The organism is Flavobacterium sp. NRK F10 (assembly GCF_024054235.1).
GTDB lineage: Bacteria > Bacteroidota > Bacteroidia > Flavobacteriales > Flavobacteriaceae > Flavobacterium > Flavobacterium sediminis.
In genome coordinates this window covers 1,986,941-2,036,026 of sequence record NZ_JAMXLC010000001.1, presented here as the reverse complement: position 1 = coordinate 2,036,026, position 49,086 = coordinate 1,986,941, and the positions used below count along the sequence as shown (strand labels likewise).

At 35.9% G+C, this 49,086-nt stretch carries 44 protein-coding genes and 2 tRNA genes; 25 read left to right on the top strand and 21 right to left on the bottom strand.

The window, feature by feature from the left end:
• Together NHF50_RS09285 and NHF50_RS09280 are read right to left on the bottom strand one after the other, a co-directional pair.
• Nucleotides 1-1,730 (bottom strand): VCBS repeat-containing protein (locus NHF50_RS09285; protein ID WP_252775996.1); only part of this gene is annotated, 1,730 nt, incomplete at its 3' end.
• Between the two features lie 183 nt (nt 1,731-1,913).
• Nucleotides 1,914-2,360 (bottom strand): T9SS type A sorting domain-containing protein, encoded by a 447-nt coding sequence (locus tag NHF50_RS09280; RefSeq protein ID WP_252775994.1) that lies wholly within the window; start codon nt 2,358-2,360, stop codon nt 1,914-1,916.
• 459 nt (nt 2,361-2,819) lie between these two features.
• Here NHF50_RS09280 and NHF50_RS09275 point away from each other — a divergent pair, with 459 nt between their 5' ends.
• Complete coding sequence (locus tag NHF50_RS09275) at nt 2,820-3,332, top strand: helix-turn-helix domain-containing protein (RefSeq protein ID WP_252775992.1); 513 nt, start codon at nt 2,820-2,822, stop codon at nt 3,330-3,332.
• Between the two features lie 138 nt (nt 3,333-3,470).
• Complete coding sequence (locus NHF50_RS09270; protein ID WP_252775990.1) at nt 3,471-3,878, top strand: hypothetical protein; 408 nt, start codon at nt 3,471-3,473, stop codon at nt 3,876-3,878.
• Between the two features lie 74 nt (nt 3,879-3,952).
• Here the strand turns inward: NHF50_RS09270 and nqrF are convergent, their stop codons facing one another.
• From nqrF to NHF50_RS09240, 6 genes are read right to left on the bottom strand one after another with little or no spacing between them, the layout of a single operon-like run.
• Nucleotides 3,953-5,266 (bottom strand): NADH:ubiquinone reductase (Na(+)-transporting) subunit F, encoded by a 1,314-nt coding sequence (nqrF, locus tag NHF50_RS09265; RefSeq protein WP_252775988.1) that lies wholly within the window; start codon nt 5,264-5,266, stop codon nt 3,953-3,955.
• Nucleotides 5,267-5,268: 2 nt separating this feature from the next.
• Entirely contained in the window at nt 5,269-6,018 is a 750-nt protein-coding gene (gene nqrE / locus NHF50_RS09260) for an NADH:ubiquinone reductase (Na(+)-transporting) subunit E (protein ID WP_109569415.1), read from the bottom strand.
• A 3-nt stretch (nt 6,019-6,021) separates the two neighbouring features.
• Complete coding sequence (locus NHF50_RS09255; RefSeq protein ID WP_252775985.1) at nt 6,022-6,699, bottom strand: NADH:ubiquinone reductase (Na(+)-transporting) subunit D; 678 nt, start codon at nt 6,697-6,699, stop codon at nt 6,022-6,024.
• Between the two features lie 5 nt (nt 6,700-6,704).
• Nucleotides 6,705-7,430, bottom strand: a complete 726-nt coding sequence (gene nqrC, locus NHF50_RS09250; RefSeq protein ID WP_109569413.1) for an NADH:ubiquinone reductase (Na(+)-transporting) subunit C — start codon at nt 7,428-7,430, stop codon at nt 6,705-6,707.
• A gap of 3 nt (nt 7,431-7,433) precedes the next feature.
• Nucleotides 7,434-8,630 (bottom strand): NADH:ubiquinone reductase (Na(+)-transporting) subunit B, encoded by a 1,197-nt coding sequence (locus NHF50_RS09245; protein ID WP_252775983.1) that lies wholly within the window; start codon nt 8,628-8,630, stop codon nt 7,434-7,436.
• 28 nt (nt 8,631-8,658) lie between these two features.
• Nucleotides 8,659-10,005, bottom strand: a complete 1,347-nt coding sequence (locus NHF50_RS09240; RefSeq protein WP_252775981.1) for a Na(+)-translocating NADH-quinone reductase subunit A — start codon at nt 10,003-10,005, stop codon at nt 8,659-8,661.
• Nucleotides 10,006-10,202: 197 nt separating this feature from the next.
• Between NHF50_RS09240 and NHF50_RS09235 the strand changes: the two genes are divergently transcribed.
• The 4 genes from NHF50_RS09235 (at nt 10,203) to pruA (ending at nt 14,627) form a co-directional block, all read left to right on the top strand.
• Nucleotides 10,203-11,459 (top strand): DUF5103 domain-containing protein, encoded by a 1,257-nt coding sequence (locus NHF50_RS09235; protein WP_252775979.1) that lies wholly within the window; start codon nt 10,203-10,205, stop codon nt 11,457-11,459.
• Nucleotides 11,460-11,462: 3 nt separating this feature from the next.
• A complete protein-coding gene (locus NHF50_RS09230; RefSeq protein WP_252775977.1) occupies nt 11,463-12,512 on the top strand; it encodes a DUF3667 domain-containing protein in 1,050 nt (349 codons plus the stop codon).
• Entirely contained in the window at nt 12,513-12,899 is a 387-nt protein-coding gene (gene apaG, locus NHF50_RS09225) for a Co2+/Mg2+ efflux protein ApaG (RefSeq protein WP_109569408.1), read from the top strand.
• Between the two features lie 102 nt (nt 12,900-13,001).
• Complete coding sequence (gene pruA / locus NHF50_RS09220; protein WP_252775975.1) at nt 13,002-14,627, top strand: L-glutamate gamma-semialdehyde dehydrogenase; 1,626 nt, start codon at nt 13,002-13,004, stop codon at nt 14,625-14,627.
• Between the two features lie 36 nt (nt 14,628-14,663).
• Here pruA and rsmG read toward each other — a convergent pair whose 3' ends face one another.
• Entirely contained in the window at nt 14,664-15,299 is a 636-nt protein-coding gene (rsmG, locus tag NHF50_RS09215) for a 16S rRNA (guanine(527)-N(7))-methyltransferase RsmG (protein ID WP_109569407.1), read from the bottom strand.
• 110 nt (nt 15,300-15,409) lie between these two features.
• On the opposite strand from rsmG, the gene NHF50_RS09210 reads away from it, so the two are divergent.
• From NHF50_RS09210 to purT, 3 genes are all read left to right on the top strand, one after another.
• The gene (locus NHF50_RS09210; protein WP_109569406.1) at nt 15,410-16,504 is read left to right on the top strand and encodes an acyl-CoA desaturase; all 1,095 of its coding nucleotides are present in this window, start codon (nt 15,410-15,412) and stop codon (nt 16,502-16,504) included.
• 30 nt (nt 16,505-16,534) lie between these two features.
• Nucleotides 16,535-17,725 carry a pyridoxal phosphate-dependent aminotransferase gene (locus NHF50_RS09205; RefSeq protein ID WP_109569405.1) on the top strand — a complete coding sequence of 397 codons (1,191 nt, stop codon included), beginning with the start codon at nt 16,535-16,537 and terminating at the stop codon, nt 17,723-17,725.
• A gap of 69 nt (nt 17,726-17,794) precedes the next feature.
• Nucleotides 17,795-18,964, top strand: coding sequence for a formate-dependent phosphoribosylglycinamide formyltransferase (purT, locus tag NHF50_RS09200; protein ID WP_252775974.1), 1,170 nt, complete (start codon nt 17,795-17,797; stop codon nt 18,962-18,964).
• 56 nt (nt 18,965-19,020) lie between these two features.
• Here purT and NHF50_RS09195 read toward each other — a convergent pair whose 3' ends face one another.
• Complete coding sequence (locus tag NHF50_RS09195) at nt 19,021-21,033, bottom strand: M43 family zinc metalloprotease (protein ID WP_252775972.1); 2,013 nt, start codon at nt 21,031-21,033, stop codon at nt 19,021-19,023.
• Between the two features lie 122 nt (nt 21,034-21,155).
• Nucleotides 21,156-23,216, bottom strand: a complete 2,061-nt coding sequence (locus NHF50_RS09190; RefSeq protein WP_252775971.1) for a tail fiber domain-containing protein — start codon at nt 23,214-23,216, stop codon at nt 21,156-21,158.
• A 237-nt stretch (nt 23,217-23,453) separates the two neighbouring features.
• Between NHF50_RS09190 and NHF50_RS09185 the strand changes: the two genes are divergently transcribed.
• The 7 genes from NHF50_RS09185 to NHF50_RS09155 all read left to right on the top strand — a co-directional run bounded on the left by NHF50_RS09185 (nt 23,454) and on the right by NHF50_RS09155 (nt 28,107).
• Nucleotides 23,454-24,038, top strand: a complete 585-nt coding sequence (locus NHF50_RS09185; protein ID WP_109569399.1) for a Crp/Fnr family transcriptional regulator — start codon at nt 23,454-23,456, stop codon at nt 24,036-24,038.
• 250 nt (nt 24,039-24,288) lie between these two features.
• On the top strand, nt 24,289-25,002 hold the full coding sequence (locus NHF50_RS09180; protein WP_252777325.1) for a pirin family protein: 714 nt from the start codon (nt 24,289-24,291) through the stop codon (nt 25,000-25,002).
• Nucleotides 25,003-25,044: 42 nt separating this feature from the next.
• Entirely contained in the window at nt 25,045-25,572 is a 528-nt protein-coding gene (locus tag NHF50_RS09175; RefSeq protein ID WP_109569398.1) for a YceI family protein, read from the top strand.
• 166 nt (nt 25,573-25,738) lie between these two features.
• Nucleotides 25,739-26,608: an ACP S-malonyltransferase gene (gene fabD / locus NHF50_RS09170; protein WP_252775969.1), complete on the top strand. Its 870-nt coding sequence runs from the start codon at nt 25,739-25,741 to the stop codon at nt 26,606-26,608.
• Between the two features lie 66 nt (nt 26,609-26,674).
• On the top strand, nt 26,675-27,463 hold the full coding sequence (locus NHF50_RS09165; protein ID WP_252775967.1) for a HipA family kinase: 789 nt from the start codon (nt 26,675-26,677) through the stop codon (nt 27,461-27,463).
• Nucleotides 27,441-27,824: a DUF3037 domain-containing protein gene (locus tag NHF50_RS09160; RefSeq protein WP_109569395.1), complete on the top strand. Its 384-nt coding sequence runs from the start codon at nt 27,441-27,443 to the stop codon at nt 27,822-27,824. The genes NHF50_RS09165 and NHF50_RS09160 overlap by 23 nt, the downstream gene beginning before the upstream one ends.
• Nucleotides 27,825-27,867: 43 nt before the next feature.
• Complete coding sequence (locus NHF50_RS09155) at nt 27,868-28,107, top strand: hypothetical protein (RefSeq protein ID WP_252775965.1); 240 nt, start codon at nt 27,868-27,870, stop codon at nt 28,105-28,107.
• 40 nt (nt 28,108-28,147) lie between these two features.
• Here the strand turns inward: NHF50_RS09155 and galE are convergent, their stop codons facing one another.
• Nucleotides 28,148-29,167 carry a UDP-glucose 4-epimerase GalE gene (gene galE / locus NHF50_RS09150; protein WP_252775963.1) on the bottom strand — a complete coding sequence of 340 codons (1,020 nt, stop codon included), beginning with the start codon at nt 29,165-29,167 and terminating at the stop codon, nt 28,148-28,150.
• A gap of 42 nt (nt 29,168-29,209) precedes the next feature.
• A complete protein-coding gene (locus NHF50_RS09145) occupies nt 29,210-30,337 on the bottom strand; it encodes a DegT/DnrJ/EryC1/StrS aminotransferase family protein (RefSeq protein WP_252775962.1) in 1,128 nt (375 codons plus the stop codon).
• Between the two features lie 159 nt (nt 30,338-30,496).
• On the opposite strand from NHF50_RS09145, the gene NHF50_RS09140 reads away from it, so the two are divergent.
• The 3 genes from NHF50_RS09140 to NHF50_RS09130 all read left to right on the top strand — a co-directional run bounded on the left by NHF50_RS09140 (nt 30,497) and on the right by NHF50_RS09130 (nt 34,318).
• Complete coding sequence (locus NHF50_RS09140) at nt 30,497-31,759, top strand: 3-deoxy-D-manno-octulosonic acid transferase (RefSeq protein WP_252775961.1); 1,263 nt, start codon at nt 30,497-30,499, stop codon at nt 31,757-31,759.
• A 33-nt stretch (nt 31,760-31,792) separates the two neighbouring features.
• Complete coding sequence (locus NHF50_RS09135; RefSeq protein WP_252775959.1) at nt 31,793-33,937, top strand: S46 family peptidase; 2,145 nt, start codon at nt 31,793-31,795, stop codon at nt 33,935-33,937.
• Between the two features lie 156 nt (nt 33,938-34,093).
• The gene (locus NHF50_RS09130; protein ID WP_109569390.1) at nt 34,094-34,318 is read left to right on the top strand and encodes a hypothetical protein; all 225 of its coding nucleotides are present in this window, start codon (nt 34,094-34,096) and stop codon (nt 34,316-34,318) included.
• Between the two features lie 54 nt (nt 34,319-34,372).
• On the opposite strand, the gene NHF50_RS09125 is transcribed toward NHF50_RS09130, so the two are convergent.
• From NHF50_RS09125 to mutS, 6 genes are all read right to left on the bottom strand, one after another.
• Nucleotides 34,373-34,738 carry a YegP family protein gene (locus NHF50_RS09125; RefSeq protein WP_252775957.1) on the bottom strand — a complete coding sequence of 122 codons (366 nt, stop codon included), beginning with the start codon at nt 34,736-34,738 and terminating at the stop codon, nt 34,373-34,375.
• Nucleotides 34,739-34,851: 113 nt separating this feature from the next.
• Nucleotides 34,852-35,082 (bottom strand): PLDc N-terminal domain-containing protein, encoded by a 231-nt coding sequence (locus tag NHF50_RS09120; protein ID WP_252775956.1) that lies wholly within the window; start codon nt 35,080-35,082, stop codon nt 34,852-34,854.
• An 11-nt stretch (nt 35,083-35,093) separates the two neighbouring features.
• Nucleotides 35,094-35,840 (bottom strand): hypothetical protein, encoded by a 747-nt coding sequence (locus NHF50_RS09115; RefSeq protein WP_252775954.1) that lies wholly within the window; start codon nt 35,838-35,840, stop codon nt 35,094-35,096.
• 399 nt (nt 35,841-36,239) lie between these two features.
• A tRNA-Leu gene (locus NHF50_RS09110) sits at nt 36,240-36,325 on the bottom strand.
• A gap of 23 nt (nt 36,326-36,348) precedes the next feature.
• Nucleotides 36,349-36,421: transfer RNA gene (locus NHF50_RS09105), tRNA-Gly, on the bottom strand.
• 137 nt (nt 36,422-36,558) lie between these two features.
• Nucleotides 36,559-39,126, bottom strand: a complete 2,568-nt coding sequence (gene mutS / locus NHF50_RS09100) for a DNA mismatch repair protein MutS (RefSeq protein WP_252777324.1) — start codon at nt 39,124-39,126, stop codon at nt 36,559-36,561.
• Between the two features lie 194 nt (nt 39,127-39,320).
• Here mutS and NHF50_RS09095 point away from each other — a divergent pair, with 194 nt between their 5' ends.
• Nucleotides 39,321-39,863, top strand: coding sequence for an RNA methyltransferase (locus NHF50_RS09095; RefSeq protein WP_252775953.1), 543 nt, complete (start codon nt 39,321-39,323; stop codon nt 39,861-39,863).
• Here NHF50_RS09095 and folK read toward each other — a convergent pair.
• Nucleotides 39,860-41,002, bottom strand: coding sequence for a 2-amino-4-hydroxy-6-hydroxymethyldihydropteridine diphosphokinase (gene folK, locus NHF50_RS09090; RefSeq protein ID WP_252775950.1), 1,143 nt, complete (start codon nt 41,000-41,002; stop codon nt 39,860-39,862). The two genes, NHF50_RS09095 and folK, sit on opposite strands and share 4 nt — an antisense overlap.
• A gap of 120 nt (nt 41,003-41,122) precedes the next feature.
• Here folK and sppA point away from each other — a divergent pair, with 120 nt between their 5' ends.
• The 3 genes from sppA (at nt 41,123) to NHF50_RS09075 (ending at nt 46,403) form a co-directional block, all read left to right on the top strand.
• Nucleotides 41,123-42,889 (top strand): signal peptide peptidase SppA, encoded by a 1,767-nt coding sequence (gene sppA / locus NHF50_RS09085; RefSeq protein ID WP_252775948.1) that lies wholly within the window; start codon nt 41,123-41,125, stop codon nt 42,887-42,889.
• Nucleotides 42,890-42,978: 89 nt separating this feature from the next.
• Entirely contained in the window at nt 42,979-43,686 is a 708-nt protein-coding gene (locus tag NHF50_RS09080; RefSeq protein ID WP_252775946.1) for a queuosine precursor transporter, read from the top strand.
• Between the two features lie 98 nt (nt 43,687-43,784).
• Nucleotides 43,785-46,403, top strand: coding sequence for an AsmA-like C-terminal region-containing protein (locus tag NHF50_RS09075; RefSeq protein WP_252775944.1), 2,619 nt, complete (start codon nt 43,785-43,787; stop codon nt 46,401-46,403).
• A gap of 44 nt (nt 46,404-46,447) precedes the next feature.
• Here NHF50_RS09075 and NHF50_RS09070 read toward each other — a convergent pair whose 3' ends face one another.
• Nucleotides 46,448-47,239, bottom strand: a complete 792-nt coding sequence (locus tag NHF50_RS09070; protein ID WP_252775942.1) for a DUF2797 domain-containing protein — start codon at nt 47,237-47,239, stop codon at nt 46,448-46,450.
• A gap of 101 nt (nt 47,240-47,340) precedes the next feature.
• Between NHF50_RS09070 and NHF50_RS09065 the strand changes: the two genes are divergently transcribed.
• Nucleotides 47,341-48,867, top strand: a complete 1,527-nt coding sequence (locus tag NHF50_RS09065; protein WP_109569381.1) for a GH3 auxin-responsive promoter family protein — start codon at nt 47,341-47,343, stop codon at nt 48,865-48,867.
• 2 nt (nt 48,868-48,869) lie between these two features.
• Entirely contained in the window at nt 48,870-49,043 is a 174-nt protein-coding gene (locus NHF50_RS09060; RefSeq protein ID WP_170108190.1) for a hypothetical protein, read from the top strand.
• Nucleotides 49,044-49,086 lie beyond the last annotated feature (43 nt).

The window sequence follows — 49,086 nt, the reverse complement described above, 5'->3', positions numbered from 1 at the left end:
AAAAAAATAACACCATTGCTATATAATATTTTTTTTTGCCATGCAAAAAAGACATCTGTCTTTCCATCTCCATTATAATCACCAATAATTATTGGGTATTTTCCTTGTTTAAACAAATTAACATTTAAGTCGTATTGATAAGAGAGAATTTGCACAAAAGTATTATTATTATTTAGAGTATAAACCTCTATTTTGTTATATGGAGAACTTCTAAAAACAAACAAATCAGTCTTGCCATCTCCATTAAAATCGCCCTTTTGAAAAATTGAATATCCTTGCATATCTCCACTATCAGAACAGTTTAAAATACTACCAATATTTATTTGACCTGATAAAAATTCATAACCATCATTCAATCTTCTATCTAAATTTACAAATTGAGTTTCAGCTATCCCATTTGTTATTTTTATCGATACAAAATCTGACAACTTATCTCCATTAAAATCTCCAACAAATCTTAAATTTTGTTTATAATCATTTGAACATATTGTTGTTCCAATTTCATTAATTTCACTTATTGTGTTAAATGGTCTTTCATATTCAACAACACTCTCATGTATAGATTCATCATAACTGTAAACAATTACTTTTTTAGAACCATTTATAATATCATTTTGAATACTAATAGTTCCTTGTTTGTTAGACAAATTAAAGTTTTCATCTAAATAATCCACACTTGAGTAACCTTTAGCATACCAAAATGCACTTGTTGAATAATCATCATTTACTATATATAATTTATCATATATTTCATGCTTTATTTCAATCTCACCTTTACCGAGAAAATCGCCTTGAACCATATCACTTGGGAAGTATGCACTTTGATTGAATTTTTCTCCTTTATGACTATAACTTATTTGTTGATTAAAATTTGATTGATTATTCTTATAAAGAAAACTTATCGGATTTAAACTTTTACTATTATCCCCTGTTTTTTCTTGAATGCTTTTTAAGCGTTCAAAACCTGTTGATGTTAAATCGTGTGTTAAATAATAGTTCTTATAAGGAACACCATTCCCTATTATTTTTATAGCAGTTAGTATTTTTGGGTTCCAGAAAGAATATCCTCCAACATAATAAACCTCTTGCTTATTTTTATCTCCGTAAATAAATTCTATTTTATTAATAAATCCTGTTAAAGTAGAACCATAATTAATAGCTTTAATTCTAAAGGACAACCCCTGCAAATAAGATAAATCATATTCGTAATTTATTGTTAACCCTTGAGGGTTCTCCCATTTTGTAATTACATAATCAATTGACGGATAATTGTTTGGTCCTGGAATTCCATAATAAGCAATATTTCCGTTGGGGTACTCTATTTTGAAACATGACACTCCATAAGCAGATGTTAACGTTATTTTATTGTTAGAAAAATTCTCTGTTTCATAGGTTGACCCTACTTCTCCATATATTCCCGATGTCAGGACTAATCTTTGTCCGTCAAGCGCAAATCTGTCTAAAGAATCAAAATCTATTTCATCTACTTCTCCGTCATGATGTATTGTAGACTGAATTCTTGATATTTTTGATATTCCACCTATATTCCATCCCCAACCAGCTATACCATCTCCTGAATGGCTGCTATAATTCAGACTAATATTAGGTGCAACATTATTAACTCCTGGAGGTAAATCGATCGGAATTGTATACAATGCACCTCCTGTTTTTGAAACCGATAACTCCCCTCTTGTACTGCCTACTTCACCACTTCCAAGAGTGGGAGTCAATGTTGTAGGGGTCGTCGGATCAACCGGATCAAGTCCTGTTGGATCGAGTGGATCAGTTAGGATCTGTTGGGTCGCCAGGTAATTTTGAAATTAGTTCTTGTTGAACTTGTGTATTATTTTTAACTTGAGAAAAAGATAATAATGTTAAAAACAACAATATAATACTATATATAAACTTCATATTTACTTCTTAATGATTGTAATTGATTTTTGTTCACCATCTGTATAGGTCATATTTATTAAATAGGAACCTACCGCTAGATTTGAAAAATAAATTTCTTTTGAACTGACAGCTTCTAAACCTTTATAAGAATTGATTAACTGACCCGAAAAAGTATACAATTCTATTTTAGATACTTTTTTATCATTTGTTAATTTCCACTTTAAATATAATTCTTCCTTTACCGGATTTGGATAATATGATATCATTTTTTCATCCGAAAGACTTAGAAAATCTTCATCTTTTAATTCGCTGACGTCTTTAAACTGATCATTATTTCGAGCAGAGCAATTTAGACAAATTGTTCGCTTTTTCTGATTACCTGCTGAATCATAATCAAATTTAATTCTATCCTGTGCATTTATATTACTCCCTATAAAGAACACTAAAAAAAATAAAAAACTTCTCATGCATAAAAATTTAAAACTATTAATTAAAAAGGGCAGCGATTATTTTATAAAAACTCTATAACAACCTTAAATGATATAATATTTAAGATTCGATTATTTTACCATAGTACTAAATAATGTAGTCTATCTGTATTATACTAATATTTACCTTACTAAAAATAACGCACAAAAATAATATTTTTTTTAATTTAAGATAATTTTTTAAAAAAACTTTCAAAATAAAAAACATTATATTAATCTAATTCCTTCTTTTTAAGCTTGACTTTATAATGTAATCATAAAAAATAATATTTTTAATATATATAATTTTGTTCTCAATTATAATCTAAATAAAATGGTGCAGCAAAATAAAAAACATAAAACAAAATGCTACAAAAAATGTAGCATTTGATTCAAAATAAAAAAATTGCTACATAAAGCGTAGCAAAATAAAAATATTTTTTATTTTGCTACAAAAAAATGAAAAAGGAATCTATCAGCAAAACATTAGGTATTACACAAGAAGAATTGGCGGGGTTGCTTCAAGTAAGCCGCAGTCAGCTTTCTTTATATGAAATAGGTAAGCGCAATCTACCGATTCATGCCAAAACAAAGCTTAGCGGAATGCTTCAAGCAATAAAAAACAAAACCGGTAAAATTGCAGATCTTAGTCTTGAATCTATACTATCAGAAAGCGATCCTGAAAATTTGATAACAGAACTTATACAAGCAAATCAATACAAGCAATTAATAGCCGAAAAGAAATTAAAAGCTGCAATCATTAAAAACAATAAGAAGATCTCAAAATCTCATCTTATAGATTTTCTTAAGAACGAAAATTTTGATTCCAAACTCATCAGATCTTTAGAAGATCATTCAACTCAAACACTTAAAACTGATCTCGCAAAAACAATCTTAAAACTGCAAATACAAAAAGAAGTCCTACAACAAGAAGAAAAAATATTGAAAGGATATCTCAAAAAAAAGATATAAAACGTAAAAAAAATAAGATTATTATTTTTTTAATCCATCTTTAACACAAGGCGTTAAACAGACGTTAAAACATTAGTTTTTAACGATTTATGGCATTCAAATTGTTTACTGACAAACATAACTTTAAATTCATAAATTATGTACTCAGTAACAAACTTAACAACAATTGCAGACTGCGATGTGTTGTTAACATTGGCAAACAAAGAGAAAGCGGATTTAACATTCAAAAAGTTGTCTGAAGAACGCTTAGTGACCAATTACAGTTCCACAGCAGTAGAAATAGATGCTGTATTACAAGGGGTAATCGCTGAAATTGCAGCAGTAGACACTGTTTTAGCAGTACTACCTGAAGGCTCAACTAAAGAGGCGGAAGAAAAAAGAAAAGTACGTTTAGAGTACAAAAAATTTCTATTAGAAAATCGCAAAGAAAGTTATGGTGCAGTGGCTCTTTTAGAAAAAGAGCTCGATTTAGAGAGAGTAAACAGACAGATTGCAGAAGTGGATGTGTTTATCGCTGAGATTACAGCTCATAAAGCTACACTATAAACCTCTGTATTATTTTAAAACAAAAAACCGATTCAAAAAGAATCGGTTTTTTAGTTTTTATATTCTTAATCGGATTAGCCTCCGAAGTCGTCAAAACGAACATTCTCTTTCGGTACTCCCCAATCGTCACACATTTTTACAACTGCATTATTCATCATTGGTGGTCCACAGAAATAGAATTCGATATCTTCCGGTGCTTCATGGTTTTTCAAATGATTGTCAATTACCACATTGTGAATGAATCCTACGAAACCGTCACCCGGTGCATCAACATTCTCTTTTACTTTCCAATTATCTTCTTCTAACGGCTCAGAAAGAGCGATATAGAAACGGAAATTAGGGAAGTCTTTTTCTAAAGCTCTAAAGTGATCTACATAGAACAACTCACGCTTAGAACGTCCACCGTACCAATACGAAACTTTTCTTCCTGTTTTTACGGTACGGAACAAGTGGTACAAATGCGAACGCATTGGCGCCATACCTGCACCTCCACCGATGTAAACCATCTCAGCATCAGACTCGTTGATGAAGAATTCACCATAAGGTCCTGATACGGTTACAGGATCTCCCTGTTTTCTTGAGAAAATATAAGACGATGCAATACCCGGATTTACTTTCATCCAACCATTGGCAGCTCTGTCCCATGGCGGAGTAGCTACACGAACATTCAACATGATCTTACGTCCTTCAGCAGGGTAAGAAGCCATGGAATAAGCTCTTTCTACCGTTTCCGTATTTTTCATGACTAAAGGCCACAAGTTGAATTTATCCCATTCTAATTGGAATTTATCCGGTGCTCCCGGATGCTCAACAGGATGGGCAGAGATGTCTATATCTCTATAATTGATCTCACATGGTGGGATTTCAATCTGAATATAACCTCCCGGCTCATAGTGCATATCTTCGGGTAATTCTACCACAAATTCTTTAATAAATGATGCTACGTTATAGTTAGAGTACACTTTAGCTTCGAATTTTTTGATCCCGAAAATTTCTTCCGGTACCTCGATAACCATGTCTCCTTTTACTTTAACCTGACATCCTAAACGCCAACCTTCTGCTAATTCTCTTCTGTTAAAATGCGGCGTTTCTGTAGGCAGTGCTTCTCCTCCTCCGGATAGAACTTTACATTTACATTGGATACAAGTTCCACCTCCACCACATGCTGATGGTAGGAAAATCTTAGCACCACCTAGAGTAGATAATAGTGATGATCCTGAACCTACTTCAATTTCATTTTCTTTATTGATTGTAATTTTTACCGGTCCTGAAGGAACTAATTTTGCTTTAGCAAACAAAATAATAGCAACCAAAACCAATAATAAAACTAAAAATGCGATTACGGTTGTTGTTATTAATCCCGTAGTGCTTACTTCTAATGCTATCATAATTAATTTTGTGCTATTTCGGTTAATGAATCTTTTACAGTTTCCACAACAGTAGAATCAGGCACTACTTCTACAGGAATTTCTTCTTGTGCCGGAGCGATGTTTTCTACCACTTCTTTTTTAGGAGCTTCATCACCACCTGTTAACATACCACCGAATGACATGAATCCGATAGCCATTAAACCTGTTAAAATAAAGGTAATACCTAAACCTCTGAAAGCCGGCGGAACGTTTGAATATCTGATCTTTTCACGAATAGCACCAATTGCTAAAATAGCCAAGAACCATCCTATACCTGAACCTACTCCATAAACTGTTGCTTCAGTAATATTAGCAAATTCTTTTTGTTGCATGAACAACGAACCTCCTAAGATCGCACAGTTTACCGCGATCAAGGGTAAAAAGATCCCTAATGAGTTATATAATGCCGGAGCAAATTTCTCAACGATCATTTCCACTAACTGTACCATTGTTGCAATTGTAGCAATGAATAAAATGAAGGTAAGAAAACTTAAATCATATTCTGCATATTCTTCTCCTAACCAAGCCAAAGCTCCCGGACGAAGTAAATATTGATCTAACAAGTAGTTAACCGGTACCGTTACAAACATTACGAAGATTACCGCAGCACCAAGACCTACAGCTGTAGATACTTTTTTAGAAACCGCAAGGTAAGAACACATTCCTAAGAATGTAGCGAATACCATATTATCAATAAAAATTGACTTTAAAAATAATTGTAATAATTCCATTTCTTAGTGTGTTTCTTCGATTAAACTTTTATTTCTAGAGCGTTGGAAACCGATGATTAAACCAAGAGTAATTAACGCCATTGGAGCTAACAACATGAAACCGTTATTATGGTATCCTAATGCGTATAAACCAGTTTTATCTACCGGATTACCTAATACTTCAAATCCGAATAATTTCCCTGAACCTAACAATTCACGGAAAAAACCAACGATTACTAAAATAACTCCATATCCTAATCCGTTACCAACTCCATCTAAGAACGATTTCCAAGGTGTGTTACCTAAAGCGAAAGCTTCGAAACGCCCCATGATGATACAGTTCGTAATAATAAGCCCTACGAATACGGATAATTTCTTAGCCAAGTCCGGCACATACGCTTTTAATGTTAAGTCAACAATAATTACTAAAGTTGCAGCTACCACTAATTGCGTAATGATACGAATAGAGTTCGGGATGATGTTACGCATCAATGAAATTACAACATTACCCATAGCTGTTACGAAGATTACAGACAAGGCCATAATAATCGATGCTTTTAATTCTGCTGTAATTGCCAGTGCAGAACAAATTCCCAATACCTGAACTGTAATAGGGTTGTTGTCTGCTAACGGATCTTTAATAAGTCCAAGATTCTTTTTGGAGAACAATGGCTCTTTTTCTTTTGTTTTATTGTCTGCCATAGTTTTTATTTTTTTAGAGTTTCAAAATAAGGCAAGTATAAACTGATGCCTTTTTTCAACATAGCACTTACACCATTACTTGTAATAGTAGCTCCCGAAATAGCATCAACCTCATTATCTGTTTTATCTACGTTATTCGGATCGGCATTTGACTTAGAAGTAGTTACAGATTTGTAATTCCCGTCTTTATCATAGATCATTTCTCCTTTAAAATCATCTTTGAAGAAACTTTCAGTGATGTTTGCTCCTAATCCCGGTGTTTCTCCTTTGTGATCAAAGAATACTCCGTAGATACTTTTTAGATCATCGTTCAAGGCTACATAGCCCCAGATAGCATCCCACAAACCATTACCTCTTACCGGAAAGATATAGATTGTTTTTCCGTCTTTCTCCCCTATAAACAAAGGTAATCTTTGTACTTTTCCGGCTTTAGCCGCATCTTGTTCTTTTTTCACATCTATCAAATAAGCTTCAGCGTTTTCAGTCGCCGTAGTTCCTTCAACCACATATTGCTTTTTGATGTACTGACCGAACATTTCTGTTGCATTAGTTCTGGTTGCTTCCACTCCCATTGAACTTAATATATCGATCTGCGTTTTAACCTTATCATTGTTATCACGCATTTCCTTCGTTGCGTTTGCAAAGAATGCCAACAACGAACCTACCACTACTACCAGTATTACAGCGAATACAATAGTATATACGTTTGAATCTGTACGTTTTGTTGACATAAATTAAGCAGTTTTAAGTTTTAAACGTTTCATTCTTCTCTTCACATTAGCCTGAACCACATAGTGATCAATTGTCGGTGCAAATACATTCATCAATAAGATCGCCATCATTACACCTTCCGGATAAGCCGGATTGAATACACGGATCAAAATACTGAATAACCCGATTAGGAAACCGTAAATAATTTTTCCGGTATTTGTCTGTGAAGCCGTTACCGGATCGGTTGCCATGAATACAATACCGAAAGCTATACCTCCGATCAATAAATGTTTCCAGAACGGGAAGTGCATTAAACTGTAGAATTTACTGCTTTCAGTAATAACCCCACTATCAACCACTCCGTTAAATATCAATCCCATTACTAATGCTCCGATTACAGCAGAAATCATAATACGAGCACTTCCGATCCCTGTGAACAACAACCAAGCTGCCCCCACTAAGATCAGGAAAGTAGACGTTTCTCCCACAGAACCCGGAATGAATCCCATGAACATCTCATAAGCTGAATAACCTACGTGTTTGTTTGCTGCCAAAGTACCTAATATTGTTTCTCCGGAAATTGCATCTACACCATTAGCTTTTTTGATGCCATCCACAACTCCGTGAACCCAAATCTTATCTCCGGACATGAACGCTGCCCAGTTAAAGAATAAGAAAGCACGAATGGTCAAAGCCGGATTCAATACATTCATACCGGTTCCTCCGAATAATTCTTTACCAATGATTACTCCGAATGCAACTGCAACCGCTAACATCCACAAAGGTAAATCTATAGGAACTATTAATGGTACTAACATACCTGTTACTAAGTATCCTTCCTCTACTTCGTGTTTTTTAACGGTAGCGAAAATAAATTCGATCCCTAAACCGACTCCGTAAGAGACGATCAGTAACGGAAGTATTTTTTCTAAACCTACAACTAAGTTATCCCAACTTAAAAAAGCCAGATTCTCAAACCCGTTGATTTGTCCGTTGTATTGGTAACCGGCGTTAAACATACCGAAGATCAATGCCGGAACCATTGCCATAATAACCGTGTTCATCACACGCTTCAAATCGGCAGCATCCCTAACATGCGCACCTGAATGCGTAGTATTGTTAGGCATATAAAGAAAAGTATGCAAAGCATTGAACGTTTGTTCCATTTTTGTGCCTTGATACTTGAGCTTTAAATTATGTAAATTTTGTTTTAAACTCATGTTTTGTGTTTTTAAATCCCTTTAGAAATTATCCTACTTCCTTAATCATTAAGTCTAATCCTTGTCTCACTATTCGCTGATGATCTTGTTTTGACACATCTACAAATTCTGTTAAAGCGAAATCTTCAGGGGCTACTTCGTAGATCCCTAAAGCTTCCATTTGATCAATATCTTTTACCAAGATTGACTTTAACAATTGCATTGGATAGATATCTAAAGGACAAACTTTTTCATACTCTCCAGTTAACACAAAACCTCTGTGTTCTCCGTTAGTGTTTGTATTTAAGTCGTATTTCTTATTCGGTGTTAAGAACGAAAACAACCCTGCACGGTACACACTGAATTTATTTGGTCTCGGCAAATTCCAACCGAAGAAATCGTAATCGTCTCCTTCCGGAATTGCTGTAACCTGATTATGATAGAATCCTAAAAAGTCTTCTTTTGACTTTTTATCACCGGTTAACACATCACCACTGATCACACGATAGTTCCCTTCTTTTAAATTTCCGGCAACAACATCGGCAATTTGGGATCCTACAAACGCTTTCACATAAGAAGGATTTTCAAAACCGGCACCTGTTAAGGCAACTGTTCTTTCAAAGTTTGCTTTTCCGGTCATGAATAGCTCACCTATGATAGCTACATCTTCAATTTGAACAACCCAAACACGCTCCCCTTTGTTAATAGGATCAATAGCGGCAATTTGGGTAGAAACCAATCCTACAGGATGTTTACCGGAACCTTTATGAACTTCTAAACCTTCCACAGTAGGAATAAAATCAGCATCTGGAGCCACGGTCAAGTGAACTTTCCCTGATGTTAATTTGGTTAAAGCAGCGAAACCGGCAGCAAGCATCTCTTTTTTATCGGCAAGCATAAAATTCAAATCTCCGGCTAACGGAGCAGAATTTAGTCCAGAAACAAAAATAGCTTTTGGTGTTTCAGCCGAATTAGCAATTACGTCATACGGACGTTGCTTAATAAATGGCCAGCAACCAGAAGCTAACAACATTTCTTTTACTTGTTTTCCATCTAAATCTTTAGGATTTTTCTTGCTATGCTCAACAAAAGTATCCTGAGATTCGGCAGCAATTTTAATCGCTAAAATTACTCTTTTTTCGCCTCGAACAATCTCCTGAATAGTTCCGCTAACCGGTGATACAAATTTTACAGCTTCGTCACTTTTTGAATAAAAAATAACTTCACCTGCTTTCACCTTAGCTCCTTCTTTTACCACCATTTTAGGTATTACACCATGGAAATCAGAAGGTTTGATTGCATAGACTTTCGAGCGGGTACTTGCTGTAACGTTTTTTTCAGCTTCACCCTTCAACTTAAGGTCTAAACCTTTTTTAATTCGAATGTCTTTTGACATGTTTATTGAAGATATGGTTAGTACTATATTTTTATAAAACAGGCAAATTTAGTTAATTACCCATTTCGCTACCAAAAATTAGACAAGGCTTTTTATTTATTTATACTCATTCTAAATTAAGACTTAAGAATATTACGGTATTTAATTTGTAATAGTAAAAATAGTTTGATTATTTTTACAACAAAACAGCTTAAAATATGTTTTCAAAAAATACTTTTTTATTATTCTTTTATTTGATATCCGGCTTTCTTTTTGCTCAGAAAGAAACGGAAAAAGCACCTCCGTTTAACATTAAAACCGTTTGCTTTGTCAAAAACAATGCTGTCAGTGTTCCTTTTTTTAAATTAGGAGAAAGTTTCGAGTTACAATTTGACGATCTGTATGCTAATGAAGCGGATTACTATTATACCATTACACAATATAATTACGACTGGACGCCAAGTAACTTGGTAAAAGCCGAATACTTACAAGGCTTGGACAACCAGAGAATAATGACTTACCTTAACTCATACAACACTTTACAATCCTACTCTCATTATACTCAGGTATTTCCTAACCGTTACAATCAGATCACTAAAACCGGAAATTATATCCTTAAAATTTTCAACGATGAAGAAGAGTTAGTTTTTTCGAGAAAATTTGTGATCTATGAAGACAAAACTTCAGTAATCGGTGAAGTGCGGCGTGCACGCGATTTTGAAGGCATGAACAGTAAACAAAACATTGAAATAGCCATTGATTACGGCGAGCAAATTTTACAAAATCCTATTCAGAATGTCAGGATCTGCATTTTCCAGAATGCGAATTGGAGTACCATGATCTCAAACATTAAACCGCAATATACTTTAGGTACACAACTTATTTACAAATACAATAAAGAAACGCAGTTCTGGGGAGGAAATGAATTTTACACATTTGATACCTCTAACATCAGAATAACAAATAACAGTGTGGCACGGGTTACCTCCGGGGACAATATTTATAATTCTATCTTATATACCGCTGTTCCGAGAAGAAACAATGTGTATACTTATTTCCCTGATTTTAACGGAAACTTCTATATCAAAAACGCTTCCGCTGTTGATGATAACACTATTGAGTCTGATTATTCTTGGGTTTATTTTTCTCTGGACCAACCGGAACTTTTCTCTAACGAAGCCATTTATATTAACGGAATGTTTAACAATTACGAACTGGATGATGAGAACAAGATGGATTTTAACCCTAAAACGAACCGCTATGAAAAAGCGCTTTACTTAAAACAGGGGTATGTTAATTATCAGTACGTTATAGCAGATGCCGCTAAGAAAATAAACTTTACAGATGCAATAGACGGTAATTTTTACTTAACTGAAAACAGCTATACTATTTTAGTGTATTACCGAAACAATACCGACAGGTACGATCGTGTAATAGGCATTGCTACGATTAACAGTGAAAACATCCGAAACTAATATATGGGAAGAAAAGACGCTAAATACAGAAGTGACAAATGTTTAAACTGTAATACTCCTTTAGATATAAGCGAACGTTATTGCCATTATTGCGGCCAGTTGAACTCCACAAAAAAAATAACTATCTCCGATTTTATAGAGGAATTCTTTTCTAACTTTTATGCTTACGATTCGAAACTAAGAAATTCCATTATTTCTATCTTTTCTAAACCGGGAGTTTTAGCTAAGCGATATAATAACGGACAGCGATTTACGTATGCTAATCCGTTCCGATTATTTCTAAGCGTCTCGATCTTGCTTTTTTTAACCTTTTCTTTAATTGAGGGCAACGACAGAACCATGCCTAAATCTTCCGACTTTCTTGATCTTAAAAACGACAACGACAGTATAATAGCTTCTGCAACTGTTTCCGGCAAAAAAGAAACAGTAACCTATAAAAACTTCAGCGTTGATTCTATTTACAGCCAAGAAACACTACATAAAAGTTCTGACAATAGTTATAAAAAATTAAAATACACCTTAACTACATTCAGAAATTACCACATTGAACACCCCGATAAAGAGATCAGCTTCATGTTACAAGATCTGGGCTTTGAAAATAATACCCTGAATCATTTTTTAGCCAGTAAAGCCAAAACTTTCAAAACAAACGATATTGAAGAAGAGATAAAAGATTATTTCTACCAAAAACTTCCGTTCCTAATATTTCTTTCAATCCCTTTTATCACTGTCATTTTTTGGTTGGTTTTTTACAGCCGAGATATCAACTACACGGAACACCTTATATTCGTATACACTTTCTATACCTTTATTTTTATTTGTTTCATTCTTTTCAATTTAATTAACCTTTTCAGCCCGCCCTTTCAAAATTTTGTCTCATCGGTCTGTTCTCTTTTAATATTTCCTTACTATCTATACCGCTCTTTAAGAAATTTTTATCAATTGAGTCGTTGGAAAACAATTTTAAAATTAGTACTTTTACATCCATTATTCATGATCGCATTCATATTCGTAATATTTATTACGTTTATTTTTGGAATAATATTAAAATAGATGGTAACCCAAATTACAAAAGGCATAAAAATCTCTGTATTAACTAGTTTTGAAGGTACTTATTTCAAAAACTACAGGATTCACTTTGCTTTCAGTTACCAGATCACTATTGAAAATCAAAGTAAAGATTCCGTTCAGTTAAACTCAAGACACTGGGAAATATTAGACGCTTTGAACAACAAAGAATTAGTCGACGGCGAAGGGGTTGTAGGTAAAAAACCGGTTCTGAAACCCGGCGAAAAACACACCTATACTTCAGGCTGCCTCCTTTCTTCTCCCATCGGGGCTATGAAAGGCTATTTTAACATGATCAACTTTACTACTACTAAAAGTTTTAAAGTTTACATTCCTACTTTTAAATTCAGTGCACCTTTTGCATTGAATTAAGTTTTTATTAACGCATCTGTCAACTACTTTTATTACTGAAAGATGTTTATTTTTTAGTAAATTTGCGTACCAAAAATTTAATAATTCCTAAATAACAATATCATGTCAAAAGGATTTTTCAATGTTCCTAAGGCTGTAAACGAACCTGTAAAATCGTATGCACCCGGAACTCCAGAAAGAGAGCAGGTTTTAGCTGCTTATAAAAAAATGTGGAATGAAACTGTTGATGTTCCGTTATATATCGGTAAAGAAGAAATAAGAACCGGAAACACAAGAAACTTAACAGCACCACACGATCACCAACACGTTGTAGGCACGTATCACTTAGCAGAACAAGAGCACGTAGAAAAAGCTATTGCAACAGCTTTAGAAGCACGTAAAAAATGGGCAAATACTTCTTGGGAATCAAGAGCTGCTATTTTCCTAAAAGCTGCTGAATTGGTTGCCGGACCTTACCGTGCTAAAATCAATGCCGCAACCATGATTGCGCAATCTAAAACGGTTCATCAGGCAGAAATAGATGCTGCTTGTGAATTAACCGATTTCTTGCGTTTCAACGTGGAATACATGACGCAGATCTATAAAGAACAACCTATTTCAGATTCTTCTGTTTGGAATCGTGTAGAACACCGTCCGTTAGAAGGTTTTGTTTATGCGATTACGCCGTTTAACTTTACTGCCATTGCAGCTAACTTGCCTTCAAGTGCTGCCATGATGGGGAATGTTGTCGTTTGGAAACCTAGTGACAGCCAAATTTTCTCAGCTAAAATTATTGTAGACATTTTCAAAGAAGCCGGTGTTCCTGACGGTGTGATCAACGTAGTTTACGGAGACCCTGTAATGGTAACTGACACACTATTAGCAAGTCCGGATTTTGCAGGTATTCACTTTACAGGATCAACGCATGTATTTAAAGACTTATGGGCTAAAGTTGGCGCCAACATTCATAACTATAAAACATATCCGAGAATTGTAGGTGAAACCGGTGGTAAAGATTTTATCTTAGCTCACCCGTCTGCTAATGTAAAACAAGTAGTAACAGGAATTGTTCGCGGTGCTTTTGAGTTCCAAGGACAAAAATGTAGTGCTGCTTCAAGAGTATACATCCCACAAAGTTTATGGCCGGCTGTAAAAGAACAATTAACGACAGACGTTCAATCCATTAAAATGGGGTCGCCTGAAGATTTATCGAACTTCTTCACAGCGGTTATTCACGAAGGATCATTCAACAAATTAGTTTCATATATCGAACAAGCGAAACAAGATAGCGATGCCGAAATTATTTTAGGTGGCGGTTATGACAAATCAAAAGGATGGTTTGTGGAACCAACGGTTATCTTAACAACTAATCCGAAATACAAAACTATGGAAACGGAACTTTTCGGACCTGTAGTTACGATTTATGTATATGAAGACGAAAAATGGGCTGAAACTTTAGAATTGGTTGATACCACTTCTGAATATGCTTTAACAGGTGCTATTTTCAGTCAGGATCGTTATGCTATTGAAGAAGCAACCCTTGTTTTACAAAATGCTGCCGGAAATTTCTACATTAATGACAAACCGACAGGTGCTGTTGTAGGAAACCAACCGTTTGGCGGCGCAAGAGCATCAGGAACTAACGACAAAGCCGGTTCAATCCTGAACCTATTGCGTTGGGTTTCTCCAAGAACAATTAAAGAAACACTTATTGTTCCGGAAGATTACAGATATCCATTCTTAGGATAATTCAACATATAAAAAGTCCCGCAATTGCGGGACTTTTTAGTTTTTCTTATTATACTTCATAGGCAGGTAAACCACCTTTTTGGTTTCAAAAAATTCACCCTCAAAAATATCCGCCAGATCAAAAAGTTGTACATTCTGATATACTGCTAATTCTTCAGCCAGATCACCTCCTTTTAAATATAAAATTCCGTTTTTCATTTCATGCACAGAGTCTTTAGCCACTCTTCCTTTTATCCATTTTACAAAATCGGGCATATTCGTTACGGCACGACTTACAATAAAATCAAATTCTTCTTTGACCAATTCGGCACGTTTTTGTTCTGCTTTAACATTTTTCAAACCTAAGGCATTCGCCACTTCCGTAACCACTTTAATCTTTTTAGCGATAACGTCGATCAAATAAAAATCTACATTCGGAAACAAAATAGCCAGTGGAATTCCCGGAAACCCACCTCCGGTCCCCACATCCATGACCTTTGCTCCGTCTTTAAACGAAATAACTTTGGCAATACCTAAAGAATGCAATACATGACGGGTATACAACTCGTCAATATCCTTACGCGAAATTACATTTATTTTAGCGTTCCACTCGTTATACAAGCTTTGTAACATTTTGAACTGTTCTATCTGTTTTTCAGACAAATCAGGAAAGTATTGCAAAATTTTATCCATCTCATAAATTTTCAACAAAAATACATCTTTTCGTTAAGAAATATTTTTTTTAAGTCGCATTTCGCAAAAGAATATTAGTACCTTTGAAACCATCAATGAATTAATGAATTATGCAAAATAAAACCCCTATTTTTTCAAAAACCAATAACGCTGCTTTTTTCAGAACGTTAAATAAAAGAGTAAACACATACTTCAAGGAAAATAACTTAAAGAAAACAGGAAACTGGAGACTTCACCTGAAAACCATTATTATGTTTAGCTTATTTTTAGCTCCTTATTTCTTTTTAATTGCAATGGATATGCCTTTTTGGGTATACTTACTTCTGAGCATTGTAATAGGAATCGGAATGGCCGGAGTAGGAATGAATGTCATGCACGATGGCAACCATGGGTCTTATTCTACAAAAAACTGGGTTAACAAAATAATGGGTAGCAGTATCTATATTTTGGCTGGAAATGTTTATAACTGGCAAGTTCAGCACAATGTACTACACCATACATACACCAATATTCACGGACATGATGAGGATTTAGACGCCGGAAAGATCATTCGTTTTACCGAAAAAGCAAAATGGCACAAATTCCATAAATTTCAGCACTATTACTCTATTTTCTTATACGGCTTATTAACTTTCAACTGGGCTATCACTACTGATTTCCTTCAAATGAAACGTTATTTAAAACGTCAATTATCTTACGGTGCATTTAAAAAACCTGCTTTTCAGTGGACTACATTAATCATTACTAAAGCCATTTACTTTTCCGTTTGGTTGGTTATCCCGATGATCTTGGGAATTGTTTGGTGGAAAGTACTCATTGGCTTTATTGCAATGCACTATACTGCCGGTTTAATTTTAAGTGTTGTATTCCAATTAGCACATGTGGTGGAAGACACTACTAATCCGGAACCAAACGAAGAAGGTGAAATGGAGCACACTTGGGCAGCGCACCAATTGTTTACTACTGCTAATTTTGCGCCTAAAAACTGGTTGGTCAATTATTTTACCGGAGGCTTAAACCATCAGATTGAGCATCACATTTTTCCGAATATCAGCCATATTCATTATAAAAAAATATCTAAAATTGTAAAAGAAACGGCTCACGAGTTTAATTTACCGTATTACGAATTCAAAACAACCCGTCAGGCTATTTATTCGCATTTTAAACATTTAAAAGAATTGGGAAGAAAACCACAATTTACCTAGTAAAAGTAACACAACAATAATAAATCTAATATGAATCACGTATTATCTGATCGTATCAACAATTTGGCTGTTTCGCAAACTTTAGCCATGGCTGCTTTAGCACGCGAATTAAAAGCTCAAGGAAAAGACATCATCAGTTTAAGTTTGGGAGAACCTGATTTTAACACTCCCGATTTTATTAAAGAAGCGGCAAAAAAAGCTATTGACGACAACTGGAGCGCTTATCCTCCGGTAGATGGTTATGTTGATTTGAAAGAGGCTATTTGTCACAAATTCAAACGCGATAATAATTTACATTATACTCCTACTCAAATTGTAGTTTCAACCGGTGCTAAACAATCCTTATACAATGTAGCACAGGTTATGCTGAACAATGGCGACGAAGTTATCTTGCCGGCTCCTTACTGGGTTAGCTATTTTGAAATCGTAAAACTTTCGGGAGGTGTTCCCGTTGAAGTTCCTACCGCTATTGACAGTAATTTTAAAATGACAGCCGAACAACTTGAAGCCGCCATTACACCTAAGACCAAAATGATGTGGTTCAGTTCGCCCTGCAACCCGTCAGGATCTGTTTACAGTAAAGCAGAACTGGAGGCTTTAGTTGAAGTATTAAAAAAACATCCGCAGATCTATGTTGTTTCTGACGAGATTTACGAACATATCAATTATACTACTGATTCATATTGCAGTATCGGTTCCATTCCCGGAATGGAAGACAGAACGATCACTGTAAACGGTGTTGCAAAAGCTTTTGCCATGACAGGCTGGAGAATCGGGTACATAGGTGCTCCTGAATTTATCGCTAAAGCATGTACTAAAATTCAAGGACAAGTAACCAGTGGTGCCAACTCTATTGCTCAGAGAGCTACTATAGCTGCTGTTTCTGCTGAACCTTCAGCGATTCAGTATATGGTTGACGCTTTCAAAAACCGAAAAGAAATTGTTTACCAATTACTTTCTGAAATCCCCGGCTTTAAGGTAAACCAACCGGAAGGTGCTTTCTATTTCTTCCCTGACGTTTCTGAATATTTCGGAAAAACTATCAAAGGAAAAGAAATTCAAAACGCTAATGACTTTGCCATGTTCTTATTGGCTGAAGCCAATGTAGCTACAGTAACGGGTGATGCTTTTGGCAATCCGAACTGTATACGTTTATCGTATGCTACCAGCGAAGAACTATTGCGTGAAGCGATAAAAAGAATTAAAGAAGCTTTGGCTTAACTATAAAACCTTTAAATAAATGCCCTGAGAGAACTTGGGGCTTTTTTTATAACCATCAACACAACAACCATGCGTAAAAAAATAATTTTATTAGGTTCCGGCGAATTAGGAAAAGAATTTGTAATTGCAGCACAACGATTAGGACAATATGTAATTGCAGTTGATAGTTATTCCAATGCTCCTGCAATGCAAGTGGCTCATGAATTTGAAGTGATTAACATGTTAGATGGCGCCGAACTTGACCGAATAGTAGCCAAACACCAACCTGATTTTATAGTTCCGGAAATTGAAGCGATCCGCACCGAGCGTTTTTATGATTATGAAAAACAAGGCATCACAGTAGTCCCTTCTGCTAAAGCCGCTAACTTTACCATGAACCGTAAAGCAATTCGCGATTTAGCAGCTAAAGATTTAGGACTTCGTACAGCTAATTATAAGTATGCAACTTCTCAAGACGAACTGGAAAAAGCAGTTGCTGAAGTTGGTATTCCTTGTGTAGTAAAACCATTAATGAGCTCATCAGGAAAAGGTCAATCAACGATCAAAACGGAAGCTGATATTGAAAAAGCCTGGAAATATGCCGTAGAAGGTTCTCGAGGTGACCTTGTTGAAGTAATTGTAGAAGCTTTTGTTAATTTTCATTCCGAAATTACCTTATTAACGGTAACTCAAAACAATGGATTACCCACATTATTTTGTGCTCCGATCGGCCACCGACAAGAACGCGGCGATTATCAGGAAAGCTGGCAACCGGCAAGAGTTTCCGATCAGGATATCGCCGAAACACAAGATATGGCTAAAAAGGTTACGGAAGCTCTGGGAGGAGCCGGTATTTTTGGTGTGGAATTCTTTTTAACTGATGAAGGTGTTTATTTCTCCGAATTATCTCCTCGTCCGCACGATACCGGAATGGTAACTTTAGCAGGAACTCAAAACTTCAGTGAATTTGAATTGCATCTGCGAACAATCTTAAGCTTGCCTATTGCTGAGATCACCTTAGAAAAAGCCGGAGCCAGTGCCGTTATTCTTGCTTCTGATTTTTCAGAGAACCCTCGATATGAAGGTTTAGAAAAAATAGCTGCTCTGCCTAAAACGGATTTCAGAATTTTCGGCAAGCCTACAACCCGCCCTTACAGAAGAATGGGGATTGCTTTAACACACGATACCTTAGACACTCCGGTAGAAGAAATCGTGGAAAAAGCAAAAGCAGCAGCTTCCTTAGTTACGGTTAAAGCTTAATTTAAAAAACAACACCGGTAAAAATCCGGTGTTGCTATTTGCATATATTCAAGTATTTAGTTTTTGACAAATCTTAAAGTCGAACTTGAGTTTTCTGATCTTAATTTAATAAAATATACTCCTTCATGCCAATCTCCGATAGTAAGTATGAACTCTTTTTGAGTCACTTTGCCAACTTTCAAAATTTGTCCTAAATTATTATAAATCTCATACGTTAGATCATCCGTTATTTCTAATGGTATTGAAACATTGAGAATATTTTCAGCCGGATTCGGGTAAAGTGTAAAATCATTTGTTTCAAAGGCATCATTGCTTAGAACAGTTGTACTAAACGATAGGTATTCTGCAAAACTGAAACTACCACCACTTCCTACTGTAATGGCTCCTGAATCAGTTGTTATACTCCAATTACCTGCACCACTTGTACAACAAATACCGTCTCCATAAGAATCATTAATTGTAAAATTATAACACCCGTCATACGGTAAGTTCCACACTATGTTTGTGACAAGATTTTGAGTACCATTAAGTAGCTTGTTTGTGTAAGGTCCTCCGGAATAAAGCACTACTCCGTTTGAATCCTTTAAATCCCATGTTGTTTCACTACCCCAACGATCTCCTACCAGATTAAACACAAAATTTTCAAACGGATAATCAGTCGGTAATTGCCCGAAATCAAATACCTTACTACTGTTATTATTTGAAGGACGCTCATCAACTCCTCCGTTTACTGAAGCAAGAGAAATATTTAATACCCCAGTCGTTTCTGTAGTATAGATCGTTATTAACTCGTATTTATCAGGCTCTATAATACCTGACCAACTGTAATTATAATTTCCTCCACCGTCAACATTATATGTTAAGGTTGCTGCAGTAAGATCAGAAGTTCCTCTATTGTAAAGGAGTATTTTATGTGTTGGGTTACAAGCCCCTCCGGTACAATAGTTTTCAATTTTCACCTCAGCATCATTAGCGAATAAAGGTATCGGAGCACTGGTAGGGGATGTTTTTAAAGAAACTCTTCTGGGCGAATTATCCATGACTGCCAAGATCCTTAATTTCTGATCATTTGTAAAAATGTTCATGCATAAATCATCTGTATAATCCATATAGTTTTCAATCATATCGTTTCCTTGTCCATCCGGACAGGAATCGGTCGTATTGCAACCGTAATTAGCGGCGGCGGCATTCGGAGTATCCAAACAGAAATCATCTACCGAACAATTACCGTCGCCCCAAATATGGCGTAATCCCAAAAAATGACCAACCTCATGAGTCATTGTTCTTCCTTTATCATAAGGCGGATAGAAATTACCCGAAGTAAGATCAGAGCTGCCGAAAAATCTATACCCAGACACTACTCCATCAGTTGTATCTGTTCCATATCCACTAGTTAAACCGTCAAGTCCTGACCCCGAAGGAAAAGTTGCATACCCTAAAAGGCTACCACTTGAAAAATTAACAGACCACATATTCATATACAGATTCGGATCCCAGATAGTATTTGGCTTAACGTAATCGTCAATAGCTGATGTAGACCATGACTCCTGACACATATTAACGCGATCAATTCCGTTTGTAGGATTTCCGTTCGGATCTACTTTTGCTAAGACAAATTCTACCATTATATCTGCACCTACAGGATTTGAATTATAGCCCGGAGTACCTGTCATCTTTCTAAAATCCTGATTCATTACTGTAATTTGAGATTCTACCTGCTCGTCTGTAATATTCTCTTCCGTTCCGTAAGGATCTCCGTTATGAATAACATGAACTACTACCGGAATATAAATAACTTGGGTAGGGCTAAGTAACTGTCTGCTATTTTTATATCTTTCAATGAGCGGAGCCAACCATTCTTCAAACTTATCGTTAGTTAATCTACCGGAATTTCTCTCTTGTAAATATTGTTCATATTCATCTGTTATACATTTTATATATCCGGATGAACTTATTTTATCGGCTGCTATTTCTTTTCCGAAAAATTTAGGCTTTTTTTCCATTGACTCCTGAGCATTTGAAAAAAATAAACTCACCGAAAAAAGCGACAAAAAGTATTTCTTCTTCATAATTGTTTTTTTAAAGACTGTATACGAAATTATCTAAGAATGTATTTTCTATATTTTTTTAATTACTGAAATAACCAAAATAGGATTTAAAATGAATCTATTTCTCATTGAAATACTCAACCTTACAATTTTTCTTTCTTCAAAGAGCTTACTTCTTTTAACAAAGTCTCTACTATTTGTTTCAGATTGTCTATCTCACTCTCCTGTTTTTCAATAATTGCTTGTTGCTCCTGAACCGCTTTTACCAAAGGTGATAATAAGTCATTGTAACGCACTCCATACATACCATCGTCTCCGATAGTGATCATCCCTGTATTTTGCACATTACTATTGATTAAACTATTTTCCACCTCTTGTGCTATAAACCCATACTCCGTTTTATGACTTAGATCATTCTTACGTGTATACTTAACCGGCTTAAGATCCTTAATGAAAGTTAACCCCAAATCAGAAAGTTGAATATTTTCTTTCCATCTTTTATCGGAAGTAATTGTCCACCCTACCTGTATCCCTGCATAAGTTATATTCGTATTCCCAATTTGCACCTGATTATCTGCTGTTGCAGAAGGAACTTGAGCATCGTAGCCCACACCAATATTATTACCCCCTGATGTAACACTTGACAATGCCTGATAGCCTATTGCTGTATTATATCTTCCCGAAACATTATTATACAATGATTGTGTTCCTTGAGCTGTGTTCCACATTCCATCTACATTTCTATATAATGCTCCATATCCTCCGGCAACATTAAAGGAGCCTGATACATTACTTCTAAGCGATTGTGTTCCGGCGGCTGTATTATATTCTCCTGTAGTATTAGCATATAATGCCCAATATCCGACACCTGTATTATTCCCTCCTGTAGTATTGCTATTAAGAGCCTGTACACCGTTAGCTGTATTACCTCCTCCAATAGTATTGGCATATAATGCCTGATTCCCTACTGCTGTATTACTTCCGCCAGAAGTATTCCATCGCATAGCGGAATCGCCTAACGCTGTATTGCCGGATCCTATATTATTATTATATAAAGCTTGACTACCATTGGCTGTATTCCAATTCCCTGTTGTATTATTTCTCAATGTCTGACTTCCTGTCGCTGTATTATTTCCTCCGGTCGTATTACTATAAAGTGCCCAATAACCACTTGCCGTATTATTAGCTCCTGTAGTATTGCTGAATAATGATTGTACTCCGCTAGCCATATTCCAAGAGCCTGTATCATTACTATATAATGCTCCATATCCTGAAGCTGTATTCCATGATCCGGTAGTGTTTCCCCTCAATGCTTGTGTCCCGGCGGCCGTATTCTCTGAGCCTGTTGAATTGCTTCTCAAAGCCTGATACCCAGCTGCTGTATTATTTGAACCAGTACTGTTACTATACAAAGCATAACTCCCTTCCGCTGTATTACTTCCACCGGTTGTATTACTGAATAAGGCTCCATTACCATTTGCTGTATTATTAGAACCTGTACTATTACTATATAACGACTGGTATCCTCCAGCGGTATTATATACTCCGGTGGTATTAAAATACAAAGCTCCATATCCTAAAGCTGTATTCCATGATCCTGTGGTGTTACTATATAATGACTGAAATCCTTTAGCCGTGTTATAAACTCCGGTCGTATTATTATATAAAGCCTGATACCCTGCCCCGGTATTTCTTATCCCTGTTGTGTTGTTAAAACCGGACTGATATCCTAAAAAAGTATTTTTATTGTCTGACAGATCATCATTAGCACCTGCCTGATACCCTAAAAAAGTACTTCCGTCAGTGGCAATTCCGATCCGTCCTGCTTTCTGTGCATTCACTTTAAAATTCAATGCTGTGTTATTAATCGTTCCCAAAAAATTAGCATCATTAATCCCTGTATTCCCGTTAACAAGCCAACTCACACCATCTGTACTCGTTGTGAATCGGATCCATTTTGTACCGTCCCAATAATAATATCCGGGAGTTACATCAGCCGTTGTTGCCGTGTTATACACTAATTCTGATTCGGTGGGAGTTATTACCGTTGCTGTAGTCGTATTTACCAATGCTACTCTCGGAATTAAAATTCCGTCATCTACAGCTACAATATCTAATGCTGCTTTAGGTACAGTTGTATTTATTCCAACCTGAGCCTTGACTAACATAGTCATAAAAAAAATAAAGTAGAATTTTATTCTCATTGTTTTTCAAAATTTAGTTAATAGCATTTCATTTAGCAACTAAAAATATCAATAACGGGAAACGCTTTTCCTACTCAATATTCAATATGAACAAAAAGACAATTAAACTGAACATCAGTCACTCTTATACTAACATTTTTTAAATTGATACTTTTCAAAAGAAAAAAAACGGAAAGCTATTCCTGTTTTAACTAACCAAAACTTATGCTTACTTTAGCAAAACCAATTTTTTATTTTATGAGTTTAATTTTAGATAATATTAGTAAACATATCACTTTGACAGAGGAAGAAAAAGCACTATTCTTATCTAAAACAAAAACCATTCATGCAAAAGCTAAGACCATGCTTTTAAATGCCGGAGAAAAAAGCCGGTATACTTATTTTGTAAACCAAGGTATTTTGAGAAGCTTCAATGTAACCGACAATATAGTGGAACACGTTTTAAGCTTTGCCTGTAAAGATTGGTGGATGGGCGACATGTATAGCTTAATCTCCGGAAAACCCGGCCATTTATTTATTGAAGTTCTGGAAGATGCCGAGTTGGTTTTACTTTCCCGTGAGGATCAGGAAGATCTATTCCATCAGATCCCGAAATTAGAACGCTTCTTTAGAATCTTAGTCGAAAACTCATTGGTAGCCCACCAAGAGCGTTTAATGGATAATTTAGGGCTAACTGCTGAAGAGCGCTACGAAAAGTTCTGTCAAAAATACCCTAGCTTAATTACTTCTGTTGCGCAAAAACACATTGCTTCTTATATTGGTGTAACACCTGAGTTCTTCAGCAAAATGAAAGCTAAACTACTCAGAAACAGCTCTCATTAACATTTTTTAACATCATTTTCAATTTTCCTGTCGGCTTTCTTAACCTAGGTTAAGTGATTGAGTATTGTCCTCATCGTAACTTTGTCATGTAAAAACAAAGGATATGAAACGAGCCGATTTTATACGAAAAGGATTTTTAGCCTCCGGACTTCTGTTCAGTAATTTATTTAAAAGTCAGGAAACAGAAAAATCGACTGCTCAAGAAAAACCTTTAGGCTTCAATCATATCCCTAACACAACATCAAAAGTCATGAAAAATGCAGTTTTACATAAAGCAGATAGCAGAGGGTATGCTAACCATGGATGGCTTAAAAGCTTTCACACGTTTAGCTTTGCTAATTACTACAACCCAGAACGCGTCAACTTTGGTGTTCTAAGAGTTCTTAATGATGACACTGTAGATCCGGGGATGGGATTCGGAACACATCCTCATGAAAACATGGAGATCATTTCCATTCCGCTTGAAGGAGATCTGGAACACAAAGACAGCATGGGCAATACCACGGTAATTAAACACGGGGACATACAAGTCATGAGCGCCGGAACCGGAGTAATGCACAGTGAATACAATAAGAACAAAGACGCTTTGGTTAAATTCCTTCAAATATGGGTTTTTCCAAACCAAAGAAATGTAGCTCCACGTTACGATCAAATCACATTAAATGTAGCTGACAGACATAATAAATTACAACAAATCGTATCTCCGAATCCTGATGATGCCGGGGTTTGGCTCCATCAGAATGCTTGGTTCAATATGGGAAATTTTGATAAAGATACCACAACCGAATATAAAGTACATGATGCGAAAAACGGTTTGTATGTTTTTGTATTAAAAGGAGAAATAACTGTCGGAGAACAGAAATTAACAACAAGGGATGGCTACGGAATCTGGGATTTTGATACTGTAACGATAAAAGCCGACTCAAATGCGGAATTCCTTTTAATGGAAGTCCCCATGTATTAAAGAATATAAATCATATAATATTAATCATTAAAAACAAACACTATGGCTAAGACAAATTGGACAATCGACACAACCCACTCAAAAGTAGGTTTTAAAGTAAAACACATGATGTTTACTAATGTTTCCGGTAAATTCAATACTTATGATGCTACAATTGAAACAGACGAAGACGATTTTACAAAAGCAGCTATTGCTTTTTCGGCAGACATTAATTCTGTTGATACAAACAACGATGACCGAGACAATCACTTAAAAAGTGCTGACTTTTTTGATGGCGAAAAATTCCCGAAACTAAGTTTTAAAGCAACTTCTTTAGCTTCTAAAGGTGACGATTACGAACTAACCGGAGACCTGACTATTAAAGATGTTACTAAAGCCGTAACCCTACCGGCTGAATTCAGCGGATTGATGAAAGATCCTTGGGGAAATACAAAAGCAGGACTAAATGTCTATGGAAAAATTAACCGTAAAGATTTCGGACTAAACTGGAATGCAGCTCTTGAAACCGGTGGTGTTCTGGTAGGAGAAGAAGTCAAATTCGAAATCGAATTACAATTACTTAAACAATAAGTTTATTTTCATAATAATTAGTTTTTGGTTACTTAATTCATACAAGCACTGCTAAGCGGTGCTTGTGCTTTTTAAAACAGTAACTATTTGCTTCTCATTAAAAAAACGTATTTTTGCCTGTTTTTGAAATTAAATATAAAAAACAGACTAAACATAAATTAAAAATATGAAAGCATACGTATTTCCAGGGCAAGGAGCGCAATTTACCGGAATGGGTAAAGAACTATATGAGAACTCTGCCGAAGCAAAAGAATTATTTGAAAAAGCCAACGAAATTCTGGGTTTCAGAATCACTGATATTATGTTTGAAGGCTCTGCCGAAGAACTAAAAGAAACGAAGGTTACACAACCTGCCGTTTTTTTACACTCTGTCATCTTATTCAAAACCTTAAATGCTCAACCGGATATGGTTGCCGGACATTCATTAGGTGAATTCTCCGCTTTAGTAGCCAACGGAGCCTTACGCTTTGAAGACGGACTGAAATTAGTTTCCCAACGTGCCATGGCCATGCAAAAAGCTTGTGAAATAGCTCCTTCAACAATGGCTGCCGTTTTAAACTTAGAGGATAAAGTAGTAGAAGATATTTGTACGGAAATTGATGGCGTAGTCGTTGCAGCAAATTACAACTGTCCGGGTCAGTTAGTTATTTCTGGCGAATTGAAAGCTGTAGAAGAAGCTTGCGAAAAATTAAAAGCTGCCGGAGCAAAACGCGCCTTAATCTTACCGGTTGGTGGTGCTTTCCACTCGCCTATGATGGAGCCGGCTCGTGAAGAATTAGCGGCTGCTATTGAAGCAACATCGTTCAATATCCCGTCATGCCCGGTATATCAAAATGTAACGGCAAGTGCTGTTAGTGATCCGGCAGAAATTAAAAAGAACCTGATCGCTCAGCTAACCGGAGCCGTAAAATGGACCCAATCCGTTAACCAGATGATCGCTGACGGCGCAACAAGCTTTACCGAAGTCGGCCCCGGAAAAGTATTGGTCGGACTGGTTAAAAAGATCAACAATGAGGTAGAAACCATCTCTGCTTAAAACAATATAAACTCCGAAATACCATCGGAGTTTTTTATTTATCTTTGTTAAAAGAAGTTTCCGTTTATGAATTTGGATTTACGAACCGTAAATGTCATTCGCTATATTACCCCGCTTCGCGAAGGAGGCTCACTACCCGCTTTAGCAGAAGCCGATGACGATTTTAAATATGTCTTAAAGTTCAGAGGTGCCGGTCATGGTGTCAAAGCTTTAATTGCTGAATATTTAGGCGGACAAATTGCCGGTTATTTAGGCTTACCCGTTCCGGAGTTGGTTTTTGCTACCTTAGACGAAGCTTTTGGCAGAACAGAAGCCGATGAAGAAATTCAGGATCTGTTGAAATTCAGTCAGGGGCTTAACCTTGGTCTTCATTATTTATCCGGTGCGCTTACGTATGACGCAGCAGTTAATAATTGTGACGCTCTTTTGGCTTCTAAAATCGTTTGGCTCGATGCGTTTATCACTAACGTTGACCGTACGTTTAAAAATACTAATCTACTGATCTGGAAAAAAGAGATCTGGTTAATTGACCACGGTGCTTCTTTCTATTTTCATCACTCATGGACAAATTGGGAACAAAGCGCTCTTACGCCATTTGCCCTGATCAAAGACCATGTTTTACTGCCCAAAGCCGATAATCTGGAAGAAGCTCATACTGAATTTACCAATAAACTAAACGATTCTATCCTAAAAAATATTGTAGATCGAATTCCGGAAGATTGGTTACAGTGGGAGGATAATGAATTAAGTCCTGAAGAAATCAAATCGGTTTACTTTCAATTTTTAGCAATACGGTTGAAGAATGCTTCAATCTTTTTAAAACAAGCTCAGGATGCACGAAAAACACTTATATGATTATGCAGTGATTCGTGTTGTACCGAGAGTGGAACGCGAAGAATTCATCAATATCGGCTTAATGCTTTTTTGCAAACGCCAGAGATACCTGCGCATTCAATATCACATCCCGAAAGAAAAGATCTTATCATTTTGTCCGGATTTTGATATAGAACAGCTACAGATCAATATCGAAGCGTTTACCAAAATCTGTTCCGGAAAAAAAGAGGGCGGACCTATTGGCGAATTTGAATTAGCCGAACGTTTCAGATGGCTTACCGCCGTAAAAAGCTCCAGTATTCAGACTTCCCGACCGCATTCCGGTTTTAGCGAGAATTTAGATAAAACTTTTGACCGATTATATACGGAATTGGTACTGTAATTTTTACTAAATTAGTACAACCGTAACTTCAAAACGATTTAATATGAAAAAAACAGCTTTAGCGTTGGTCTTTATCGCTATATTAACTGTTTCTTGTAAAGAAGAAACCAAAGAAAAAATTGATGATGCAGCTGATGCTGTAAAAACGGAAGTCAAAGAAAAAATAGATACTACTGCAGCTAAGATGGAAGCTCATGTTGATACTCTAAAAGTAAAGACAGGAGAAGCTTTAGGAAAAGGTGCTGAAAAATTAAATGAGGCGGCAGAAGAAATAAAAAAATAGCATAAAAAAACCGAAGCAATACTTCGGTTTTTATTATTTTTTACTTCTTTTCTCTGATCTTTTGTTCCCATTTCCAAGCACTGGCCAAAGCTTCTTCTAAAGTAGATTTCGCTTGCCAACCCAAAACGGTATTGGCCTTATCTGTATTGGCATATGCTTCCGTAATATCTCCTTCTCTCCTGCCTACAATTTTATACGGTAATTTTTGTCCGGATACTTTCTCAAAAGCATGGATGACCTCTAGAACAGAGCTTCCGGTTCCGGTTCCTATATTAAAGGTTTCTACCTTTGCCTCATTCTTGTTTTGCAGCAGTCTTTGTAAAGCCACAACATGAGCCTTAGCCAGATCTACGACATGAATATAATCGCGAACAGCCGTACCGTCTGCTGTAGGATAATCATCTCCGTAAACTGAAAGTTTCTTCCGGATTCCCATAGCAGTTTGTGTAATAAAGGGAACTAAATTTTGCGGCACGCCTAAAGGCAACTCTCCTATTTCTGCTGACGGATGTGAACCGATAGGGTTAAAATAACGTAATAAAACAGCATTTATATCAGATACTTTAACCACATCCGTAATGATCTCCTCTCCCATTTGTTTGGTATTGCCATAAGGAGACATCGCCTGCTGAACCGGCGCATTTTCGGTAATTGGCATTTCCTCAGCCTGTCCGTAAACAGTACAGGAAGAGCTGAAAATAATATTTGCTTTAGGTTTTGCCTGCAATTCCTGTAAAAGGTATACCAATGTGTTTATATTGTTCTCATAATACAACAACGGATTTTCCACGCTTTCTCCTACGGCTTTACTTGCCGCAAAATGAATGACGCCTACTATATCACTATACGTTGCAAAAAGTTCCTTTACAGCCTTTTTATCGCGTAAGTCAATATTCTCAAAAAGGGGCTTTCTCTTGGTAATACGTTCTATTCCTCCCAAAACATCTTTTGACGAATTGGACAGATTATCGACGATCACTACTTCAAAACCTTCATTTTGCAACTCCACAACAGTATGTGAACCTATAAAACCAAGACCTCCTGTGACAAGTATTTTCATAAGATTAATTTGTTGATTCGGGGAACGTAAAGAAACAAATTATTAAACAAACTCTAAAACAGCATCCGTAATAAATTGTATCTGTTCATCATCTAATTCCGTATGCATCGGCAAAGCGATCACTTCTTTACACAACTGATTCGTTACTTTAAAATCAGCTTCGTTATAACGGGAATCTACATAAGCTTTTTGCTCATGAAGCGGAATAGGATAATAAATAGCACAAGGAATTCCTTTTTCCTGTAAATGAGCCAATAAATCGTCTCTTTTTCCGTTCGTGATTCGGATCACATACTGGTGAAAAACATGATCGTCTCCATTCCAGTCAAATTGCGGAACAACAATATTTTCATTTTGCGTTAAAATGTCATTGTATTTTTTTGCGGCTGTTCTTCTGGCTTGGTTATACTCATCCAAATGCGGTAATTTCGCTTTCAGAACACCGGCCTGAATACTATCTAATCTGGAATTAACGCCAACTACATCGTGGTGGTAACGAACATACATCCCGTGATTTACGATTCCTCTCAGCGTATGCGCCAATTCATCATCATTCGTAAAAATAGCACCTCCATCACCGTAGCAACCTAAATTTTTTGACGGGAAGAAAGAAGTTGCACCTACATTTCCGATAGTTCCTACTTTTTGTTTAGCACCGTCATTCCATGTATAGTTAGCCCCGATTGCCTGTGCATTATCTTCAATTACAAATAAATTGTGTTCTTTGGCAATTTCCATGATTGCATCCATATTAGCCGCACGACCGAATAAATGTACCGGAACAATTGCTTTTGTTTTAGGCGTAATTGCATTTTTAATAGCTTCGATTGAAATGTTCATGGTATCCAAATCTACATCTACCAATACCGGAGTCAATTGTAACAAAGCAATAACCTCAACCGTTGCTGCAAAAGTAAAATCGGCCGTAATCACCTCATCACCCGGTTTCAAACCTAGTCCCATCATGGCAATCTGTAAAGCGTCTGTACCGTTAGCACAAGGAATAACATGTTTTGCTCCTAAATATTTTTCTAAATCTGCCTGAAACTGATGCACTAAAGGACCGTTCACATAGGTAGTAGTATCCAACACTTCCTGAATGGAAGCATTTACGTCTTCTTTTATTTTTTCATATTGACTTTTCAAGTCAACCATTTGTAGTTTTCTCATTTGTAAAACGAATATTTTGTATAGCAAAAGTAAGAATTAATTATGATTAGCACTAAATGGTTCTACCATTTTTACTTGTACATTTTACCACCTTCCATTGCTCTGTAAAGAACCTTATTAGCAATTTTTTGTTTATTTTAGCCACTCAAATTCAAGTGAATGTTTTTTCTGTACAATATCGCAACTCTTTTGATTTCGCAGATCGTGAAATTGACCGCTTTTTTCAATCCTAAAATGAAGCTTTTTGTCAACGGACGGAAAGATGTCTTTTTGATCTTAAAAAATAAAATACAAGCTCAGGATAGGGTTATTTGGTTTCATGCTGCTTCTTTAGGCGAATACGAACAAGGGCTTCCGGTCATGGAAAAAATCAAAAAAGAATTTCCAGAACATAAGATCGTTTTAACATTCTTTTCTCCCTCCGGTTATGAAGTGCGCAAGAACAATCCAATTGCAGACGCTACGGTTTATCTTCCATTAGACACTCAACCCAATGCCGTATCGTTTTTAGACCTTGCACACCCCGAAATGGCTTTTTTCATCAAATATGAGTTCTGGCCTAATTATTTGAACGAACTCAAAAAAAGACAAATCCACACTTATCTTATTTCCGGTATTTTCAGGAAAGAGCAGGCATTTTTTAAATGGTACGGAGGATTTTATAAAAAGGCACTGCAAACTTTTGAACATTTTTTTGTACAGAACGATTCCTCTAAGCAATTGATCCGATCGATAGGTTTTACGAATGTAACTGTTTCAGGAGATACTCGCTTTGACCGTGTTACAGCCATTTTAGAGCGCGATAATTCTCTGGATTTTATCGAAGATTTTATACTTGATGAAAATCGCACAACCATAGTGATCGGCAGTTCCTGGCCAAAAGACGAAGAGCTTGTAGCTAATTATATCAATCAAAGCCCCGATTCTATAAAATTTATTATTGCTCCGCACAACATTAAAAAAGAACAAATTGCTACTTTAAGATCGTTGATCACTAAAAAAACAGTTTTATTCTCTGAAAAAGAAGGCAAGCAACTTTCTGATCACACGGTTTTTATCATAGATACTATAGGAATTTTGACTAAAATATATAGCTATGCGGATATTGCGTATGTAGGCGGTGGTTTCGGAAATCCAGGGGTTCACAACATTTTAGAACCGGCAACATTTGGTGTTCCGATCGTTATCGGACCGAATTATTCTCATTTTGCAGAAGCTACAGCTTTGGTACAATCTGAAGGTTGCATTTCTGTAAAAAACCAAAGCGAACTAACTCACAGTTTTAATCTATTAGTCCAAAACATAGACGAAAGGAAGGAAAAAGGACATATTTGTGAAACCTTTGTTCAAATGAATAAAGGAGCAACCCAAACCATTTTGAATTATATTTTAACAACTAAGCAGTGCACGGCTAATTCTTAAAAACGTAAATTGCAAACCAAAAACCAATACAAAATGAAACTTTTAAAATTATTTATTCTTTTTCTTAGCTTCCCTATTTTAGCCCAGCAGGGAGGTATGTGGGTTCCCAGCATGCTAGAAGGCATGAACGAAAGTGAAATGCAACAGTTGGGAATGAAAATGACAGCAGAAGATATTTATGACACTAATACATCTAGCTTGAAAGATGCAATTGTGCATTTTGACGGTGGTTGTACCGCTGAAATCATTTCTCCTAAAGGTTTATTACTAACCAATCACCATTGCGGTTATGATGCGATCCAAAACCATTCAAGCATAGAACATGATTATTTACAAGATGGTTTTTGGGCAAAATCTCAAAATGAGGAGTTGCCGAACCCTAAAATGGTAGCTACCCTGATTGTAAGCATACATGACGTAACCAATACCGTTCTGGAAGGCGTTAGTCAGTTAACTTCAGAAGCTGAGAAGCAAAAAAAGATTCAGGAAAACAGTAACCGTATCCAGAAGAGCTTTCCGAAAGAATCCTGGCAGGAAAACAAGATCAAAACCTTTTATGAAGGAAACCAATATTTATTATTCGTTACCGAAACATTCAAAGACATCCGTTTAGTGGGAGCACCGCCAAGTTCGATCGGTAAATTCGGTTCTGACACCGATAATTGGGTTTGGCCCCGCCACACAGGGGATTTTTCCATCTTCAGAATTTATGCCGACAAAAACAATAAACCTGCCGAATATTCAAAAGACAACGTTCCGTATACTCCGAAACATTTCCTGCCCATTTCATTGGACGGGATCAGTGAAGGAGACTTCACTATGGTTTTCGGTTTTCCGGGTAGAACTCAGGAATATTTACCTTCATTTGCCGTAGAACAAATCATAAATACATTAAATCCGGCTAAAATAGAGATCCGCGACGCTGCTTTAAAAGTTCAGGATGGTTTTATGCGTAAAGACAAAGCAATAAAAATTCAATACGCTTCAAAATATGCCCGAATTGCAAATTATTGGAAAAAATGGATCGGAGAAAGTCAAGGGCTAAAGAAATCAGATGCCGTTCAATTGAAGAAAGACTTTGAAACCGAGTTTCAAAAAAGAGTTGTTGCCCAAGGAAAACAAGACACTTATGGTAATCTTTTAAGCGATTTTGAGAAAAACTATAAAGCAATCAACGATTATGCACTGGCCAGAGATTATTTTATAGAAGTCGTTTACCGCAATACCGAACTATTGAATGTTGGCTTCCGCTTGTATCAATTGGAACAAATTTACAAAACCAAAGGAGAACAAGCTTTCAACGACAGAAAAGAAAACACCGTTAAATCTCTTGAAAATTTCTACAAAGATTTCAATGTAAATGTAGACAAACAAGTCTTTGAGAAGTTAATTGCTCTGTACGGTCAGAAATCGCCATTGATCCCGACCGAATTTAAAACTATGGATTATGGTAAAACTACCGATGAAATCTATAGTAAATCTAAATTGACTTCTTACAAAAACCTGCAATCTCTTTTAAGCGGAGAAGCATCAAAAGTCATCAAGGCATTACACAAAGACAAAGGGTATCAATTGGTTAAAAAATTAGCCGATAATTTCTATGAAAACATTTCACCTAAATATGATGCAATTGATTTAGAAATCGGAGGATTACAAAGAGACTATATGAAAGCTCAACTGGAGCTTTTTCCCGATGGACGCTTTTTCCCTGATGCAAACAGCACATTGCGTATTACCTACGGACAAGTAAAAGGATATCACCCCAGTGATGCCGTATACTATGAAACTTCCACTCATTTAGAAGGCGTTATGGAGAAATACATTCCGGGCGATTATGAATTTGATGTTCCTGCTAAACTGATCGAACTCTATAAAACTAAAAACTACGGTCCGTATGCAGAAAACGGTAAAATACCGGTTTGTTTTATTGCTACCAACCACACAACCGGAGGGAATTCAGGAAGCCCTGCTCTTGATGCCAACGGAAATTTGATAGGTTTGAACTTTGACCGTGTTTGGGAAGGCACTATGAGTGATATCCACTATGACCCTGAAATATGCCGAAACATCATGGTTGACATTCGTTATGTACTATTTATCATCGACAAATATGCAGGAGCTGAGAATTTAATAGACGAAATGCAAATGGCACACCCTAAAAAATCGACAAAAAAATAAGAAATATATAGGTATTTTTTAATAATACCCCTTATAAATCAAGGGGTTCGAAAAAAAAATATTTTTTCACAAAAAAAAATCTAAAAATATTTTGACAAGTCAAAAAATTTATATCTTTGCTATGAATTAATAATTAACCTTTTATAATTTAGTAAGATGAAAAAAGTTGTTTTAAGCTTAGCATTAGTTGCTATGATGTTCGTATCTTGTAAAGAAGCTGCTGAAAATACTGAAGCTGCTGCTACTGAGGCTACAGAAGCTGTTGAAGCTACTGCTACTGAGGCTACAGAAGCTGTTGAAGCTGCTGCTGACACTACAGCTGCTGCTGTTGAAGCTGCTGTTGATAGCACTGCTGCTGCTGTTGAAGAAGCTGCTCACTAATATTAAGCAAACAGTACAAAAAAAGCCCTGCAAAATTGCAGGGCTTTTTTATTTTCATTTCTTTTCTTCTTCTATAGCTCCGAATATATCTATCGAAGCAGAAAAATCTAAGATCTCTGCTGTCTCCATATACTTTTTTATTTCATTGACCCCTTTTTCCATTAAAAGCTGAGTAGTATACTTCCTACTGACAGCAATTTCTTTCTCATCCAGAATCAATTTAAAAAAATATTTACCACTACCGGAACGAAAGTTCATAAAAAAGATCCGATCAATATGTTGTTTAATGTGTTCTATTTCTTCTTCACACTCAAAACGCAATTCAAACGGATTACTGGTAAAAATTGTTTTCCCTTTTCTGGATGTTAATTCGTACTTGTAGAAACCACTTGGTCTTTTTGTGATTATAAAAGTTGCCATAAAAGTTTTGTAATTGCTAAAACGTTATGTTTAAAAATTGAGTTCTGCTTTAAAAGTACTCAAAAAAGTATAAAACAAAAAAGCCAAATATTAAATTTGGCTCTGATATCTTTTTAAGAAGGTTTATTTTGCAACACCTTTTTATTGATAAAGTATTTCAGAATATAGAAAACACTTCCTAAAAAAGGTAAGAACAGGAGCAACAGTATCCAGAAGAAAATAAACGTTGATTTTTCATTTTTTAGCACTAATACTAAAGCTGTAATAGTGGTCAGTAAATAAACGATCGAACCCACCACAATATCTGACGGATTAATTATACCTAAATAAATGATCAATTCCATAATTTTAATTTTTAGTTACAACAAAAAGCCTGAGATGCTACACAAGCATGGTTTTCCCATAGACAAGATGTATCAACCCCTCCAAAAGCAGAGCATCCTGACAAATCCAATGTGTTAAAACCAGATGTATAGTGAGCTATTTCAGCTGGTAAATTTGCTTCAGCCACACTCCTACTACCTCCTGTAGCATATATATAATATGTATTCCAAAAAGAACAACCTCCGCTAATCCCACCACCACTTGCAGGAAGTTTTGCATCTGTTTTTATTTCTTCTGGAGTAATCATTTCATTCATAAAAAACAAAAGAATATTAAACTCTTTAATATTAAAAAAATCTTCGGATTCAACAAATCCAGTATAAAAAGAAGACAATATGTAAGGTTGATCATCCAAAATTGTTAACTTAATATCAGGATTAGAATTAATCGATATAGCACCTTCACTAAGTGTTATTGTATAATCCTTTAAATCAACAAATTCTTGATTCACACCAAACCCTTTTTCTGTGTTAAAATCATATATGATAGAGCTATCTGAATGATTCACATTAATCTCAACAACTCCCATATTTAAAAATAAATCTGTAACTTTAGAGGTACTTTTTTCTAAAGTTAATTTTTCGTCAAGTTCATAGCTATCTCTTTTATATAATTTTACATTACTTTTACTCATTTTAACATCATTGCTATTTTCTTGAGTACAAGAACTAAATAAAACTGTAAGAAACAAAATTATAATTGATGTTTTTATTTTCATAATTTAAATTCAATTAAAAAGGTTTAAGTTACTCTTTCGATTTTCACTTTTAAATTTTCGTTTACTCTTTTTCTTTAATGTCGTTTTTCAATTTCACATACACGACGTTGGGTTATTAACCCAAAAAAATTTCTTAAATACATTTTTAAAACAAAACTTACTTATTAATTTAAAAAAACATTTAAACAAACTTCAAAAGTATAAGATTACAACTTAACTCAGTTACAGTTTTTCTGTACATTTTGTTAAAGTTTTCAAATATAATTGTGTGAATTTACACTTAAATAAACTAATTCTAAACAAGAACGAGAAAAAAGAAAAAAAATTGTGTAGTCATAAAATGCAGTTAGTTCTAAAAACAAAAAAGCCTTGACAATCTTAGATTAATCAAGGCTTTTGTACTCAAGGCGGGACTTGAACCCGCACGGACATTACTGTCCACTGGATTTTAAGTCCAGCGTGTCTACCAATTCCACCACTCGAGCTAATATCTTTATCTTGGTAGTTGAGCGAAAAACGGGGTTCGAACCCGCGACCTCAACCTTGGCAAGGTTGCGCTCTACCAACTGAGCTATTTTCGCGTTTTTAAAGAACTTCGCTATACTTGTTCCGTATTGCGAGTGCAAATATAGAACATATTTTTATTTCTACAAGTACTTTTAAAAGAAAAAAATAAACTTTTTTCTAATGTTTTGATAACGAATAGCTTATTTTTAAATTATTTTTTAGCCAACATTCGCTTTATCTCATTCAGCTTCATCAAGGCCTCAACAGGCGTTAATGTATTAATGTCAATATTGACAATCTCTTCCCGGATTTCTTCTAAAAGCGGATCGTCTAAATTAAAAAAGCTCAATTGCATTTCTTCTTCTGCGGCATCTTTCAGTCCGCTCAATTCGGCTCCGGAATGTTCTTTCTCTAACTTTTTCAACATCTTTTGCGCTTTTTGGATTACCGTTTGCGGCATTCCGGCCATTTTGGCTACATGAATACCGAAACTATGTGCACTTCCGCCTTTAACCAACTTACGAATAAACAATACGGTATCTTTCAACTCTTTTACCGAAACATTGAAGTTTTGAACACGTTCAAAGAGTCCTTCCATTTCGTTCAATTCGTGGTAATGGGTCGCAAACAATGTTTTGGGTTTATGAGGGTGTTCGTGCAAATACTCTGAAATTGCCCAGGCAATCGAAATTCCGTCATATGTAGAAGTTCCACGTCCGATCTCATCCAACAACACCAAACTTCTTTCAGAAACATTGTTCAAGATAGAAGCCGTTTCATTCATTTCGACCATAAACGTAGATTCTCCCATCGAAATATTATCACTCGCTCCTACCCGAGTAAAGATCTTATCAACAACTCCCATTCGCACGCTTTCGGCCGGTACAAAACTTCCCATTTGTGCTAACAATACAATCAAAGCCGTTTGTCTCAGAATAGCGGATTTACCCGACATATTAGGCCCGGTGATCATGATAAGCTGTTGCGTTTCTCTATTTAAGAAAACATCGTTAGAAATATAAGGTACGCCTATCGGTAATTGTTTTTCAATAACCGGATGCCTTCCTTCTTTAATATCCAGATCAAACGAATCGTCCAGTTCCGGTTGGATATACTTATTTTCAATGGCCAACTGTGTGAATGACTGCAAACAATCAAGTTGGGCTACCAGATTCGCATTATGTTGAACCGGTTTTATATACGTGGCCATCCAGTTAATCAACTGTTCAAATATCTGGCTTTCCAGTGTTTGAATCTTCTCTTCCGCGCCTAAAATCTTAGCTTCATATTCTTTTAGTTCTTCCGTAATATAACGCTCTGCATTGACTAATGTCTGTTTACGGATCCATTCCGAAGGAACTTTATCTTTATGAGCATTCCGAACTTCAATATAATATCCGAAAACATTATTAAAAGCCACCTTCAAAGACGGGATACCGGTTCGCTCACTTTCTCGTTGTTCCAGTTCTTCTAAATACGATTTCCCGTTTGCAGAAATATTACGCAATTCGTCCAGTTCCGGATTCACTCCTACTGCGATAGCATTTCCTTTATTAATATTAACCGGTGCTTCCGGATGAACTGTAGTTCCTATCTTTTCCCGTAACAGTTCACAGGCATGCAGACTATCACCGATCGCTTTTAATGCTTCATTCTCACTTTGTAAAGCCAATATTTTAATGGGAATAATAGCATCCAGTGAGTCCTTAAGGTAAATAACTTCTCTCGGCGACACTTTTCCGGCTGCTACTTTAGAGATCAAACGCTCCAGATCGGAAATTTGCCGGATCTGATACTGAATTTGCGTCAGAATTTCGGAATGTTCTTTTAAATAAGCGACCACTTCATGTCGGCTTTTAATTCGGGATACATCTTTCAACGGCAAAGCCAGCCATCGTTTTAACAGCCTTCCTCCCATGGGGGACAAAGTCTTATCGATAACATCCAAAAGCGTTACAGCATTTACATTCGCTGAATGATACAATTCCAGATTGCGAATGGTAAAACGATCCATCCACACATACGCATCTTCAGCGATACGCTGAATATTAGTAATATGTTGTATCTTATTATGTTGCGTTTCCGAAAGGTAATACAACACTGCTCCTGAGGCAATGATTCCCTCCGGTAATTCTTCGATGCCGAAACCTTTTAACGAATTGGTCTGAAAATGCTTGGTCAGGTTTTCTAAAGCATAATCTTCTTTGTATATCCAATCTTCCAGATAAAATGTATGAAAATCTTCCCCGAAGGTTTCTTTAAATCTATTTTTGAATTGTTTGGACACTAAAATCTCACTCGGATTAAAGTTTTGCAGCAATTTATCTACATATTCTTCATTGCCCTGAGCTGTTAAAAATTCTCCGGTTGACACATCTAAAAAAGTAACTCCTAAAAGTTTCTTCCCAAAATGAACAGATGCTAAGAAATTATTGGATTTTGCGTGCAGCACCTCATCGTTCATTGCCACTCCCGGCGTTACCAGTTCCGTTACTCCGCGTTTTACAATGGTTTTGGTCATTTTAGGATCTTCCAGCTGATCACAGATCGCTACGCGAAGTCCTGCTTTAACTAACTTAGGTAAATACGTGTTCAGAGAATGGTGCGGAAATCCTGCGAGTGCTGAATTTTCTCCTCCGTTATTTCGATTGGTCAATACAATTCCAAGTATATTTGCTGTACGCACCGCATCTTCACCGAAAGTCTCATAAAAATCTCCTACTCTAAACAACAAACAAGCATCAGGATATTTTGCCTTGATAGTGTTATACTGCTGCATTAACGGGGTTTCTTTTTTTGCTTTTTCTTTCGTTTTAGACGCTTCCTTTTTTGCCACAATCTTTAATTTTAGTCCTTGCGAAGGTAAGAAATTCATGCACAATTGCAAGATCAAAATTCAATTACAATTAACTCCGTTTATAAAACTATCAAACTTTGTATCTTTGCAACTTTGTGACTTATCCACTGTATCAAATGAGAAAATTAGCCAACGAAGAGTTAAACCGTATTAGCAAAGAAGAATTTAAGACTGCTGAAAAGACACCTATTATTGTAATTTTAGATGATATCAGGAGTTTACATAATATCGGTTCTGTTTTTAGAACAAGTGATGCTTTTTTACTGGAAAAAATATACTTATGCGGCATTACGGCTACACCTCCTAACAAAGAGATACACAAAACGGCTTTAGGTGCTACGGAAACGGTAACTTGGGAATATACCAAAGATGTTTTGGAAGTTATTCAAAAACTAAAAGAAGAAAAGATCAATATCTTTTCTGTAGAACAGACTGAAAATTCAATTATGCTGAATGATTTTCAGGTTCAGCCCAATGAAAAATATGCTTTAGTTTTCGGAAATGAAGTAAAAGGTGTTTCCCAAAAAGCAATTGATCTAAGTGATGGTGTCATTGAAATCCCGCAATTAGGAAGTAAACATTCTCTGAATATCTCTGTTAGTGCAGGAATCGTTATCTGGGATCTGTTTCAAAAACTTGGATTTAAGGCTGAGAACTAACCTTCCTTTGTCTTTTTATGGATTTGATCTAAAATAAAAACATAATCTTCCTGCTTTTTCACAAAATCGAGATCCGTAACGTCTAAAATCAAAACGTTCAAGTCAGTTTGTGTCTTGATGTAATCCAAATAGCCTCGATTGATCTTTTCCAGATACTCTGAAGGAATTTCCTGCTCATAACTTCTGCCTCGTTTTTTAATGTTTCCTAAAAGGCGATCGGTATTTTGATACAAATACACATACAGGTCAGGCTTAGGCATTTCCTTGTGAATAATATCAAACATTGTTTTATACAAGCGGTATTCGTCTTCCTGAAGTGTTACTTTAGCAAAAATCAACGACTTAAAAATATGATAATCCGCTACAATAAAATCTTTAAATAAATCAAACTGCGCCAGATCATCCGTTAACTGTTGGTAACGATCTGCCAGAAAAGACATTTCCAGAGGAAAAGCATAGCGATTTTGGTCTTTATAAAACTTCGGTAAAAAAGGATTATCAGCAAAACGTTCTAAAACCAGTTTAGCATTGCAATCTTCTGACAGTTTGGTTGCTAATGTTGTTTTCCCGGCTCCTATATTCCCTTCAATAGCAATATAATTATACTGTTCTATTCCCAAAGTTGCTAATGGTGATCCTAATCGTTCCTGAAAAACCACACAGTCGGAATCATCCTGAGTTTCCTGTAACAACTCTCCCGCTGTTTTCTTTAAAACCGGATGTTTCCATTGGCTATCAATATCCCTAAATGGGAGCAACACAAACTTTCGGTTCTGCATTTGCGGATGTGGAACAGTCAGATCATGGGTTGTTATAATATCTTCATTAGCCGCTATAATATCCAGGTCTATCGTTCTTGCCTGATACCCTGCTCCTTCTTGTCTTACCCTGCCTAACTCTTTTTCTATTTTCAATAGTTCTTTTAAAACTTTAGCAGGACTCTTAGTGGTATGAACCAAAATCGCTAAATTTAAGAAAGCTTCGCTTTCAAATCCCCAAGCCGGTGTTTCATATACTTTAGACACTTTTACGACCGTTGCAACTCTTTCATGAATAAGACGAATTGACTGTTTTGCATAATTACGTCTATCTCCTGTATTACTGCCTATGGAAATAATTATTTGATTTTGGTTTTTCATACAAGGGCAAAATAACAAACTATTTTACACTTAAAACCGAACAAATTTATTTTTTTATGAACATGTAACATTTTAACATTTTAACAGACATATTAGTCCAGATTATTTAATCAAACGAAAATGAAATTTTTAGGAAATGTATTAGCCACAGTTGTGGGAATCTTTATTTTTTGTATGTTATTCTTCTTCGGACTGCTTTTTATCAGTGTAATAGCAGGCGGAGATGGTGATAAAATTACACTAAAAGATAATTCGGTTATTGAACTGGATTTATCGAATGTAAACCTTGATTATGCAGGAAAAGTAAATTTTAAAGACTTTAATTATATTGAGACCAACCATAACGGTCTGATTGATGTTTTAAATGCTATTGATTATGCTAAAACAGACGAAAACATCAAAGGAATCTCTATCCTGAATAACTTTTCAGAATTGGGATTAGCTCAAAGTAAAGCCCTTCGCGACAAATTAGAAGATTTTAAAAAATCGGGGAAATTCATAGTTGCTTATTCTAATTACATGACGCAAAAAGACTATTACCTGAACTCGGTTGCCGATACTCTGTATTTAAACCCTGTTGGCGAACTTGATTTTAAAGGTTTAAGCTCTGAGATCCTGTACATGAAAGAGCTTCAGGAAAAAACCGGTATCAAAATGGAAGTTATACGTCACGGAAAATACAAAAGTGCAGTAGAACCATTCCTTTCACAGGAAATGAGTCCTGAAAACCGTGAACAGATGACTGTTTTATTAGAATCGGCTTGGAAAACCATTGCCGATGACATTTCTATCAGCCGAAACATTTCTGTAGATAGTTTAAACAGTATTGCTAATTCATTAGGCGGCCGTACTCCGGAATTAGCTTTAGCTAAAAACTTAGTCGATAAAATAGCTTATGAAGACGTTTACCACGAAGCTATTAAAACAGCTCTGAAAGTGAAACCTTCTGATGATTACAACAAGATTGAAATCTTAGATTATGCTAAAAAAGTAGCAACGACCGCAAAAGATTTCGACAAAGAAGATATCATTGCCATTATCTACGCACAAGGCGAAATTGCCGGCGGTGAAGGAGACATCAATGTTATTGGCGAAGGTGCTATCCGCAAATCATTAGAAGAAGCCCGTAAAAACAAAAATATTAAAGCTGTCGTATTACGTGTTAACAGTCCGGGAGGAAGCGCTTTGACCTCTGATCTGATCTGGAGAGAAATCGAACTTACCAAGAAAGTAAAACCGGTTATTGTTTCTATGGGAAATTATGCCGCTTCCGGTGGTTATTATATTTCGTGTAATGCCAATAAGATCTTTGCCGAGCCTAGTACTATTACCGGATCGATCGGAGTTTTCGGTATGCTGCCTAATATGAACCAATTGGCTAAAAACATCGGGATTAATGCAGAACAAGTAAAAACTCATGAAAACGCCGGTGGATACAGCATCTTTGAACCCTTAGATGAAAACTTCAAAAACTTTACACTGGAAAGTATTGAAAATGTATACGATACTTTTGTAAAAAGGGTTGCAGACGGCCGAAAAATGTCTCCTCAAGCCGTTGATGCCATAGCACAGGGAAGAGTTTGGACAGGAGCTGACGCTCTTAGAATTGGTCTGGTAGATGAATTAGGAGGATTAGACGACGCTATTGCTTATGCTGCAAAAGTGGCTAAAACCGATTCTTACAAAACAAAGAATTTCCCTGAATATGAGAAAAATTTCCAAGATCTGTTAGCCAATTATACCGGACTAGCTATGTTTAAAACACGCGAACAAATGATCAAAGAAGAGATCGGGGAAGCTAATTATCAGGTTTTAGAACAACTAAGACGTGTTCAAAACCGCAAAGGCATTCAAGCTATTATACCTTATGAAATTAAAATTGAATAGTATTTCAAAAAAATAAAAAGCAAAAAGCCATTCTTCAGGAGTGGCTTTTTTTATGCACGTTTAAGTATCTTTGTGTAATTTTAAACAGAATGAGTAGTACAGATAAATTTTTAGCCCAACGCATCTATTTTACACTAAGTGCCCTGTTTATATGTTCTCTGGTTGTTTCCAATCTGATTTTTCAAAAGTTCTTCTATTGGTATCCATTCGGAGATATTGAAATTTTCGGCGCTAAACTTTTTGAAATATCAGTAGGTATCATTCCTTACCCTATAACTTTTTTAGTAACAGATATCATTTCTGAGATCTACGGAAAGAAAAAGGCTAATCAGGTCGTTACCACAGGAATCTTTGCTTCTGTTTTTTCCCTGGGAATAATCTATACTGCTAATCTAGCTCCTGCTATAGAGAACTCTCCGGTAAACGACGAACTTTTTACTAAAGTTTTCGGACAAACAGCTTTAGCCGTACTGGCTTCTATGATCGCCTATTTAGCCGCTCAGTATATTGACATTCAGGTTTATCATTTTTGGAAAAGAATTACAAAAGGTAAAATGCTTTGGGTTCGCAACAATTTCTCAACCATGACCTCACAGGCCGTTGACACGTTCTCTGTGTTATTCTTACTTTGTGCTTTTAAAATCCTGCCTTGGGAACTCTTCGGAAAATTATTTGTAAGCGGTTTTGCATTTAAAGTTTTTATTGCTTTACTGGACACTCCTTTTATGTATTTAGCCGTATATTTATTCCGCAAAAAGTTCAAACTGAATGTTAATGAAGAATTATTCGTTGATTAGCTTCATTTTTTTAACGTAATATTAAATATTTTTAAATCAATAGCTTTTATTTTTGCAACTTACTTAGTTCATTTTAACACTAAAAACCTCAATACGTTATGCTAAAAAAGATACTTAAAGGCGTTGGGATTTTCTTATTGATATCCATTATTGCCTTAGCTGCTGCTCCATTTATTTTTAAAGACAAGATCAAAGCGCTTGTTTTAAAATCCATTAACGAAAATGTAGATGCGGAAGTGTCGTTTGCCGACGTAGATCTTAGTTTACTGCGAAATTTTCCCAATGCCAGCGTAAACATAGCCGATCTGAGCATCATCAACAAAGCTCCTTTTAAAGGAGACACTTTGTTTTATGCCGGAGACCTTAATGTAAAAATGAGCATTAAAGAGCTTTTTAAAGGCGAAAACGAAGCCATGAACTTAGAAAGCTTCTCTTCTTCAAATGCTTTAGTAAATTTGATCATCAACAAAGACGGAATAGGTAATTATGACATTGCTTTAAAAACAAATGAAGAAGACACTAAAGAAGATTCCGAAAGCCAACCTTTTAACCTAAACATTCAAAACTATGAGATCAACAATCTGAGAATGGTTTATTTTGATGAAAGTTCTAATATGAAACTGGCATTAGACAGCCTGAACCATAACGGAACAGGTAATTTTGCCGAGCAAAAACTGGATCTGGACACTCATACCAACACCAAGCTCTCTTTTGATATGGACGGTACAAACTACATGAGAAATGTGGCTTTATCTTTAGACGCTGTTTTAGGAATTGATCTGGACAATATGAAATTTGAATTCAAAGACAATAAAGCCCTGATCAATCAGCTACCTCTGGAATTCGACGGATTTCTGCAAATGGTAGAGGACGGGCAATTGTACAAGCTTACTTTCGGCACGCCGGACTCAGATTTCAAAAACTTTTTAGGTTTAGTTCCTGAAGCATATTCCGGAGATATCAGTAAAGTAAAAACAAGCGGAGAGTTTAAAGTTTCGGGTAAAGTAGACGGAAAACTAACGGAAACAACTATTCCTAAATTTAACATTGAATTAGCCTCTAAAAATGCTTCATTCCAATATCCTGACCTTCCAAAATCGGTTAAAAATATCGTAATTGACACACATATTGTGAACGAAACCGGTAACATGAAAGATATCTATGTAGATCTGAACCAGTTGTCATTTGCCATTGACCAGGATGTATTCAATGCTAAGGCTAATATTAAAAACTTAACAGAAAATGCTCTTGTAGACGCAAAATTAAACGGCGTGATCAACTTAGCCAATGTTACTAAAGCGTATCCGGTACAGTTAGACCAACCTCTTTCCGGAGTTTTAAAAGCCGATGTCGCTACAAAATTTGACATGAAGTCTGTTGAAAACAGCCAATATCAAAACATACAAAACTCAGGTAATATCAGCTTAACAGGAGGATTCAACTACGAAGGACCTGAATTAGCAAAACCGTTCAAAATCAATAATACTTCCATCACTTTTAACCCGAACCAGATTAAATTAAATGATTTTGATGCTGTTACCGGATCAAGTGATATTAAGGTAAGTGGCGGATTGGATAATTTCTACGGATTCTTATTCAAGAATCAAACTTTAAAAGGAAATTTTGATCTGGCTTCTAACAAATTGATCGTTTCTGATTTTATGGCTCCTACGACCACTACTGACGAAACTACCGGAACAACCACTACTGAAGCTGTTAAAATACCGGCTTTTCTGGATTGTACCTTATCTGCTAAAGCCAACACTGTGGTTTACGATAATTTAAACCTGAAAAATGTTTCCGGTAATTTAGCCATTAAAGATGAAGCCATTACTTTGAGCAACCTCAAAATGGATATCTTCGGAGGAAATATCGGTTTAACGGGAACAGTTTCTACTAAAGAGAACACTCCGAAATTCAATATGGATCTGGGATTGAACAGTGTTAATATTGCCGAATCCTTTACTCAGGTTGACATGTTAAAGAGCATTGCTCCTATCGCTAATACGATTAACGGTAAACTGAATTCCACCATTAAATTATCCGGTAATTTAACTAATGACATGACTCCCGATTTAAAAACTATTTCCGGAGATCTATTCGGACAATTACTATCAACCTCAGTAAATACTGAAAACTCCAAGTTATTGTCTTCATTAGCCTCTAACGTTCAATTCATAGATGTAAGCAAATTGAACTTAGACGATGTAAAAGCCTCTTTAACATTCAAAGACGGTAAAGTTGCTCTAAAACCAATGAACTTAAAATATCAGGATATCAACATGACCGTTGACGGAACACATGGCTTTGACCAGTCCATGAATTACAATGTTACTTTTGATGTTCCTGCCAAATATTTAGGCACTGAAGTTAACAATTTGATTTCAAAACTTTCTGCTTCAGACCAACAGAAAATCGAAAGTGTTCCGGTTACAGCAAATCTTACAGGAAGCTTTACCAGTCCTTCTGTAAAAACAGATTTAAAGCAAGCTACGACCAATTTAGCTTCGCAATTGGTACAAATGCAGAAAGAAAAATTAATTAATCAGGGAACAGGTGCATTAAGCAATTTACTAGGAGGTAACAAAGATGCTTCTTCTAATTCTACCACTTCTGATTCTACTAAAACAGAAACAAAAGAAGACGTAAAAACTACAGTTAAAGAAAAAGCTTCTGATGCGATTAATAGTTTATTCAAGAAAAAGAAAAGTGAATAATCAATGATAAAATGAAAAAGCCGATTTTTAAAAATCGGCTTTTTTTATAATGATAGTTTTACAACATATCCCTCATACGTCCGTACATTAAAGACCGTACCATCTTCAAACATCAGGTATTGCCCTTTTATACCGGTTAATGTCCCTTTGTAATCAGGTACTTTTTCCAGATTTAAACTACTTACTTTTTTAGGGTAATGCAAAACCGGATAATGCAAATCATAAATTTTAGCATATTCCGTATAATATGGTAAAATTTCTTTAGGTAACCAATTCTGCACTTTCTCTCTTTCCTTTACCAGATCAGCCTGAACCACATCATTTTTTAGCATTTTCTGCCAACTCGTTTTATCCGTAAAATGTTCTTTTAATGCTACTTCTGTAATTCCGGCTAAATATCTGTTAGGCACTTCTACTATCGGCACTGCTTCAATCGCTCCCTGATCGATCCAACGAGTAGGAACCTGAGTTTTCCTTGTAACTCCTACTTTCACTTCACTTGACAAAGCAAGGTAAACAATATGCGGTTGCAATTGTACTCTTTTTTCATATTCCAGATCACGATCTTCAATCCCCAAATGTGCTGTACTCAATTCCGGTTTCATAATCCAGTCGCCTACTGCGGGGCTCTTCATAAAACAATCGTAACAAAAACCTTGTCGGAATATCTTTTTCGGTTGTCCGCAATTTAAGCACTGATAGCCTTGAAACTGAATTTCTAAATTTTTACCTAAAATCTGATTAAGATTTAGAAAACTATCTTCAAAAACCAGATAATAATCTATAGGATCCGTTAATTCTGTTTGCATTTTTTGCAGAACTCCTTGGTATGTCATTACTATTTTGCTTAATAATTAGATTTAAAATTTAAAAAAAATATTATTTTTGGTAAAGTTATAATTCATAAATTGTAATTCATAATTATACTTTTTAAAAAATGCCTTTACCTATAATTAATTCTATTGCTTCATGGCTTCTTAAAAAACGAGTCCATCAAATGGAATTGTTTTTGAAATATCCCCATGAAGTACAGGAAGAACTGCTTTTCAATCTTTTGAAAATAGCTGAAAACACTGTTATAGGTAAAAAATATGATTTTGGATCTATCAAAAGCTACGAAACTTTTTGCGAACGAATCCCGATCTCGAATTATGAAGATCTGGAACCTTTGATTGAACGAACGCGCAGAGGCGAGCAAAATGTTTTTTGGCCTACTTCCATCAAGTGGTTTGCTAAATCGAGCGGAACCACTAATGCTAAAAGCAAATTCATTCCGGTAAGTACGGAAGCACTGGAAAACTGTCATTACAAAGCCAGTAAAGACCTGTTGTGCCTCTACCTGAACAACAATGAAGATTCAGAATTATTTACTGGCAAAAGCTTGCGATTAGGAGGTAGTAAACAATTATATGAAGACAACAATACTTTTTTCGGAGACCTTTCTGCCATCTTAATTGACAATATGCCTATCTGGGCAGAATTCAGTTCAACTCCGAGCAACAAAGTGTCGCTGATGGGTGATTGGGAAACCAAACTTCCGGCTATCATTAACGAAACCGTTCAAGAAAACGTTACCAGTCTGGCTGGCGTTCCGAGTTGGATGATGGTTCTGCTTAATAAAACATTAGAAACCACAAAACGAGGAAGCATCCTGGATATCTGGCCTAATGTAGAAGTCTATTTTCACGGTGGTGTAAGCTTTGAACCTTACAGAGAGCAATACCAGAAGTTGTTCCCGAAAAAAGACTTCAACTTCTATGAGATTTATAATGCATCTGAAGGCTTTTTTGCACTTCAGGACCAGAATAACTCCAATGAGTTATTATTAATGCTTGACTACGGAATTTTTTACGAGTTCATTCCAATGGAAACTTTCGGCACACCGCAGCAGCGAACAATTCCTTTACATCAGGTTGAATTGCATAAAAATTATGCTTTGGTCATCAGCACCAATTCCGGATTATGGCGTTACTTAATCGGTGATACCGTGCGTTTTACATCACTCAATCCCTACAGAATTATGGTAACCGGCAGAACCAAGCACCACATCAATGTTTTCGGCGAGGAGCTTATGATTGAAAACACAGATAAAGCACTTGCCAAAACTTGTCAGGAATTAGGTTGTGAAGTGATTGATTATACTGTAGCTCCGATTTTTATGAAAGAAAAAGAAAAAGGGGCTCACGAATGGTTGATCGAGTTTAAGACCTATCCCATGAACACAGAACACTTTGCTTTACTTTTAGATGAGAATTTACAAAAGCTTAATTCTGATTACGAAGCCAAAAGACATAATAACATGACGCTTAATGCGTTAAAATTGAATATAGCACGTCCTCATTTGTTTTACGACTGGTTAAAAGAGAAAGACAAACTTGGCGGACAGCACAAAATTCCAAGACTGTCTAACAATAGAAGTTATTTGGATGAATTATTAAAAATGCAAATCCTACAAATGAAATAAACATGAAACATTGTATTAAAATTGTAAGCTTGGTGATGATAATCGGTATGACTTTGGTCTCCTGCGGACCGAGACGATACAAATGCGGACCTTACAGAAAATGTGAAGTAAAAGAACAGAAGTCGGAAAACACACCTATTCTGATACTTACAAAAGAAAACAAGGCTAATTGCTAAAAAAGTTTTGCCTTTTCAACCTATAACGCGACCTAATTGTATT

Bases quoted from the DNA above. Each gene is read 5' to 3' on its own strand.
- NHF50_RS09280 (WP_252775994.1), bottom strand. From the start codon at position 2,360: ATGAGAAGTTTTTTATTTTTTTTAGTGTTCTTTATAGGGAGTAATATA.
- NHF50_RS09275 (WP_252775992.1), top strand. From the start codon at position 2,820: ATGAAAAAGGAATCTATCAGCAAAACATTAGGTATTACACAAGAAGAA.
- NHF50_RS09270 (WP_252775990.1), top strand. From the start codon at position 3,471: ATGTACTCAGTAACAAACTTAACAACAATTGCAGACTGCGATGTGTTG.
- nqrF (WP_252775988.1), bottom strand. From the start codon at position 5,266: ATGATAGCATTAGAAGTAAGCACTACGGGATTAATAACAACAACCGTA.
- nqrE (WP_109569415.1), bottom strand. From the start codon at position 6,018: ATGGAATTATTACAATTATTTTTAAAGTCAATTTTTATTGATAATATG.
- NHF50_RS09255 (WP_252775985.1), bottom strand. From the start codon at position 6,699: ATGGCAGACAATAAAACAAAAGAAAAAGAGCCATTGTTCTCCAAAAAG.
- nqrC (WP_109569413.1), bottom strand. From the start codon at position 7,430: ATGTCAACAAAACGTACAGATTCAAACGTATATACTATTGTATTCGCT.
- NHF50_RS09245 (WP_252775983.1), bottom strand. From the start codon at position 8,630: ATGAGTTTAAAACAAAATTTACATAATTTAAAGCTCAAGTATCAAGGC.
- NHF50_RS09240 (WP_252775981.1), bottom strand. From the start codon at position 10,005: ATGTCAAAAGACATTCGAATTAAAAAAGGTTTAGACCTTAAGTTGAAG.
- NHF50_RS09235 (WP_252775979.1), top strand. From the start codon at position 10,203: ATGTTTTCAAAAAATACTTTTTTATTATTCTTTTATTTGATATCCGGC.
- NHF50_RS09230 (WP_252775977.1), top strand. From the start codon at position 11,463: ATGGGAAGAAAAGACGCTAAATACAGAAGTGACAAATGTTTAAACTGT.
- apaG (WP_109569408.1), top strand. From the start codon at position 12,513: ATGGTAACCCAAATTACAAAAGGCATAAAAATCTCTGTATTAACTAGT.
- pruA (WP_252775975.1), top strand. From the start codon at position 13,002: ATGTCAAAAGGATTTTTCAATGTTCCTAAGGCTGTAAACGAACCTGTA.
- rsmG (WP_109569407.1), bottom strand. From the start codon at position 15,299: ATGGATAAAATTTTGCAATACTTTCCTGATTTGTCTGAAAAACAGATA.
- NHF50_RS09210 (WP_109569406.1), top strand. From the start codon at position 15,410: ATGCAAAATAAAACCCCTATTTTTTCAAAAACCAATAACGCTGCTTTT.
- NHF50_RS09205 (WP_109569405.1), top strand. From the start codon at position 16,535: ATGAATCACGTATTATCTGATCGTATCAACAATTTGGCTGTTTCGCAA.
- purT (WP_252775974.1), top strand. From the start codon at position 17,795: ATGCGTAAAAAAATAATTTTATTAGGTTCCGGCGAATTAGGAAAAGAA.
- NHF50_RS09195 (WP_252775972.1), bottom strand. From the start codon at position 21,033: ATGAAGAAGAAATACTTTTTGTCGCTTTTTTCGGTGAGTTTATTTTTT.
- NHF50_RS09190 (WP_252775971.1), bottom strand. From the start codon at position 23,216: ATGAGAATAAAATTCTACTTTATTTTTTTTATGACTATGTTAGTCAAG.
- NHF50_RS09185 (WP_109569399.1), top strand. From the start codon at position 23,454: ATGAGTTTAATTTTAGATAATATTAGTAAACATATCACTTTGACAGAG.
- NHF50_RS09180 (WP_252777325.1), top strand. From the start codon at position 24,289: ATGAAAAATGCAGTTTTACATAAAGCAGATAGCAGAGGGTATGCTAAC.
- NHF50_RS09175 (WP_109569398.1), top strand. From the start codon at position 25,045: ATGGCTAAGACAAATTGGACAATCGACACAACCCACTCAAAAGTAGGT.
- fabD (WP_252775969.1), top strand. From the start codon at position 25,739: ATGAAAGCATACGTATTTCCAGGGCAAGGAGCGCAATTTACCGGAATG.
- NHF50_RS09165 (WP_252775967.1), top strand. From the start codon at position 26,675: ATGAATTTGGATTTACGAACCGTAAATGTCATTCGCTATATTACCCCG.
- NHF50_RS09160 (WP_109569395.1), top strand. From the start codon at position 27,441: ATGCACGAAAAACACTTATATGATTATGCAGTGATTCGTGTTGTACCG.
- NHF50_RS09155 (WP_252775965.1), top strand. From the start codon at position 27,868: ATGAAAAAAACAGCTTTAGCGTTGGTCTTTATCGCTATATTAACTGTT.
- galE (WP_252775963.1), bottom strand. From the start codon at position 29,167: ATGAAAATACTTGTCACAGGAGGTCTTGGTTTTATAGGTTCACATACT.
- NHF50_RS09145 (WP_252775962.1), bottom strand. From the start codon at position 30,337: ATGAGAAAACTACAAATGGTTGACTTGAAAAGTCAATATGAAAAAATA.
- NHF50_RS09140 (WP_252775961.1), top strand. From the start codon at position 30,497: ATGTTTTTTCTGTACAATATCGCAACTCTTTTGATTTCGCAGATCGTG.
- NHF50_RS09135 (WP_252775959.1), top strand. From the start codon at position 31,793: ATGAAACTTTTAAAATTATTTATTCTTTTTCTTAGCTTCCCTATTTTA.
- NHF50_RS09130 (WP_109569390.1), top strand. From the start codon at position 34,094: ATGAAAAAAGTTGTTTTAAGCTTAGCATTAGTTGCTATGATGTTCGTA.
- NHF50_RS09125 (WP_252775957.1), bottom strand. From the start codon at position 34,738: ATGGCAACTTTTATAATCACAAAAAGACCAAGTGGTTTCTACAAGTAC.
- NHF50_RS09120 (WP_252775956.1), bottom strand. From the start codon at position 35,082: ATGGAATTGATCATTTATTTAGGTATAATTAATCCGTCAGATATTGTG.
- NHF50_RS09115 (WP_252775954.1), bottom strand. From the start codon at position 35,840: ATGAAAATAAAAACATCAATTATAATTTTGTTTCTTACAGTTTTATTT.
- mutS (WP_252777324.1), bottom strand. From the start codon at position 39,126: ATGCAGCAGTATAACACTATCAAGGCAAAATATCCTGATGCTTGTTTG.
- NHF50_RS09095 (WP_252775953.1), top strand. From the start codon at position 39,321: ATGAGAAAATTAGCCAACGAAGAGTTAAACCGTATTAGCAAAGAAGAA.
- folK (WP_252775950.1), bottom strand. From the start codon at position 41,002: ATGAAAAACCAAAATCAAATAATTATTTCCATAGGCAGTAATACAGGA.
- sppA (WP_252775948.1), top strand. From the start codon at position 41,123: ATGAAATTTTTAGGAAATGTATTAGCCACAGTTGTGGGAATCTTTATT.
- NHF50_RS09080 (WP_252775946.1), top strand. From the start codon at position 42,979: ATGAGTAGTACAGATAAATTTTTAGCCCAACGCATCTATTTTACACTA.
- NHF50_RS09075 (WP_252775944.1), top strand. From the start codon at position 43,785: ATGCTAAAAAAGATACTTAAAGGCGTTGGGATTTTCTTATTGATATCC.
- NHF50_RS09070 (WP_252775942.1), bottom strand. From the start codon at position 47,239: ATGACATACCAAGGAGTTCTGCAAAAAATGCAAACAGAATTAACGGAT.
- NHF50_RS09065 (WP_109569381.1), top strand. From the start codon at position 47,341: ATGCCTTTACCTATAATTAATTCTATTGCTTCATGGCTTCTTAAAAAA.
- NHF50_RS09060 (WP_170108190.1), top strand. From the start codon at position 48,870: ATGAAACATTGTATTAAAATTGTAAGCTTGGTGATGATAATCGGTATG.